Here is a 57,671-nt window from a genome sequence, read left to right as displayed (position 1 = left end):
AAGGCGTTTTACTCCCGATGACTATCGGGGACTACGCCTAGGGGGGCAAGCTCCGATTAGTCTTACTATTGTTTCGACTACTCCCAGTGGGGCCAGTTACTTTTCTTTATTGAATTGATATCTTATTTGATTGGCCTCTTTGGCAGGTCTACCTCGTTCGATTTCGGTTATGATGTCATGGCAAGTTCTGCATACCGAAACCAGAGTGAACAGAGGTTCATTAAATCTGAATCGTGGATCCTTATGATGTACTTGGGTTGCCTTTTCCGTTAGACAGGATTGACAAATGTAGTCGTCCCGTTCAAGTACGATTTTGCATATTTCAAGCCACTTTGGGGATTTAAGGTATTCTTCATAATTAGCCCACCAATTCTCGGATTTTTTCAATCTGGTACGTTCGTAGATTTCGTTGGAGAGAGTCTTTATTTTCCTGCGCTCATCTTTCCCTCTTTTTTCAAGTTCATAGTCAAATAATTCTACGTTTGGGTATTCAGCCTTTTTCAGCTGATTACCTATCTTCTTCCCACAATTTTGGCACTGATTGTAAACCCTATAGTTGCCTTGGTCAGTATAGTATTCTTCCTCTGACTGGTAGCATTTGCGTGGTTCTGGAAATGGGTCATTACAGCAGTCGTCAGAGTTCCAATCTATAGTCTCATTGCCACATTGGTTGCAAGTGTAATGAAAGCAATACTTTTTGTCAGCGTATGTGAGCTTGGAGTTACAGTTTGTACAAATTCGATTTTGATCTGGAAATAGCATTGTTATGAAATGGAGATAGTGGGTTTCAACGGAAAAATATACACAACCATTTGCATATTTTCCTATGTGTTATTTGGGCTAAACTAGGCGAGCGAGAGTTTCATTACCTAATGCGGCTTCTTCTTCCATCCTAAAAAAATCCCCTCCAGATCGCTCCAGAGGGGATGTTGATTTCAAATTTCAAATTTGAGATTTCAAATTCTCTCTTCTATCCAAACTCTCGCATTCACAAACGCCTCCATCCAAGGGGTGAAGTCGTCATTTCTGTCGGTCGGGTAGTGCGGCCAGTTCCAAGGCTTGAGGCTTCGCTCGATGTGCGGCATGATCGCCAGGTGGCGGCCGTTGTCCGAAGCGATACCGGCAGTGGCGAAGTCGGAGCCGTTCGGGTTGCCCGGATAGGCCTCGTAGCTGTAGGTCATCGCGAAGTTGTAGGCGTTCTCACCTTTTGGAAGGTAGAATTTGCCTTCCCCGTGCGCTACCCATACGCCGAGGCGCTGTCCGCTTAGGCTTCCCAGCATCACGGAGTCGTTTTGCGGGATGGTCACATTAACGAAGGTGGACTCAAACTTATGGCTGGCGTTGTGCAGCATCTTTGGCTTCACGTCGTGGTCTGGAGTCACCAGACCGAGTTCGATCATCAGCTGGCAGCCGTTACAAACGCCCAGCGAAAGCGTGTCAGGTCTTGCGTAGAAGTTGTCCAGGGCTTGCTTGGCTTTCGGGTTGTAGAGGAAGGCACCCGCCCAGCCCTTGGCCGAACCCAGCACGTCGGAGTTGGAGAAGCCACCCACGAAGACAATCAGCTGCACATCGCTCAGGTCTTCGCGTCCGGAGATCAGGTCGGTCATGTGTACGTCCTTCACCTCGAAGCCCGCCAGCCAGAGCGAGTAGGCCATTTCCCGGTCGCCGTTCACGCCTTTTTCGCGGATGATGGCAGCCTTGGCTTTGCCCTTGGCCGTGCGGAAGGGATCCAGTCCGGCAGCAGCAAAGCTCCCTTTCCAGCCCTCGGCAAAATCATAGGAGAGCGCCTGGTTTTTATAATTGTCAAAGCGGTCTTTGGCTAGCTTTTCCCCGCTCTGCTTTCTGTCCAGCAGGTAGGAAGATTTGAACCACAGATCACGCAGCGCGGCCACGTCGAGGGTTTCGGCTTCGAGAGCCACTTTTCCATCCAAAGTCACTTCCGCCAGCTCGACAAAGTCGATCTCGGCAGCAGTCAGCATTTCCTCCGCGGAGTGGTCGTCGGCGACCTGGATCAGGATGCCCGGATTCTCTGCGAAAAGGGCCTTGATCACATCGGATTCGGCTAGGCGGGATTCTTTCACCGCAAGACCCACAGCCAGGCTTGGGAAGCACATCTCCAGCAAAGCCGTCAGGATACCGCCGGAAGAGATGTCGTGACCGGCCAGCACGAGGCCTTGCTCGATCAGGCTTTGTACGGCTGTGAAAGCCTTGGCAAAGTATGCCGAGTCAGCGACGGTAGGGGTAGCCTGACCGACCTTGTTCAGGATCTGGTACAGAGACGAACCGGCCAGCTTGGCGCTGTCCTTAGAGAAGTCGATGTAGAGGACTTTGGAGCCGGCTGTTGGCAGGAGCGCCGCCTTCACCGTTTGGGTGATGTCGGAGCACTCGCCTACCGAGGAGATGATCACCGTGCCCGGAGAGTAGACCACCTTGCCGCCCGGATATTTTTGGGTCATGGAGAGGGAGTCTTTTCCGGTCGGGATGTTCACTCCCAGCTCGATGGCAAAGTCGGACACGGCCTGCACGGCACGGTACAGTCGGTCGTTTTCGCCGGCGTTTTTCGCAGGCCACATCCAGTTGGCGGAGAGGGACACGCCCTTCAGCCCGTCTGCGATCGGCGCAAAGATCAGGTTGGTCAGCGCCTCGGCGATGGCCAGTCGGCTGCCGGCCTCTGGATCTGCCAAAGCCGCCACAGGCGCGTGGCCGATGGAGGTGGCGATGCCTTTGTTGCCGGTGAAGTCGAGGGCCATCACAGCGACGTCGTTCAGCGGGAGTTGGATCTCGCCTACGGTTTGCTGGGTAGCCACACGGCCGGTCACGGAGCGGTCGACTTTGTTTGTCAACCAGTCTTTGCATGCTACCGCTTCCAGCTGGAGCACTTCTTCGATGTATTGGGAGAGCTTTCCGGCGCTGTAGTCCGCTTCCGCAAAAGCTGGAGTCAAGCCGCTTTTATCTTCCAAAATCGTCTTTGGAGAGGAGCCAAACATGTAGCTCAGATTCCAGTCCACCGGCTTTTCGCCGTTCTTTTGGTTCTCAAACTTGAAGTGCATGTCGCCGGTGGTCTCGCCCACCACGTAGAATGGCGCGCGCTCCCGCTCGGACAGCTGCTTCAGGGTGTCGATATCCTTTTTGCCCACGACTAGGCCCATACGCTCCTGGGACTCGTTGCCGATGATTTCCTTGGAAGAAAGCGTAGGGTCGCCCACAGGCAGCTGATCGATGTGGATCGTTCCGCCGGTGCTTTCCACCAGTTCGGAAAGACAGTTCAGGTGTCCGCCCGCCCCGTGGTCGTGGATGGAGATGATGGGGTTGTTTTCGCTCTCGGCCATGGCACGGATCACGTTGGACACGCGCTTCTGCATCTCCGGATTGGAGCGCTGGATGGCGTTGAGCTCGATGGCGTTGGAGAGTTCCCCAGTGTTCAGCGAGGAAACGGCCGAGCCGCCCATGCCGATGCGGTAGTTGTCCCCGCCCATGATCACGATCTGATCACCGGCTTTGGGTTCGTCCTTTTTGGTGTATTTGGCGTTGGTGAAGCCGACCCCGCCCGCGAGCATGATCACCTTGTCAAAGCCGTATTGCTTGTCGCCTTCCTCATGCTCAAAGGTCAGGACTGAGCCTGCGATGAGGGGTTGGCCAAATTTATTGCCGAAATCAGAAGCTCCGTTGGAGGCTTTGATCAGGATGTCCATCGGGGTCTGGTAGAGCCAAGGACGCTCGTCCAGGTTTTTCTCCCAGCTTCTGCCCTTTTCGGAGCGGGAGTAGGAAGTCATGTACACCGCCGTACCCGCCAAAGGAATGGAGGCCGTACCGCCAGCCAGACGGTCGCGGATTTCCCCGCCAGCCCCTGTCGCCGCGCCATTGAAAGGCTCGACGGTAGTCGGGGAGTTGTGCGTCTCAGCCTTGAGCGAGATCACGGTATCGATGTCGCGGGTCTCGAAGAAGTCCGCCTGATGCTGGGTCTTCGGCGCAAACTGCTGGACTTTTGGCCCCTGCACGAAGGCGACGTTGTCTTTGTAAGCGGAGGCGATCCGGTTCGGGTGCTTCTTGGAAGTTTCTTTGATGAGTTGGAAGAGCGTCTGCGGCTTTTCCTCCCCGTCGATGATAAAGGTGCCGTTGAAGATCTTGTGGCGGCAGTGCTCGGAGTTGACTTGGGAGAAGCCAAAGACCTCCGAATCGGTCAGGGGACGGCCCAGTTCTTTGGCCACATTTTCCAGGTAATCCACCTCGACCTGGCTCAGCGCAAGTCCCTCGGACTGGTTGTAGGCCGCAATGTCGGTGACCGGCTTGATCGGCTCCGGCTGGAGGTGGATGTCGAAGATATCCTGATCCAGTCCTTCGTACGCATGCTGGAGCATGGGGTCGATCTGGTCTCCTTCGGCCATCGGGAAAAACTCCTCGATGCGCTGGATGCCTGCCAGGCCCATGTTGACGGTGATTTCCACGGCGTTGGTCGACCAGGGCGTGATCATTTCCTTTCGTGGGCCGGAGTAGTTGCCGGAGACTTTGTCACCTGAGATTGCTTTGGCTTCGCCAAAAAGCCAGGTGAGTTTTGCGATGTCTTCGGTGCTGAGCGGGTGGGGAACTTGAACTCCGTAGATGAGTTTCTGAGGGGATTCAAAGAAGAAAATCATGTCCTTGGGCTGGTAAGCCGCAAAGGTAAGGAATTGGGGGGAAGTTCGGAAGTTGGGAGGTCGGGAAGTTGGGGGTAGGAAGTAGGAGGTTGGGAGGTGGGAAGTTGGAGGTTTCGCTTAGGGTGCTTTGGGCTGGGCTTGCTGAATGGATAATTGACCCGGGGCAAAAGAAGGGAACTTACAACGTAGCGCCTGCCGTCCGGTCCTCGTCAGGCAGGGGAGGCCGGGGGGTGAAAGCAAAGCAGGTCTTTTGTAGCGGTCCGAAAATGAACGGTTCTCAAATTTAATTCTGTTTACCCTGGTCAAAATTCATTTTTGTTCGATTATGTACAGGTAATTTTTGTTTTGGGAAAAGATAATTTTTTAATAAACCATGGAAACTTTGAATATGCTGATAGTTTCCATAGTTTTGGCGCCTGGAATTATTATAAAGAGAAATTGGTGACAAGGACGAGGATTCTGGAAATCGCGACGGAGCAGTTTTCCCGATACGGGGTGAGGGCAGTGACCATGGAGGATATTGCCCGGCAGGGAGGGATTTCCAAAAAAACCATCTATCTGGAATTTGCCGACAAAAAGGTCTTGGTAAAGGAGGCATTTGAGGTGCTGCTGGAGGAAGATCGGAAAAAGTTACAGGCGGTGTTGGGCAAAGAGGACGGCGTGATCGAGCATTTGGTGCGCAGCTCCAGGGTAGTGAGGGAGCGGCTTCAGCAGATCAATCCCGTCGTATTCATGGAGGTGCAGCGCTACTTCCCCGAGGCTTGGAGGATGTTTGAGGAGTACAAGGTGCAGGTGATCATGGAGGACTTGGTCAACGTGATCGAAAAAGGAAAGGCACTGGGCTACTTCCGCCCCGAGATCGACTCGCAGATTTTGGCCAAGGTCAGGATCAACCAGATAACCTCGACATTTGATCCAGAGAATATCTCCCGGCAGGACTACAATCCCGCCGAGGAGCAAATGGTCATGCTGGACCATTTTTTACACGGCATTTTCACGGAAAAAGGCAGGGCTGCCTATACCGCACAACAAGCAATTGAAGATTGAAAACCAACCCACTTATGAAAAAGAGCCTTTTTACGGTTTTGTTTTTTTTACTGCTGCTCTCGGCTAGCCAAGCCCAGGAGGTCGCCCAGCTCACGCTGAACGAGTCCATCCTGTATGCGATCGAGAACAACTACGTCACCAAAAACGCCCGGCTGGAAACCCTGATCTCCAAGGCCACGGTGAAGGAGACCACCGCCCTAGGGCTTCCCCAGATCAACGGGTCCTTCAACTTGGACTACAATCCCAAGATCCCGGTGGTGTTCCTGCCCAACGAACCGCCTTTTGGCGATCCCAGCATTCCCAGCGATGTGATCCCGGCCAGGTTTGGCGTGAGCTACTCCTCCGGACTGGGGGTGACGGTATCCCAGATGATCTTTGACGGGTCTTTTTTCATTGGCTTGCGGGCTGCGAAAACCCTGACCCAGCTGACGGACTTTGACCTGGTCAAGGCCGAAAATGACGTGGTGGAAAACGTCAAGAAGGCCTATTTTGGCGTACTGGTAAACCAAGAGCGGATTCGCCTGGCCGAGTCCAACCTGGCCCGGGTGGATTCCCTGCTGAAGGAGACCCGCGCCCTGAACGAGGCCGGATTTGCCGAAAAAATCGACGTGTCCCGCATCCAGGTGCAGCGAAACAACACCTATTCCCAAGTGGAGCGAAGCCGCACCGCCTGGGAGATCAGCAAAGAGCTCCTCAAGATCCAGATGGGGATGCCCCTGGACGTGGACATCCTGATCACCGAGACGCTCCAGGACCTAAATCCCCGGGAGGACCTGATCCAGCTTTTGGCTGCCGAAGGCGAGCATCGCGTGGAGCTGGACCAGCTGAACACCCAAATCGAGCTCCAGCACTACGACCTCAAGTACAACACTTCCCAGTACATGCCGACCATTGATTTCAATGGCAATATGCGCCGAAGCGGGGCTGGAAATGAGCTGAACTCCGTTTTTGACAAGGTCAACTGGTTTGGAAGCTCCCTGGTCGGGGTGACGATGAACATCCCGATCTTCGACGGGCTGAGCAAGAGTGCCCGTATCCAGAAAAACCGCTATACCATCAGCCAACTCGAAAACCAGCGCTTCTATCTGAACGACAGCTTCAAAAACGAGATTTTTTCCGCCAGAGCTTCGCTGAAAAACGACCTCAATATCCTGGACGTGCAGCTGGAAAACCTGGAGCTGGCCCAGGAGGTGTACGACATTGCCAAGATCAAATATCAGGAGGGGGTAGGCTCAAACCTCGAAGTGGTGGATGCCGATGGTGCACTCACCGAGGCGGAGATCAACTACCTGGCCGCGCTCTATGACGGGCTGATTTCAAAAGTAAACCTCGAAAAAGCCCTTGGCTTGCTGAAAGCCGATCTGGAAAACTAAACCAACTATTCTTTCCCATTCAAAAAACACAACCTCAGATATGAAACCTATCCTCAAATTTTTACCCTTCGTGGTCATCGCGGCACTGTCCGTCTCCTGCGCCCAGGAAGAGGGTGTCGATGCCATGAAAACCAAGTTGGCCGACCTGAAAGACCAGGCCAATTCCCTGAATGCTGAGATAAAAACGCTTGAAGCCGAGATTTCCAAGCAGGATCCCGACTTTGCCAAAGCGAACAAGAAATCCATCTTGATCACCACCGCCGCGGCCAGAAAAGGGGAGTTCACCCACTTTGTGGAAGTAACCGGATCGGTGCTGTCCAAGAAAAACGTGAACATCAGCGCCGAGACCGCGGGCAGAATACTGGAAGTGCCCGTGGTGGAGGGCATGCGGGTGTCCAAGGGGCAGGTCCTAGCCCGCATCGATGCGGAGTCCATTGAGCGGAACATCGAGGAAATGCAGAGCCAGCTGGACTTGGCTACCACGATCTACCAAAAGCAGGCTAAGCTTTGGGATCAAAAGATCGGTACCGAAATCCAGTACCTCGAGGCCAAGACTCGCAAGGAAGGCTTGGAAAAAAGCCTTGCCGCGATGAAAACCCAGCTGGACAAGGCCTTGGTGAAGGCGCCATTCAACGGCACTGTCGAAAGCGTCGATGTGAGAATAGGTGAGCTGGTGCAGCCCGGCATGCCGATGTTCCAGTTTGTGGGTGAGAGTGATTTGTTTATCCAGGCGGACGTTTCCGAGAGCTTCGTGGGCGTGCTGAGCAAGGGCGACTCCGTGGAAGTGGAGTTCCCGTCCATCAACAAGTCGATCAAAACCCGCGTGTCGGCCGTCGGCGGCATCATCAATCCCAACAACCGGACTTTCAAAGTGGAGGTATTCCTGCCCAATCTGGTGGAGGTGAAGCCCAATATGATTTCTATCCTGAAGATCAACGACTACCAAAGCAAGGAAAGCGTGATCGTGCCGGCACACCTGATTTTGGCGGACAACAAGGGCGACTACGTCTTTGTCGTGGAAAATGGCACTGCCCAAAAGAAGTACGTGACCAGAGGCTTGACCTTTGAGGACGAGACGGAGATCAAAGAGGGCCTCAACGGTACCGAGACCATCGTCGACAAAGGCTTCCGCGAGGTAGGGGATAATTTTAGTGTAACTGTTTCGCAGCTTTGATCATGGCAGATACTCCTAAATCAACAATAACCAGGGAGTTTGGCATTTCCAGCTTCAGCGTGGACAACTCCACCTCGGTGGTGATCCTCACGCTGATCATCACCGTGCTCGGCCTGAGTGCATACCGCACCATGCCCAAGGAGAGCTTTCCGGAGATCGTCATCCCCACTGTCTATGTAGGCACTCCCTATCCTGGCAACTCGCCCGTGGATATGGAAAACCTCATCACGCGTCCCATAGAAAAGGAGCTGAAATCCATCTCCAATATCAAGGACATCCGCTCCACCTCCGTGCAGGACTTTTCCTCCATCGTGATCGAGTTCACTCCCGGAGTGGAGATCTCCAAGGCCATCCAGGATGTGAAGGATGCCGTGGACAAGTCCAAAAGCGAGCTTCCTACCGATCTGGACCAGGATCCCAACGTGCTGGAGGTAAATACCTCGGACTTTCCGATCATGAACGTGAACATCTCCGGGCCCTACTCCGAGCAAGAGCTGAAGAAGTTTGGGGAATACCTCGAGGATGCCATCGAAAAGCTGCCGGAGATCTCCAATGCGGACTTGGCTGGCACGGTCGAGCGCGAGATCCAGATCAATGCGGACCCCTACAAGATGGAGGCCGTCGGCGTGAGCTTTGGCGATATCTCCGGAGCGATCCAGGCCGAAAACCTGACCATGTCCGGAGGCAGCATCAAGAGCGGGGACTTTGAGCGCACGCTTCGTATCGACGGGGAATTTTCCGAGCCGAATGACCTGCTGGACATCATCGTGAAAACCGACCAGCAGAAGATCGTTTACCTCCGTGACGTAGCCGAGATCAGCGACACCTTCAAGGATAGGACTTCCTATGCCCGCAGCAAAAACCTGCCGGTAGTGACCATCAACGTGACCAAGCGAAGCGGAGAAAACCTGCTCGACGCGGCGGACAAGATCAAGGAGATCATCGAGACTACCCAGGCCAACCGCTTTCCGGAAGACTTGGAGATCACCATCACCAATGACCAAAGCAAGCAAACCCGCACCCAAGTAAGCGATTTGGAAAACTCCATCATCTTCGGGATTATCCTGGTGGTCATGGTATTGATGTTTTTCATGGGCTTCCGCAACGCGCTTTTCGTGGGCTCGGCGATTCCGCTGTCCATGTTCATTTCCTTCTTGATCCTCAATGCGTTTGGGATCACGCTAAACCTGATGGTGCTTTTCTCCCTCATCCTCGCACTGGGGATGCTGGTGGACAACGGGATCGTGGTGGTGGAAAACATCTACCGCCTCATGCAGGAGGGCAAGCCCGCGAGGCAGGCCGCGAAGGAAGGCGTGGGCGAGGTGGCGTGGCCCATCATTACGTCGACCGCCACGACGCTGGCAGCATTCCTTCCGTTGGCGTTTTGGGATGACCTGGTCGGGGAGTTTATGAAATACCTGCCGATCACCCTGATCATTGTGCTTTCCTCCTCCCTGCTGGTTGCGCTGGTGATCAACCCGGTGATGACGTCCATGTTTATGAAGCTAGATGAGGGAGGGAAAAACAAACCCAAGCAGCGATCCATCATCACCGCGGGGATATTCCTGGTACTGGCGACGATCTTTTACCTGATCGGCTGGACATCCATGGGCACCCTCTCTCTGGTGGCGTCCATCCTGACGCTGTTCAATGTATTCTTGCTGAGAAATGCCATCCACTGGTTTCAGGAGGTGTTTTTGGTCAGGCTGGAAAACTGGTACGAGGCTACGCTGAGCTATGCATTGCGTGGGAAGAACCCCTACCTCTTTTTCGGGGGCATGTTTGGGCTGTTGATCTTCTCGCTGGTTTTGCTGGGGATCAGAGCGCCAAAAGTCCTGTTTTTTCCCGACAACCAGCCCCAGCTGATCAATGTGTTCATCGAGTTTCCCATCGGTACCGACATCAATGCCACCAATACCTTTGTGGACAACATGGAGGACGAGATGATGGAGGCTTTGGAGCCCTATGGGGGCATCCTCGAGTCGGTGATCACCCAGGTGGGTGAGGGTACCGGCGATCCTATGGAGGGGCCAAGCCAGCAGGCCACGCCAAACAAGGCGAAGATCACCATTGGCTTTGTGGACTACATCGACCGCCAGGGGATCAATACCAACGGAGCCATGGAGGTGATTCGGGATTTGGTGGTGAAATACCCCGGGGTGCTCATCACCGTGGACAAGCAGCGCAACGGTCCTCCCGTGGGCAAAGCGGTCAATATTGAGTTTGTCGGCGAGGACTATGAGCAGCTGATCGCCTTTGTCAACGAGACCAAGGAATACCTGGAGTCGCACAACATCCCAGGAATGGAAGAGTTGAAAACAGACCTTTCTCTGGGTAGCCCAGAGGTCGTCGTGGACATTGACCGGGAAAAGGCCAGAAGGTTTGGGCTTTCGACCTCCAGCATTGCGACCGAGTTGAGAACCTCCCTCTTCGGCTTGGAAGTGTCCAAGTACAAGGAAGGGGAAGAAGACTATCCCATCCAGCTGAGACTGTCGGAGGACTACCGCTATGACATCAATACCTTGGTCAACAAAAAGATCGGTTTCAGGGACAAGTTTGGGGATAAGCGCGAGGTACCCATCTCCGCCGTCGCCGACATCCGCTATGGCTCGACCTATGGGTCGGTGAAGCGAAAAGACCTCGAAAAGGCCATCACGATGTTTTCCAACGTGCTGGACGGCTACAACCCAACCGAGATCAATACCCAGATCCAAGGCCTGATGGAGGGCTATACCGTGCCGGATGGCATCACCGTGAAGTTTACCGGGGAGCAGGAGGAGCAGGCTAAGTCCATGGCCTTCCTGGTCAATGCGTTGATGATCGCCGTGTCCATGATTTTCCTGATCATCGTTGCCCAATTCAACTCCGTCATCAGTCCGTTCATCATCATGACTTCCGTGCTTTTGAGTACCATCGGCGTGTTTTTGGGCTTGGTGATTTTCAACATGGACTTTGTCGTGATCATGACCGGCATCGGGATCATCTCCCTCGCCGGTGTCGTGGTCAACAACGCCATTGTGCTGATCGACTATACCAACCTGGTCAGAGCCCGCAAGCGCGAGGAGCTGGGCATCCCTGAGGGAGAGTATCTGAACATCGATGATTTGCTGGCCAGCATCGTGGAGGCAGGCAAAACCCGTCTTCGTCCGGTCTTGCTCACGGCCATCACTACGGTATTGGGCTTGATCCCTCTGGCGATAGGCATGAACATCAACTTCGGCACTTTACTGAGCGATTTTGACCCGCAGTTTTACGTGGGTGGAGACAACGCGGCATTCTGGGGGCCTATGGCTTGGACAGTGATATTTGGGCTAACCTTTGCGACGGTCATTACGTTAGTGATCGTACCGGTCATGTATTATTTGACAGATAAGCTTTCAGTAAAGCTTAAGAGAACAAAAGCATGATTGATTTAAGGTTGGTGGTTTTTTTTGACAAAACCCCCGGGACGTTGTTCCGGGGGTTTTTTATTGGTTTAGCCTGAGTTTGACGTGGGCATTTTGTATTTTTGTCCACCCAAAAAACATGCAGAGATGGAGGAATTGAAATGGTTTGTGATGTACACCGCTTCCCGGTCGGAAAAGAAAGTGGCGGACAGATTGAAGGAGAGAGGCCTGGAAGTGTACCTGCCAATCGTGGAGGAGCTGAGGCAGTGGTCGGATCGGAAGAAGAAAGTGCAGCGTCCCCTGTTCAACGGCTACGTTTTTGTCAAAACCCATAGAAACCAGCTCTGGGAGTGCCTTCAGGTCCCAGGGGCGGTGAAGTTTGTCCATTTTTCCGGACAGCATGCGACCGTCCGGGAGGAGGAGATCGAGATCATCGAGCGCATCGTCACCACCGGGGTAGCCGTGGAGACAGACGGTAGTGTGATCGAGCCGGGAGAAAAAGTGAAAGTCATGGGTGGGCCGCTGCAGGACATGACCGGGGAGGTCATCGAGCGGGGCAACAAGGACTACTTCCTGATCCGCATCCCGGGAATCTACCAAAACATGCTCGTCAACATCCCGAGGAAATTTCTCCAAGTACTGGAAAAAGCCCAGTCCAACTAGGCGTCAAATTTTTCGCCCTAATTTTGGGGCTGGAGTCTGAGGTTTTTTCGGTTTATCATCTGCCCCCTGGCTTGCGCGGATTTTTTGGCGATGGATTCCATCGTGTCTTGGATCGCTTCAAAAGACAGGTCTCCGACCATCACGGCCTGGGAGGAAATCGAATCTGAAGCGGGGATGAGCTTGATCTCATAGCCCTCGACCTGCAGTTGGTCCAAAGAGTCCAGGTCAATCTCCCTCACCGAAAAAAGGTACGTTTCGCTCACCGCTACGCCCGAGGGATCGGTCGCGTTGAGGCTGAAAGCTACCAGCATTTTTTCTTCCGGAAAGGGAAAACCCACGCCCAGGGAGTCGGTGGTAAACTCGTCAGGAGTGCCGGCATATTCCGATTCCGCTCTTGGTAGGATCAAGTAGGCGATGAAAACGATCCCGGCCAGGGAAGCGGCATAGGGCAGAAGTCTGATTAGGATGTTGCCCGTTTTACGGGGACTGCTAGCCCAGGCGTCGGGGTCTTTTTTGGAAGGAGTGCCGATAGGCGGGCGATCGCGTGGGTAACTTTTTGTCTTTGTCCCGCCTGCGGTGGGAGCGGGAGCTGGGGCTGCTAAAGTTTCCTTTTTGGGAACTGACCCAGAGGCTAGCCCCTCTGACAGCTCTGGGTGTATGTTGTCGATCTCGGCATCCTGCGACTTGGAGAGTCCCCGCTCGGCGGTCTCAAAGCGAGGCAATGGCAGGGGAGCGACGGTTTCGGTGATGACTTCCCGCTCCAGGACGATGTCCTTTTTGCGTTCCTTTCCCTGGATGATGTGGATGAGAGTGATGCGGAGGATTAGGGTAAAGCTGCCCAAGGCCAAGGGCTTGACGTCGAAAAGCCATTCGGTGAAGTCGTCTCCAAAGATGAACTGTTCCTCGTTGTTTAGCGCCTTGATCTCGAAGTGGTGGCCATCTCTGCCCTCGGTCAGGGCGACTTGCATGACCTCGGCCAGTCGGATGGATTCGATCTGGAGTTCGTCTTTGGGGATGGTGATCCCTTCTCGGAGGTAAATCTCCTCCCAGGCGAGGCGAACCGTACATCGGGTCCATCTGTCCAGCTGCATCATTCCGGGAATGTGGTAGAGGACTTTGCCTTCTTTCCGTGAGGGGCCGTCAGGCGTCGGTGTGGGGGATGCGGAGCCGCGCAGCGCATCCAGCAGTGGCAGGTAGTTTCTTTCCCGCATGGTTTCCAGGGAAAGCGTGTTCATGTTGCCGATTTTCCCCGCCAGGTCGTCGATGGCACCGCGGATATCGGCGTAGAGATCGAGTTCTTCCAGTATTTTTCGGGTGTCGGCCAGACTGTCTATACCCTTGATTTTGGCGTTCAGGGCTCTGATTTCCTGATCCCAATAGCCCACGTAGTCTATGAGCGAAAACGCGTCGTAGATCTTGGCGTCCGGGAGGACAATGGGAAATACCCGGTCGTGGAATTCTCCCCTCTTCGCTACTTCCAAGAGCTCAAACATGCAGTTTTTGGACTTCAGATACTTGTCGCTGATGACCAAGACTACCAGGTGGCCTTGGCCGATTCGCTGCATAAATTCCCTGATCAGGCCTTTAAACTCCAGATGGGTCTTGTCCCGGACTAGGTTGAAGGAGTTGGCGTTGAGGATCTTTTCCAGCTCCTCGGCTACCTTTTCGCTTTCGCCACCCCAGGCGTAGGATATGAAAACTTCTTGCTGAGCCATCTCTTTGAGAGTCTTTCCTATTGAAAATAAGCCTCTTTTGGCAAAAGATCAAAAAAGAAAAGGCAAGCCAACCGGCCTGCCTTCATTTGGAAAGGGATATTGCTCAGTCTTTGTTTTTGGGGACAAAGTACATGCGATACATCAGTTGCGTTTGGAAGAGATGGTCTGCAAAGCGGTTGAACCCTACATTTCCGTCGAGATTGTCTGTAAAAGTCAGCATCATGGTGCCCTCCAGCGCGATGTCGGAGTAGGGGCCCAGTCGGTAGCTCAGCCCTGCCCTCACGGGGACGTATCCTGTTGTGATTTTGTGTTCTGTCGGGATCTCCTCACTCTCAAAGGACTTGGTCTGCTCCGTTCGGGAGTGTAGTATCCCTAGGCCTACGCCACCGTAGAGGTTGAAGAGACTGCGATGCATATGGTTGGAAAAGCCCTTGAGGTAAATTCGCGGGGTCACGTCAAAGTAGTAGAGCGGGCCTTTGGCGGTGAAGGAAGAGTAGTTTTCGTACCACATGTCCCTTACTGCGAAGGAAGGGTTGCCGCCGTTGCTGATGTACTGGTAGCCGAGGGTACTCCGCAGGTCGAGGGAATTGCTGAGCCTCTTGGTCAGGCCTACGGATACGGAAGGTTTGATGGCAAAAGAGAGGGCGCGATACTGTCCGCCATTGTCGAGATAGGCAAAGGACGGGCCGATGCCAATCGCAAGAATGTTGTCTCTGGAGATTCGTTCTTTGTAGAAATTTTGTCCCTGGATCGTTCCTGACGAAAGCAAAAGAAGGAGGAATGCCAGATGTTTGAAGAGGGGCTTCATGTGAAAAGATCCTGATAATTGTCTTTGGGAGCTGCTAAAACGCAACAAATATGCCAAAGAGCTCAGGACGGGGATTGAAGGCCCGTTTCGGCCGCTGGATCAGATGTCCTGGAAAGCCTCTTGGATATCTGACTCGGTGCTTCTTAGCTTGGCTCGGCAGTACTTGACCAGCTCTGCGGCTTCTTTGACCAAGGCCGAAAGTTCATCCACGGACTTGTTTCCCTCCTCGAGTTGGCCGAGGATATTTTCCAGTCTGGCCATGGCTTCGGTATAGCTTTGCTCTTTCATTTTTTGTCGATTTGGATGATGGTGCTTTTGATTCTACTGTCCGGCGTGATGGTCAGCAGTTCGTCTCCGGAGGCCGGTTTGGCGAGATGGACGGGGATTCCGCCCAGTTCGGTGCGGGTATAGCCTCGTCTGAGGATGGATTCGGGATCGAGCTGACGCAGGAGCGCTTCCCGGTTTTCCAGCCTTTCCTGTTGCTTGTGGAGAAATGAAGCCGAGCTGGACTTGATGCCCTTTTCTACACTGGCCAGGTTGAGCGACTGGATCTTCAGCAAGCCTTTGGCAGCCGACTCTATGCGGCTCATGCGGTTTCGTATGGACTCTCCTTCGAGCGAGACCCGGTTGTTGGCCAAAGCTTTTGCCCGAAGGGCAAACTGGTGGATTCTGTTTTCTTCTTCCCTGAGCTGCTGCCGCGTTGACCTGTCCAAGCGCTGCAACACCATGCCCAGATTCTCCTCAAATTCCCTAAAGCCGGACAACAGAAATTCCGCCACCGCGGTAGGCGTCTTTAGCCGGGTATGGGCGACGAGATCCGCGATGGTCTCGTCCCGCTCATGGCCGATGCCTGTGAAAATCGGCACAGGGAAATCCGCAATGGCTGCCGCCAGTCGGTAGTCGTCAAAGCAGTCCAGGTCTAGCTGTGCGCCTCCGCCCCGGATGATCACCACCGCGTCGAGGCGGGAGACTTCCTGTTCGGCTTTGATTTTTTCCAGAGCCGAAAGCAGACTCGCCACAGCCTCGTTGCCCTGCATCAGCGAGGGAAAGAGGCGATGGTCCACCCGGTAGCCATACCGGTTTTGGTCCAGCTGGTTGACAAAGTCCCCATAGCCAGCCGCCGTAGCGCTGGACACGATGGCGATGCGCTGTACGACCGGGGGAAGTTCAAACCGTGCATTGAGTCGGAGCAAGCCCTCCTGGGTGAGGCGGTTGATGGTTTCTTGGCGGATTCTGGCCCTTTCTCCGAGGGAAAAAGAAGGATCTATGTCCTTGACGTTGATACTCAGTCCATAGACTGGATGGTAGTTGACCGCGACTTGGGCCAGGACTTTCATGCCGTTTTTCAGGCTGGTCCCGGTCACGGACTCAAACTTGGCCGCGACGGACCGGTAGGTAAACTGCCAGAGGTTGGAGCGGATCTTTGCCAGGACTTGGTTGCCTTGCTTTTCTACCAGCTCAAAATAGACATGGCCCTGGGGAGCCTGACGGAAGTCCGCCAGCTCGCCCACCACCCAATAGACCGGCTCCAGTTCGTTTTCCAGCGTCAGCCGGATCTGTTCGGTCAGTTGGGAGATGGAGAGAGGGGACATGCGCTTCAGTGCTGCTGGGCGGCTTTGATTTGGTCGCTCAGCTCTTGGCTGGCCTTGAGCATGGGAAGTCTGACTTGGTCGCTTTCCAAGATGCCCTGGTGCATCAGGAGGTTCTTGATGCCGACGGGATTTCCTTCGAGGTACATCAGGCTGTTGAGCCCGAGCAGGGAGTAGCTGGCCTGCAGTGCCTCCTCGTGGCTGCCGTGGGTCAGCTTTTTGAATGTCTCGGGGAGAGCGTTGGCCAGTACGGAGATCACTCCGCTGCCGCCCACGGCCATCAGGGCCTTGGTCATCAGGTCATCTCCGGAGAGCAGGAGGAAGTCTTTTGGCATGGCCGCTGCGATCTGCATGCACTGCTCCAGATTGCCGCTGGCTTCCTTCATCCCGACGATGTTGGGGTGGTGGGAGAGGCGAAGGGTAGTGGCGGCCGTCATGTTGGACATGGTGCGGCCGGGAATGTTGTACAAGACGACGGGTGCCGGGGAGACGTCCGCTATCGCGGCGTAGTGGGCGACGATGCCGTCTTGGCTAGGCTTGTTGTAGTAGGGGCTCACGGATAGGACCGAGGCCACGCCGTAGAAGTCGGTATTTTTGATCTCGTTGATCACGGCATGGGTGTTGTTGCCGCCGATCCCGAGCATGACCGGCACGCGTCCTGCGTTGTATTCCAGGCAGGCTTTCAGCACCTGTTTCTTTTCGGAAGAGTTGAGTGTAGCCGACTCACCGGTAGTACCCAGTACCACCAGATAGTCCACTCCTCCGGAAACTACATGATCGATCAGCCGCTTCAGACTCGCAAAGTCTATCGATTGGTCGTCATGAAAAGGAGTGACCAATGCCACCCCGGTGCCTTTGAATGCGTTCATGGTATTTATTGTGTTTGAGGGTGCAAAGATATAGCCTTCCCCGAGTTTTGGTAGGCCTGCCGGCTTTTTTTGGAGGTTCCCAGGCCCGTGCCCCGAATATTCGCGGGGATAAAAATTTTGGCCCGCGAACGAATTGGAGGGATTGTCGGTTTTTGATCTCTGTAATCCTGCTCTACTGATGACTGACCAACTTCCCTATTCCATCCTCGACCTCGCCCTGATCCGGGAGGGTTCGGATGCCGCTGACGCCTATGCCCGAAGCCTCGACCTCGCTCGCCATGCCGAGGACTGGGGCTACCGCCGGATCTGGCTGGCGGAGCACCACAACATGCCCTTTGTCGGCAGCTCCGCTCCGGCGATCCTCATGGGATACATCGCAGGCGGCACCAAGACCATCAAGGTCGGATCCGGCGGCATCATGATGCCCAACCACAGCGCGCTGATGGTGGCCGAGGAGATCGGGACACTGGAAAGACTCTACCCGGGGAGGATAGACCTTGGGCTCGGACGCGCACCGGGCACGGATCAGCGGACCGCTTCCGCGCTGCGGCGTGGGAGAGTGGAGACGGTCAATGACTTTCCCCAGGATCTGGAGGATCTGCAGCGCTACTTTTCCCTGGACAATTCCCGCTCCCCGGTACGGGCTTTCCCCGCAGAGGGCTTGGACGTGCCGATCTATATTCTCGGCTCCAGCATGAGCAGTGCGATATTGGCGGCGGAGCGGGGACTGCCCTATGTTTTTGCCAGCCATTTTGCCCCGGCTTATTTCATGCAGGCGGTGAAGTACTATCAGGATCACTTTCGTCCGTCGGAGTACTTGAGGGAACCTTTTGCCATGGCTTGTGTCAATGTGATTGCAGCCGATACGGAAGAAGAGGCCCACTTTTTGGCCACGTCTTTTTACCAAATGGCACTGGGGATCATCCGCCAGCGATCCTATCCGCTCCGACCGCCGGTGGAGGACATGTCGGAGATTTGGAACGAGGCCGAGGCGGCAGCGATCCAAAACATGATGGCCGTGACCTTTGTAGGAACCAAGGACACCGTCAGGGAGGGCTTGGCGGACCTGGTGAGGCATACGGGGATCAACGAACTGATGCTTACCTCCAACCTATATGACCACGAGGCTCGGCTGCATTCCTTTGACCTCGCCGCGCAGGCCATCCGCGAGATTAAGCTTTGATCTCCGGTCTGGCTACGCGGGGATTTATTCGTTTATTTGATCACACCTTTATGACATCTCTTTCATGAAACGTTTCGCCTTAGGATTTGTCGCCGCCCTGCTGGTTTTGGGAGCTGTCTGGTTTGTGGTGGACAAAAAAGCAGATAAAGAAGAGATCAAAGCCGACACCGCACTCATCCAGCAGCAGATCTTGAGCGTGGGAAAACTGATCGTGACCGAGGGCTACTATTCCCAGGTTTTTACCTTCAAAAATTCCCAAAGCCTCTTCATGAACCTTTGGACTACTGACAAAAAAGCCCTGGTCGTGGTCAACGCCAAAGCCACCGTGGAGTACGACCTGCGGAAGCTGGAGACGGAAGTGGACGAGGCCAACAAGACGGTCATCCTCAAATCCATCCCCGAACCGGTCGTCAACGTCTATCCCGAGATCGAATACTACGATGTGACCCAGGATTACTTCAACAAGTTTGAGGCGAAGGACTACAACAAGATCAAGAGCTCCGTCACCTCGCGAATCCGCGAAAAGATCGAAGCATCGGGCCTCAAAGACGATGCCCGGGAGCGGCTCATGAGCGAGCTCCTCAATATCTACATCCTGACCAAGTCAATGGGCTGGACCTTGCAGTACAATGAAGTGGTGATCGAGAGTCCCGAGCAGATGCAGGAGCTGAAAAGGTGATCTTGGCAGCTTCAGCCTGGGATTTTTCTCCTGCGGAAAGGCGGTGCGTCCGTTGACCACAGCGCCCAGAGGATCAAAACGGGCTGGAAAAACAGTCGGATCAAGCGCTTTTGGTCCGTGTCGAGCCCAAAGGCATCGATGCTGTTCATATACTGGGAGATGTTGCCGGGAAAGACGAGGACATAAAAGATCGCCAAGGCCAAGCCAACTTTGGCCTTTTTCTTAGTCCAGAAGATCATGGCCAAGCCCAGCGCGATCTCGACGACTCCCGAGGACAGCACGACAAAGTCCATAAATCGTGGGTCACTGGGAAGCCAGCGCGGCACCTGGGCCTGGAATTCCTCCCGCTGGAAGGTCAGGTGGCCGACTCCCGCCACCACCATAAAAGTGCCCAGCGTGATCCGGAGGATGGTTTTCAAAAGTTTCATTCAAAAGTCGGTTTGTCCAATCTAGCAAACCTCGACGATCGGAAAAAGTTTCAGCCTTCGCACTTGGCCTTCAGTGCCTCGTTAATCAGGCGAAAGCCAGCTTCGGTCTTGGCAAGCATCCCGCCAAGCAAGCCGACCAGCAAGCCGGAAAAAAGCTCGCCATGCGTCAAAAGCGTCTGGTTTTCGGCCTTTTTCTCCAAGATGAAAAAGTGCTCCCCGTCAAAGATCCCCGGAAAAAGCAATTGCCCTTTCCATCGGAATTCCTTTCCGGGATCAAACTGGAGCAGCTGGGGACGGAAGGTCATTCCGCTGCCTCCGGGAGGCTGGATTCTCACTTCGAGCGTTTGTCCTACAGACTTGCTTCCGCTGATGAAGGGGATAAAAGGATTCCAGTTTGGGTAGTTTTCGAAGTCGCCCAACACCGTCCAGATTTGGTCGGGTGAGGCTTCGATGAGGATGTTGGTCTCGATTTTTTTCATGAAAAAAGTAGTAGACTTTGCAGGCAAAAGAGCGGTCTTGGCTCGCGATTTTGCCGTAATTTAGACGAAAATCAGGGATTTTCCAGCGGGAATTCCCGTACGAATACAGATGTCGATTTTCACCCTTCTCTTTGCCTCGGCTTTGCTTGCGTTGCTGGCTTGGGCTTTTTTCAAACCCAGAAAAAGCGGCTTGGCTATGCCCGACGCCTTTCCCGAGCAGTGGAGGGGCTTTCTTTCCGAAAAGGTTCGATTTTACCAGGAATTGGAGGAAGAAGAGAAGCGTGATTTCGAAAGGAAAGTCCAGCGGTTTTTGGGACGAATCCGCATCACGGGCATCAAAACGGAGGTGTCCGACGAGGACAGGCTTTTGGTGGCGAGCAGCGCCGTGATCCCGATTTTCCGGTTTCCCGAGTGGGAGTATAAGACGCTCGTAGAGGTCTTGCTGTATCCCGATCTTTTCACCGAGGACTTCGATTTTTCCGCAGGGGAGCGCAACATCGCCGGGATGGCAGGGAGTGGCGGGATGATGAGCAATCTGGTGATTTTCTCCAAGCCAGCGCTGTGGCTGGGCTTCGAAAACCAAAGCGACAAGTACAATGTGGGCATCCACGAATTCATCCATCTTTTTGACAAGCAGGACGGGGATGTGGACGGCGTGCCGGCGATTTACATGAAGCATCAGGCTATCTTGCCCTGGATCAATCTGATCAAGAAGAACACCGAGGAAATGCTGAAGGGCAAGAGCGACATCAATCCCTACGGAGCTACCAACCCGCAGGAGTTTTTGGCTGTGACCGGAGAGTATTTTTTCGAAAGGCCCAGGCTGTTCAAGGAAAAGCATCCGGAACTCTACGCGGCGCTCTCGGAGGCCTTCAATGCGGATCCGGCCGGAGGCCAGTAGGCAGTAGGCGGTAGGCGGTAAGCAGTAAGCAGTTTGGACTGCCCACTGCCTACTGCGCACTGCTTCACTCTTTCCCCGCGATCTTGTTTACCACCAAGGCGATTGCCCCGTCTCCGGTTACATTGCAGGCCGTGCCAAAGCTGTCCATGGCGATGTACAAGGCGATCATCAAGCCAATCATCTCCTCGTCAAAACCCAACATCGCCTGCAAAACGCCGACCGCGGCCATGATAGCCCCTCCGGGTACCCCGGGCGCGGCGACCATCGCAATGCCCAACATGAAGATAAACCCTGCAAACATGGCGAAGTCAAAGACCTGGCCCCCCAGGATCATCAGTGCCATGGCGCAAGCGGTGATTTTCATGATGCTTCCCGCCAGGTGGATCGTGGCGCAGAGTGGGATCACAAAGCCGGCAACTTTCTCCGGAACCCCGTTTTTCTCAGCCTGGGCGAGGGTCACGGGAATGGTGGCAGCCGATGACTGGGTGCCCAAAGCCGTGAGGTAGGCGGGCATCATCGTGGCCAGGAGGCGGATGGGGTTTCTTTTGACAAGCGTCCCGGCAATCAGGTACTGCAGCAGAAGGAGCAGGATATGGAGGGCAAAGATCACCCCGATGATGTTCAGGAAGACGGAAAGAATCTCAAATACCTGCCCACTGTAGGCCATGTTGGCAAAGATGCCAAGGATAAAGAGCGGAAGAAGGGGGACGATGACGTTTTCGATCAACTGCATGATGATGGTCTGGAAATCCTTCACGGCGGATTTCAGGGTGGATTTTTCCTGGAAGGAAAGCCCCAAGCCAATCACGAATGCCAAAACCAAGGCGGACATGACGTCCAGCACCGGGGGGATGGCGATGGAGAAATAGGGTGTCAGCTCGCGGGTGGTTTCCGCCACTTCGCCGGCCGAGTTGACATGGGATTCCAAGAGGCCAGGGAAGATCGCTGAGGCAGAAAAGTAGGTCATAAAGCCGGAAAACAAAGTAGAGCCGTAAGCGATCGCCGCAGTGAGCAGGAGCAATTTGCCCGCCTCTTTCCCCAGGTCGGAGATCGCAGGCATAATCAGGCCCATGATGATGAGCGGAATGGCAAAGCTGAGGAACTGTCCGAAGAAGGCGTTGAAGGTGGCAAAGATCCTGTTGAACCACTCAGGCATGTAAAGCCCGAAGGCGATGCCCAGCAAAATGGCAACGAAGACTTTGAACAAAAGGCTGTTGACTATTTTTTTCATAGATAAAAGGGGGCTGAAATGGCCCTGTGCGGCACTGGCTTGATTTTTTGGATTTGCTAAGATAGAAGGAAAGCCAGCTTTGCTTTAGCCTGGCGGGATTTAATTGAGGAGCGGTAGGGCGGGTGCTTACTCAGCGCTTTCTTCCATAAAGTGCCAGGGCTTCGGAGAGGATGTCGATGAGGGACATCAGAGGCAGGTCGGCGATGGGGTCCACCCGAAAGATCTTCATCCTGCTGCGATCACCCGCTTCCAGGGCGGGGTGGAGCAGCTGCTTGCCCTCGACGAGGAGTAGGTAGGGTTCGGTGGTTTTCTTGTCCGTCCAGAGGTAGCAAACGGCCTTTTTGCGGTAGCAGAAACAAGGCATGCCGTACTTGCGGGTCTCGATGATCTCCGAATCCTGCGCCAGGATCAAGTCCCGCAAGGCAAGCAAACAGCTCTTGTTGGGTTCGGGCTGGGAGAGGTAGAAGGTCTGGAGGTCGGTGGGCATTTGGTGGCAGTTTAAAACATTCCAGAGACGGTGCCTTTTTCGAATTGCTGGTAAGACGATCGTTTATGCCAAGACGTGAGAGCCAATTATGGCAAAGGTCAGCTGTTGAAGCTGACCTTTGCAAACTGGTTGATTTTGCCTCATTTGCTTTGCCAGACCAGCGAACTATTCCTGATTTCCCGACTTGTCTTTCAGCAATTGGGTGATATCTATCGGAGGCAAGAGGTACCCTCCCATCGGGCCTAGGTTGGTGATCTGGTACAGGATGTTTCTCAGGTTGTTGATCATCATATTCAATGTAGAGAATTGGCTCAAGTTGTTTCTCAGGCCTTCCTCTACATTGTCAGGATCTTGTATTTGAAATGTTCCGCCACCTTCGACCATCAGCTTATAGCCGGCCAGCGGCTTTTTCCCAGCTCGATTTACTTCGATTTTGGTAAACAACTGGATTTCTCCATCGACTTCAGTCTTGCCAATGCCGAAGTCAATATCTACTGGATAGGACTGAAAGAGCTCCTTGACATTGATCTCTTCGTTTTTTGGAACGATGAATTCGTAGTGGGATTCCAGTAATTTGAAATCCAGTAATTGTAAGGGGGAAAACTTTGCTTTCATCCTGCCATGGCATATTCATCCTCGCCCGCGGGGCTTACCGCCATCACCAGCTGAGGATTGGTGACTTGATCTTTCAGGTTAAGGTATTCTTGGGTTTTTGACCATCGCTGATGGTATGCCATCAGTTCCTCCTGCACCTTTTCCTGAAAAAGCTTTTCTGTCAATACCTTGAAATCCAAATTCAACTCCAAGGATATCTTCGCCAGAATATTCCAGTTGGGCTTACGGTTTCCACGAAACAGCTGCGTGATAAATGAAGCGGAGGTGCCTATTCTCTCCCCCAATTCTTTTTTGGTCATTCCTGACTCCTCCATCTTCTGATCTACCAAGCCTAGAAACTGCAGGGCCAAGACATCTGCTTTGGAAGCAACCTGCTCCTCGTAGGACATCTCGCTCAGGAGTGCGTCCCACTCGCTTTTAATTGGGTTTGTCATGGTGTTGGGCTTAGGTCGTATTCGTACTTTGATACTCTTCTGATGATGTTTTTTTCCGCTGCGGTGAGCTGCTGGGACTTTTTCTTTTCCAGGAGTTCCACTCCTATGATCACAAAACGCTCCGTATCGCCATCGGTATATTGCTGGCAATAGATCCTGGGGTTCTTTTTCCCCTTAAACAGTTTGATGGCAGTGACCTGCTCACATCCTTTTTCGAAATCTTCCTTGTCATATAGATCTCTCGGAGCCCTGTGGTTCAGGATCAACTCCAAGGCGGTGCGGAACTTCTTCTTATTCGCCGGATCAGACTCCAAAAAGGCCTTTATTTCCCCGGAGTTCTCAGTGTCCAGGTAAAAAGCCTTCTTGCCGTCTTCGGAAATTTTGATCAGTTCCGCTTTTCTTTTCACGTCAAAATTAAGCAATAGGTTAATTATCTCAAACCGTTCCTGGAAATTCCACGCCTTTCCATCCTCCGCTTACGGCACGAGCTTCTCTTCCACCAGCTCTTATGCATCCCACACAGCTACTTGTCCATTCATCAGCATCGGTACGAGCCAGTCCCGGGGGGGGCGAGTTCTTGAGAAAGCCCAAGCGGATCAGATGTAGGATTGCGGGGGTTTTTACTCGGGAGTCTTAGTTGAATGCCATTAATGATTGTGTTGAAAAGCGGACTCGTTTCAATATGTTGAATTTCCCGAATTCCTGCAACGAAAAATTTCTGAAGAGGAAGGATGATTATCACCCAAAAAAGCAATGATACGGATCCTTCATGATTTCCTCCAGTGCCAACTCCAGCCGACCGAAGACGGGCTTGGGCTCGTAGGGATGCCATTTCAAGTTGCCGCGCATCCAGTAGATCTTCCACAGCTCTGTAGCTTTTTCGTATTTGATCTTAGCAAAAGCGTACCTGCCCATCTCTTCGGGTTTGTTCCAGATTGGTCGTATCTCTTCAAGAAAAATGTCTTGATTTTTGATCGTATAGCCCAAGTCTATCTTGTCGCGAAGGGCTGCCTCTGGACGGCGTACTGCCAACCAAATCGTCAAGGTAGACTCAAGTGTCTGTAACTGTTCTTTAGCAAATGCCATGTTTTTTTGGTTTTTGGAGGATAAATTATCTCGACCAGTTTTCTCAAATTTCTTGATTCTAATATCTAGCATCTAGTCTCTCCCATCTACCCAATCATCCCCAAAAACTCCTCCTCCGAGATCAGCGGTACACCAAGCTTGAGGGCTTTTTCCTTTTTGCTGGGGCCCATGTCCTCGCCTTCTATGATGAAGTCGAGGTTTTTGGAGACGGAGGAGAGGTACTGCCCGCCATGCGCCTGGACGAAATCCACGATCTCGTCCCGCTTGAAGTGTTGGAGCTTGCCGGAGGCTAGGATGCGCTTGCCTGCCAGGGCGGTGCCCAGCTGGGCGGATTCTTTTTGCCCGATCTCAAAATTCAGCCCGCTGGCCTGCAATCGCGCGAGATGCTCGTTGTTTTCCGCTTGGGAGAAAAACTCCTGGATACTTTGCACGAGCGTTTCGCCCACGCCATTGATCTCCAGCAGCTGCTCGGAGCTGGCTTCGCGGAGCTTGTCCAGGTTGCCAAAGTGGCGCGCGAGGAGCTGGGCGGTATTTTCTCCGATGTTTCGGATGCCGATGGCGAAGAGTACCTTCTCAAAAGGCTGCGCCTTGGACGCATTGATCCCGGCGATCATATTGGAGATCACGCCTTCCTGGAAGGTGTTGGACTTGAGTTTTTTGATACGCTCGGTGAGTTCCTCGGAAAGGTCGAGATTCAGCTCCAGCAAGATCATGTGGACGGTGCCGTGGGTTTGGCTGGCCTCCAAGATCCGCTCAAATTCGACCCTTCTCCCCAGAAACAGCTCCAGCACCAAGGCCACGGGCACGAAATCCTCCATCTTCGGCAGCTCGGGATGGTCTTTGAGTTGCAGGATCAGCCGCTCCACGTTTCCGGTGTTCACGGGTACTTTCTTTCTCCACACCCGGATTTGCTCTTGCAGTGCCCGGAGCGTCTCCATGATAGGGAGTTCGGCTTTTTCCTCCAGGAAATCCTGGATCTGCTTGGAGGAAATGCCTTCCGTCAAGGCGAAAAGCGCCTTTTGCAGAGAAATGTACAGGATACCGGAGGTCTCTCGCTCGTACTGGTCTTGGCTCATCTCCAGGCCCAGCAGCTCATGCTGTCGGTTTTCCAGCTCATAGATGTCCGCATAGCTTTGGATAAATCCCTGGTCGATCAGTGCGCGGATGCGTTCGGTGCCAAGGGAGTCGATGTCCATGGCACGCTTGCTTACGAAGTGCTCGATGCGCCCCAAAACCTGGGGCGGACAGGTCGCCGCATTGGGGCAGTAGTGCTTGGCCTCGCCTTCCTTACGGATCAGTTCGGTGCCGCATTCGGGGCAGGCGGTGATGTATTGGATGGGAGAGGCGCTGGCTTCCCTTCGGGCAGGATTGACGGCGGTGATCTTTGGGATGATCTCCCCGCCTTTTTCCACAAAGACAAAGTCCCCCTCATGGATGTCCAGTCGCTCAATCTCGTTGGCATTGTGCAGGGAGGCGCGCTTCACGGTCGTGCCTGCGAGGCTGACGGGCGAAAGGTTGGCCACTGGAGTGATCGCACCGGTTCGGCCGACTTGGTAAGTGATGGAGAGGAGTTGGGTTTCGGCGCTTTCGGCTTTGTATTTATAGGCAATCGCCCAGCGCGGAGTCTTGGCGGTAAAGCCGAGTTCCTCCCGCTGCTCGTAGTTGTTGACTTTGAGCACCACGCCATCGGTGTCAAGCGGGAGGGAAAAGCGCCTCTCCCGCCACTCCTCGATGTAAGCCAGGACCTGCTCCAAGTTTCCGGCTTTCAGGTAGGTCGGGGAGACATTGAAGCCCCAGCGTTCGATCAGGCGGATCGCCTCATCGTGCTTGCCCACCCCGATGTTTTCTCCGAGAAGTTGGTAGAAATAGCAGTTTAGGCGACGCTTGGCCACTACGGAGCTGTCCTGCATCTTGAGCGTGCCGGAGGCGGCGTTTCGTGGATTGGCCAGGAGCGCCTCGCCTTTTTCCTGGCGTTCGGCATTGATTTTCAGGAATTCTTTCAAAGGAAGAAAGATCTCCCCCCGGATCTCAAATTTTTCGGGAACGTTCTCGCCAGTGATGCGCAGCGGGATGTTGCGGATGGTGCGTACGTTGGCGGTGACGTCGTCTCCACGCGTCCCGTCGCCCCGGGTGACGGCGCGGCTCAGGTGTCCGTTTTCATACACGAGGCTAATCGCCACCCCGTCAAACTTCATCTCGCAGAAGTATTCGTAATCCCGATGTCCCAGTCCCTTGGCTACCCGCTCGTCAAAGGCCTGTAGTTCCTCCACGGTGTACGTGTTGCCGAGGGAAAGCATGCGGTACTCGTGCTCCACGGTCTGAAACTCTTTGGTGATCGCGCCGCCGACGCGCTGGCTTGGGCTGTCGGGATTGAGCAAGTCGGGAAATTCGGTCTCCAGTCGGATCAATTCCTCCAGCAGCTGGTCAAACTCGTAGTCGGAGATCTCGCTGGTGCTCTCCTGATAGTAAAGGTGGTTGTAGCGGTTGATCTGCTCGGAGAGCTGGGCAATGCGGGCGGAAGCTTCGGCGTGAGTCATCGATTTGGGCGAAAAGTGAAAGGTTAAAATTAAGAGGAATGGGGAATAGGAAGATTTGAAAACTGAAAAATTGTGGAAATGGCCCTGCCACGCGCCGGCGTTAGCCGTTCTGGCTGATTGAAAGGAAGCCAGTTTGGTCTGTGGAGAAACCGCTATTTTGATCCAAGACCACCTTTATTCCATGCCCAAACGTCGCCAATCCGGCCGGAAAAAGTCACTTCGCGTGGGAGGGGACGCGGCAACGTCATAGGGGACGATATCTTGCCGAAATTTGGTATTAATTTCGCTAGCGCTTTTTGTTGTTTTCCCCAAAAACCTATCCCACGTACTCATGGCCATGATTCGTACCTTTCTCCTCAGTCTCTGTCTCCTGGCGACCTGCATCACCTGCCTGCTGGCCCAGACAGAAATAGCCGAACAGATCAAAAACGACCGAGACAACCAGCTCAAGGAGCTCAATGAAAAGCTCAAGTCCAACGAAGAGCTGGTAAACCGCCTGACTGAGAAAATCGCCGCGACCGACAGCAAGACCGCAAACGACAAGGAGAAAATCAACGACCTGGAAAAGCTGCAGCTCGCCCTGGACAATCGCCTCAAGATCATCGAGGAGGCTCCAAAGACCAAAATCAACCTCAATGGCCAGTTGGCTTTCACCGAACTCCTGAGCATACAGCGGGATATCCAGCCTGTGGAGCTGTTTTTGACTTCACAGGCCTTTTTTGATCAGCTGGGAGACGTCAGCAAGATCCAGTCCTACAAGGCCTTCTCCACCTGGAAGACGGAGTTTGACAAGTGGTACAGCAAGGAGGGACAGTCCGATGCCATGATGGGGGTGCTGATGCAGTCGATCAGCTTGATCTCCAATGCTTCCGCTGCCGTGCCGCTCTACGGCACCATGGTCAATACGGCCATCTCCAGCGTGACCAGCCTGGTCAGCACCTTGGGAAAAAAGGAAAAAGAGCTGTACGAAAAGTCTCCGGAGATGCTGCGTGTGCTGACGGTCGCCAGCCAGTTTGAACAGCAGAAGGCCATCATAGACCACGAATGGAAGCTGATCAACAAAGAGCTGGAGCAGCTCCAAAAGGAAAATGCCGCACTGCTGGACGAGCAGATCCAGTATTTTGGGATAGATCGGAGCAGGTACCAAAGGCGCTATCTCAAGGCAACCCTGGACTCTGAGCGCGAAGCTTTCAAAAACGAATGCAGAAAGGCCATCGCCGACAAGATCGCCAAGCTCGACCTCAATCCCGAAACCCGTGGAAGGTGGCTCGGCCAGATCGAGACCTACATGTACAAGGTCCAGTCCCTACGCCTGCGCTTCGGCCAGCTCACCATGAGAATGCAGGGCAATATCGACCAATACGAAAACCTCATCACTGCTTACTCGGACTCCAGCAAGTTTCCGGCGGAATTCACCTCCCGCATCTCCGGCTTGAACTCTCCCCTCAACAACCTGAAGAACAAGTTTTACACCTCCTTCAATCCTGCCAAATACGTGGAGGACTCGGCCGTCATGTACATCGAGCGGCAATAGTCTTTTTTGAAGATTCTTGGAAGACAAAAAAGCGGGTGACTGCACCCGCTTTTTAAAAATCAGGCCATCTCGACCTGGGTATTTTTGGACTGTTTGGATCGCGTTGTTTTTTTCTTGCTGCGCTTGTTCCACCAGATCAGCGTTCCTGTGATCGGAAGCGATGTGGCGATGAGGCAGGCGACAAACCAAAGGAATTTGGTGAACTGGCCAAAGATCTCGCCCGTGTGGAGGGACTTGACCGAGCGGCCGATTTGCTGGCGCACGGGGAGGTCAGAAAAGAGCTTGGCTTCTTTCACCTCGAGGCTTTCGGCGTCCAGGGAGAGCTGGTCAGAGCCAGCTTTGGCGAAAAATCCCGTGCGGGACTTGCTCACCGAGACATCACCTTTGGGCTTGTTGGGCAAAGAGATTCTGAGGTTGCCCTCATAGGAAAGCGAGGCATTGCTGGCAGCTACCACCTCGTCAAAGGAAATGGTTTTTTGTGCGGCTGGAGCGGCCTCTTCAGGCTTTTCGGCTCTAGGTTCTCTTCCTCCTTCAGACCTTCCTCCTTCAGGTCTTCCCCCGCCGTTGCCGGAGGGAGCCTGGTAGGTGTCCCAGGTCTTTTGCCAGCCGGTGCGGTACCACTCGTAGGACCAGAAGGGTCCGGTCACGGCCATCAGAAACAGGATGATCAGAGAGTAAAAAGCCAAGGTGTTGTGCAGGTCGTGGTTGACCCGCTTCCAGTTGGCAGACCATTTGATTTTCAGGCCTTGCTTCCAGTTTTTTACTTTTTGGGGAAACCAGATGAAAATCCCCGTCATCACGCCCAGGAGGAAGAGCAGGGTGGCGACGCCATTGATGAAGCGGCCCAGGTCCCGGTTGCCCATGGACTCGAGCATAGGCTCCTCTATCCTGTCCAGCAGCAGCCAGCGATGGAGGGAAAACATGTAGCCCATAAACTCCTCGGCGGAGCTCTTTTCGCTGTTGTCGCCCAGTATTTCACCGGTGTAGGGATTTACAAAATAGGTAGTAGGGCGCTCTTCTCCGGCTTGTTTCACCTGAAACTGCACGCTTCTGTCTTCTCCCTGATATACGCTGGCGCCGACTACTTCGCCCGAAAGGCTGCTCTCGACCTCGGTACGCAGCTGGTCCAGCGGTTTTTTTGTCCCGGAGACTTCCACGAAATAGCGCTCGGAATCAGACCATTCACGGATCTCAGTGTTGTACACGTAGATGGTGCCGCTGAGACAGACGGCAATTACGATGAGGCCGCAGGTCAGGCCGGCATAGAGGTGAATGTCAACTAAAAACTTCCGGATGGATTTCCACATGGCGCTTATTATTAATTGGAACAAATCTAAAGAAGAGTTTCTATTAATTTAGATTCGATCTAATAAAAAACCTTTTTTGGGTGAAAATCAGTAAATCGCCAGGGCTGCCAAAGGTGCCAGGCGATGATCGACGGGATTTTCTTCACCCGGAAAAGGTCTGGTTTTGCAAGCGAAGGGAAAGCTGGCAGATCACATTCCTTTTGGTATCTTGATTTTCAAAAAACACCCCATGACTAGCTCCCGATTCCTGTTCTTGGCTTTGTTGGCCTTCGTTTTCTTTGCCTGCGGTACACAGAACTCCACACCTGACCCGAGACTGGACCAGCCCGATGAGTTTAAGCGGCTGCTGGACGCACATGGAGATTGGCAAAAGTGGGTCAATGCCCGCTCCCTATCCTATGCCATGGTACACGAAACCAACCTGGCCTGGGAAAACCACTACATCGACCTCGTCTCCCGCAAGGTGCGGATCGATGCAGATACCTGGCAGATTGGCAACGATGGGGAAAAAGTCTGGATCAGCCCCAGACGCGATGCTTTTCAGGGCAACTCAGTCCGGTTTTACCACAACCTGTATTTCTACTTTTTCTCCATTCCCTACATCTTCACCGATCCTGGGGTCACAGTGGAGCGAGCAGAAGACAAGCTCGTCAACGGGCAGTCCTACGAGGCTTTTGCCGTTAAGTTTGGGGAAAACGTAGGGGACAGCCCCCAGGATACCTATTTTATGCTGGTCGATCCCGAGACCGGACGCCTGGCTTGGCTGCTGTACACCGTCACTTTCTTTGACCAGGCCAATACGACGATGAACGCCCTGAAATATGAGGACTATCGTGACGCGGGAGGTTTGGTCTTTCCGAGGATTTTGACAGGCTATCCGTACGAAAACGACTCCACGGGGCGTATCCGCTACCAGGTGAGTTTTTCCGATGTGTTTTTGGTGGACGAGCCTCTGGACGAGAAGCTTTTTGCCATGCCGGAGAAAGAGGCCGTGGTCGCCAATTGATCGGGGTTATCGGCCTTGGTGAAGAAGCCTCATATCCACGTGGGTCTTGAGCGCGGAGCCGGAATCTCCCAAGAAGGTGCCCTGCACCGGCATGGCCCGAGCGGGGTCCGGATGGGAGGCTAGGGGAATGTAGCGATGGTCGGTGAAAAGCCCCAGACTGGGATCCAGTCCCAGCCAGCCTGCTCCGGGGAGAAATACTTCCAGCCAAGCGTGCAGCTCGTGGCCTTCCCGCAGGTCGGGATTAAAGGCATAGCCGCTCACAAAACGCGTCGCAAGTCCCAGTCCGCGCAGCATCTCCATCTGCATGACGGCCAGATCCCGGCAGGATCCTTCCTTTTTCGAAAAAGTGAGCTCGGCCGTCCAGATATTCTGCTCGGGACGGATGATGTGCTTCCATCCCTGGTTGATTTCCTTGGTGATTTTTACCAAAAAATCCACCAGTCCAGCGGATTGGTTTTTGGTTTCCAGAAGAAACTCCTGGAAGATGCCGGGGCCATTTTCGGCGATGAAGGGGATCAGAAATGCAGTCTTGTCCTCGTAGCCAAACTGGAAAGAAGGGTTTTTCCAGCCTTTTTCCTCAAACTCCCGGTCAAGGATAAAGTCAAAGGGGTTGAAGTTTTGCAGCTTGAATATCCATTCCCCGCTGATCTGCAGGGCGGATGTCTGGCCGGTAAACCAGCACTGCTTGTACCAATTGCCCGCCAAGTCCTGTCGGAAACTGTTGCCGTCGGGAGCGGGGCAGACTTCAAACTTCTGAAATTCTATCCGGAAATAGGGTCGGTGCTGGGGGATCAGGTATAGCTTGTGGATGCCAAGGAATACCTCCGAACTATACTCGTACTTCGACTGGTGGCTTACTTGAATCAGCATCTATCCGTCATCACAAGTGAGCGATCCACATTTTCCAAAGACCATGTCCATGACCTCTCAGCGAGGTGCCCTGACTTTTCGTTACAGCCATCCATTTCAAAAATCAAACTTTGCTTCACTATTTTCTCCAATATAGGGTTTTTCGTTGAGGATAGGGGTCGGCGTCGCTTGGGCACACCTTGGCATGCCGTCCGCGTGGCCGGAATGTGCGGCGATTGCCGACTTGGGAGGGCTCAGGATTGTGATTGTGATTGGGACGCCGGCTCGTACGCAAACTCCTCCTTGGCCCTGAAGTAATTAATGTCTATCTGGTCGGAAATATGGTTGATTTTTAGCTGGATTGTGTCCAGATATTCATGAAGCCCGACAGATATTACATCGTCGACCTCAGAGTACTCTAAGCGGGAGCGCATCTCGCCGATGGCTTTTTCCGCGGAATTTTTGAAGCCTTCGGAGGAATTGCCCGAGATGCAGTGCAGGCAGCGCTCGGCTTCCTTGAGGCAGAAGAAGATCGAGCGGGGAAAATATTTGTTGAGCAGCATAAACTCCACCACGCAGGAAGGGTCGATGTTTCCATACAGCCTGCGATAGGTATTGAAGCCGGTCACGGACTTGAGCAAAGCCATCCAGTGCAGAAAATCCAGCGGCGACCCCACCTCATAGGTGGAGGGGAGCAGGATGTGGTATTTCACGTCGAGTATCCTGGAGGTCTTGTCCGCGCGCTCCAGCAGCTGGCCCAGCTGCCGGAAATACCAGCCTTCTGTCCTCGCGACCGTGGAGTCGGCGAGCCCATAGAGCAGCAGGATCTGGTCTTTTACTTTTTCGAAAAAAGCCCTAGGATCTTCCTTTTTCCATACTTTTTTCTCCATGCCTTCCTTCAGCATGTAGTAGAGTTCGTTGACCTTTTCCCAAGTTTCCTTGCTGAGGTTTTCCCGGATGATGCGGGCATTCTCCCTGGCTTTGGTCACCGAGCAGAGCATGGAGTTGGGATTGTCAGGGTCAAAAGTCAGGAAGTACATCACCTGATGACGCTCAAAGCCGACGTTCTTTTTCTGGTACAGTTCCCAGTCCCCGGTCGCTGCGACCAAAGGTGCCCACTGCTCCTTCATGTCCATGGGGAGGTCCTGCATGAGGTTGAAATTGACGTCGATAAACCTGGCGTAGTTTTCGGCTCTCTCGAGATATCTTCCCAGCCAATAGATGTGGCTTGCTACACGGCTCAGCATAATGTTTCAGTTTAGTTGTATAGTACCCAAGTGTCTTTGCTTCCGCCTCCCTGGGAGCTGTTCACCACCAGAGAGCCTTTCTTTAATGCTACGCGGGTCAAGGCGCCGGGGATCACTTCTATTTCCTTGCCATAGAGGATATAGGGGCGCAGGTCCACATGCCGACCGACTATGCCCTCGTCTGTCAGGCAGGGTACGGTGGAGAGGGACAGGGTCGGCTGGGCGATGTAGTTGTCCGGATTGCCTTGGATGAGGCGGCGGAACTTGTCGTGGTCTTCTTTGGTGGCCTTTGGGCCGATCAGCATCCCATAGCCGCCCGCCGCGTTGGTTTCCTTGACGACCAGCTGGTCGATATGGTCAAGCACATACTTTCTGTCGGCTTCCTCCCGGCAGAGGTAGGTGGGGACGTTGTTGAGTATGGGTTCCTCGTTGAGGTAGTATTTGATGATGCGGGGTACGTAGGCATAGACGGCCTTGTCGTCGGCGACACCGGTGCCGGGCGCGTTGGCCAGGGCGACGTTGCCGGCCTTGTACGCTTCGAAAATGCCTGGTACGCCCAGCATGGACTCTGGATTGAAGGTGAGGGGGTCGATGAACGAATCGTCAATCCTACGGTAGATCACGTCGATCTGCTGCAGGCCTTTGGTCGTCTGCATGTAGGCTTTTTTGTTTCTCACGATGAGGTCCACGCCGTTGACCAGCTCTACCCCCATCTGCAGCGCGAGGTAGGAGTGCTCGAAATAGGCCGAATTGTAGATGCCGGGTGTCAATACGCCCACTACCGGCTTGGCTTTGTTGGACAGGTACTGCAGCATCCTGAGCAGCTTGGTAGGATAGTCGGACACGGGCATCACGCCCTCGTCATTGAAGAGCTGCGGGTAGGCCCGCTTGATGATCTCCCGGCTTTCGAGCATGTAGCTGACTCCGGAGGGGCAGCGCAGGTTGTCCTCCAGGATGTAGTATTCCCCGCTTTTGTCCCGCACCAGATCGGTACCGGTGATGTGGCACCAGATTCCCTTGGGTGGGGTGAGCCCGATGCAGGGCTTGAGGTAGTCTTTGGAGCCAAGAATCAGGTCGGAGGGGACGATGCCGTCCTTCAGGATTTTTTGATCGTTGTAGATGTCCTGGAGAAACAGGTTGAGCGCATAGATGCGCTGCTTCAGACCGCTCTCGAGTTTTTTCCACTCGGCATTGGGGATGATCCGCGGGATGATGTCCAAATGGAGTATTTTTTCCAGCCCCTGATTGTCGTGGTAGACATTGAAGGTCATCCCCATCGATTTCTGGGTTTTGTTGGCCGAAAACTGGAGCTGGTTCATCTTTTTGGAGGAGGCTTTGCTCAGGTAGTTGTAAAACTCCCCGTAGTGCTTCCTGACTGCTCCCTCGGCGGTGAACATTTCATCAAAGTGCTCATTGCAGGAATATCCTTCGGTCTTCATAGGTTGGAAATTAAATGCTACAGTAAGATAAAAAAGAAACATCAAAATCAAATATTTTCAAAAAAATCTGATTTTAACTTTCATTTTTTAACCTGAAAAATCAAAATACTGATTTTTTTACAAAAAATCCAGGAAAAATCAACCTATAGTGCAATCAATCACTCGATAGCGAGCGCAGTCCTGACCAAAGATTCTTCCGATCCGGAATTGATCATGATCATGAGCTTGTCGCCGGACCGGAGCTCGGTGGCGCCGTTGGGCGTGATGAACTTGTTGTTGCGGTTCACCAGGACGATGAGGGAGGTTTTGGGGAAGTTCAGCTCCAGGATTTGTTTGCCGTCCACCGCCGACTGGGCGGGGAGCTCGACCTCCACGAGGGCGTTTTTGAAGTCTTCGGAAAGCTCCAGGTCGAGGAGGCTCTTCCGCTTCAGGCCCTCTGGTACGGCCAGATGGAGCCATTTGGCGACCTTGGCAAGGGTGGTAGCCTGTAGCGCGACGGAGGCGATGACGATGAAGAAGACGATGTTGAAGATCAGGTTGCTCTTGTCCACGCCCGCGATCAGGGGAAACGTGGCAAAGACGATCGGCACCGCTCCACGCAGCCCCACCCAGCTGACGAATAGCTTTTCGCGGTTTTTGTACTTGAAAAAAGAGAGGGAGGCCCAAACCCCAAGCGGTCGGGCGATCAGGATCAAAAACATGGCAATGACGAAGCCCAGGCCGATCACCGGCCAAACCTGCGTCGGATAGACCAGCAGTCCCAAGGTCAAGAACATGACGATCTGCATGAGCCAGGCTATCCCGTCAAAGAAACGGATCAGGCTCTTGTGGTGGAGCATCCGGCTTTGGTTCATGGTGATCGCGCTGAGGTACACCGCGAGAAAGCCATTGCCCCCAATCAAATCGGTCAGGGAATAGACCGATACCACCAGCCCGAGCATCAAGACTGGATACAGCCCCTCGTACTCCAGATGGATCTTGTTGATCAGAAAGACAATTCCTTTTCCCAGCAAAAATCCCGCTGCCGCCCCCAAAACCATCTGCTTCAAAAACATCGGTACGAGGTCCACCGGGCTAAAGCCGTCCAAGCTGAGCCAGGAAGTCATTCCTATGGTCAGGAAGAAGGCCATGGGGTCGTTGCTGCCGGACTCAAACTCCAATAGGGGACGGAGATTGCCCTTGAGCCCGATGCTTTTGCTCCGCAAAATCGAAAATACCGCCGCCGCATCCGTGGAAGAGACGATGGCCCCGAGGAGAAGGCCTTCCTTCCAGCCCAGATCCGCCACCCAGCTGGCAAACAAGCCCACCGAAACCGCCGTCAGCAATACGCCCAGTGTAGAGAGCATGAGCCCCGGCTTTAGTACCGGCCTGATGGATTCCCACTTGGTGTCCAAGCCCCCGGAAAACAGGATGTAGGTCAGGGATACGATGCCGAGAAACTGCGTCATTCCGGGATCGTCAAAAGCGATATTGCCTATCCCGTCGGTACCCGCCAGCATGCCGACTCCCAGGAAGAGCAGGAGCACCGGTATCCCCGCCCTGCCGGCAGTCTTGCTGGCTAGGATGCTGAAGATCAAAAGCAGTGAGCCTACTAAAAGGATGTTTTCAATGGTGATTTGCATCAAAAAGGTCGGGTTGGTCGCCGGGGCGAAGAATTCAGACTGCAAGAAGTTAAAAAAATCGGAAAGAATTTGGTTCCGGCGAGGGACTTTGGCGGGAGAAAAAGTGAATCTGGCTCTCCGCAATCATGCCAGTAGTCGAGTTTGCTTGTTCAATCGAGCTTGTCTGCTCAGGCAGTAGGAAAGCCCCCGCCACCCTGGGCAGGCGATGAGCGAAGTGCGGAGTTTTGGCGAAGCTTGCCATTGCACTTTGCATGGCAAAACCACGCAACTACAGGTATGACAGCTGACCTGCTGTGGAGGCGGCCAAACCGAAAATGCCTAAGCTTGATTGCCTTTTCTTGCAAAAAGTGACGGCTCTAGGGACGAGCTGTCAGTCCACCTTTACGTCATAGGTAGGAACCAGCTCCCTATGCCACTCGATCAGCGACTTGTTGACAAAGACAAATTGATAGATCTCATCCTCGTAGGGATAGTTGCGGTAGGAAAGCACCTCGATCTCATCTTCACCTTGCATGCGTTTTTCTGAGATGGTATAGTAGTTTCCCAGTACCTCGATCAGTTGCTGTTTGGACATGCCGAGTTCGAGTTGGCTCATGGATTTGGCGTTCATGCGAGATAGCATTGCGGGAGAACAGGCGGCAAATACCGCAATCAGTAGGAGTGCTGGGAAAAGATGCTTCATGGGGAGTTTTTCTTAGTTCCTACGAACGAAAGGATGCGTGGAGTTGCCAGTTGATGCTGTTTGGGATTGTTTTCGGCTGGAGATCAGTTCTTTTGTTTTTCTCACGGAGCAGTCCATCACTATTTTCTTTCTAAAAAGAAATACCTGCTAGGACTTATAATCCCAGCAGGTATTTTCTTGATACTAATGTCTTGATACTAGCTACTACTATCTTGCTACTTACGATATCGTCGATCCGCTGGCAGTGCCTTCGTGTGGAGTAAGCAGCTTGAGTTTGCCGTCTTTGTCCTCGGCCATCAGGATCATGCCTTCGGAGTCGATGCCCATCATCTTGCGTGGAGCGAGGTTGATCAGCATGGTGACTTGCTTGCCGATGAGAAACTCCGGCTCGAAATGCTCCGCCACGCCGCTGAGCACCGTGCGATGGCCGAGGCCGGTGTCCACTTTGAGCTTGATCAGCTTTTTGGATTTTGGCATTTTCTCGGCTTCGAGGATGGTCACGACCCGCATGTCCAGCTTTGCAAAGTCATCGTAGGTGATCAGCTCCTTCATCGGAGTGACCGGGGCGTTGGCAGCTTCGTTCATTTTTTTGGCGTCCAAAAGTTTCTGTACTTGTTTTTCCACGGTTTCGTCTTCGATTTTTTCGAAGAGCAAGCCCATCTCTCCTAGGGCTCGGTTGGCCTTGATGAGCTCGCCATTGCCTGCTTCGTTCCATTTGCCGGCTTCGATGTCAAAGAGATCGAAGAGCTTCTTGGCGGTATGGGGAAGGAAAGGCTCGGAAACGATGGCCAAGTTGGCGGCGATGTTCAGGGCGATGTTCAGGATGGTCTTGGTGCGGGCCTCGTCGGTTTTGATCTCCTTCCAAGGCTCAGTGTCTGCCAGGTATTTGTTGCCCAATCGGGCCAAATCCATCACCAGACCAAGCGCCTCGCGGAAGCGGTAGCGCTCGATGGAAGCAGCGATTTTATCCGGGAATTCTGCCAAAGCGGCCAGCACTTCCTCATCATAGCCTCTGAGCTCGCCTCTTTCAGGTACGATTCCTTGGAAAAACTTTTGCGTCAGCACCACGGCACGGTTTACAAAGTTGCCATAAATGGCGACGAGCTCGGAGTTGTTTCGGCCTTGGTAGTCCTTCCAGGTGAAGTCGTTGTCTTTGGTCTCCGGCGCATTGGAGGTCAGTACGTAGCGGAGCACGTCCTGCTTGCCTGGAAACTCCTCCAAGTATTCATGCAGCCACACGGCCCAGTTGCGGGAGGTGGAGATCTTGTCGCCTTCCAGATTGAGGAACTCATTGGCGGGGACGTTGTCCGGCAGGACGTAGCCTCCGTGGGTTTTCAGGATCGCCGGGAAGATGATGCAGTGAAAGACGATGTTGTCCTTGCCGATGAAGTGGACCAGCTTGGTGTCTTCGTCCTTCCAGTAGGGCTCCCAGTCTTTGCCTTTCTCGGCGGCCCACTCTTTGGTGGAGGAGATGTAGCCGATGGGCGCGTCAAACCAGACATAAAGCACTTTGCCCTCTGCTCCCTCGACGGGAACGGGGATGCCCCATTCCAGATCGCGGGTCATGGATCGCGCCTGTAGCCCGTCTCCGGCCTCCAGCCAGGAGCGGCACTGGCCCAGCACGTTGTTTTTCCAGTCCTCGGCATGGTCTTCGAGAATCCACTTTTTCAGATAGTCCTGATAGCGGGCCAGGTCAAGGAACCAGTGCTTGGTTTCTTTCAATACAGGCGTGTTGCCGCTGAGCTTGGACTTGGGGTTGATCAGGTCGGTAGGGCTGAGGGAGGTGCCGCATTTTTCGCACTGGTCGCCATAGGCGCCTTCATTGCCACACTTCGGGCAGGTACCCTCGATGTAGCGGTCCGCGAGGAATTGCTTGGCTTCGGCATCGTAGTACTGCTCGGTGACCTGCTCCAGAAATTCGCCCTTTTCGTACAGATCCCTGAAGAAATCCTGCGCGGTCTCGTGGTGGATCTGGGCGGAAGTGCGGGAGTAGTGGTCAAAGCTGATCCCAAAGGCCTCAAAACTTCCCTTCATCATCTCATGGTAGTGGTCCACGACCTGCTGGGGAGTTTTGCCTTCCTTTTGGGCTTTGATGGTGATGGCTACGCCATGCTCGTCCGAGCCGCAGATGTAGGCCACGTCCCGGCCCTGGGAGCGCAGGTAGCGCACGTAGATGTCGGACGGCACGTAGCACCCAGCCAAGTGGCCGATATGCAGCGGGCCGTTGGCGTAGGGGAGGGCCGAGGTGACGGTGTAGCGTTTGGGGGTTTTATGACTCATGGTTTGTGCTTTTATTCAATTTGGTGGGAAAAGCGACTTTAGGTGGTCGTCTTTTGGAAATAGTGGGTTGGATGACCGATGACCGATGACCGAAGCAAGGTCTTCAGCTGGAAATTCGGTCAGGAGGTGTTTTGGTGTTTTTAAGTACGTCTCTGATAAACTCGTTTTTGGAAAGCAGGTAGTTTCCCCGGTCGTTTTTGAATTTGGCGGCGGACTCGATTTTTAGCTTTTCGTAGGCTTTGGCGAGGGTTTCATCGCTTCTGAGCCGATCCCTATAGGCGATTTGGTTCACCATGAAGTTGTCGCCGGGACACATGTGGATGTGGAAGATCTGCTCTTTCACGCCGTCCAGGTTGTAGCCTTTGCCAAAGGACATGTAGGCCTCGATATCGTCCCGCTTTGGCACCAGGAAGTAGGTGAAGCCGATCTCCGCCAGGGCAGCGATCAGCTCCTCGCTGAAGAGATGCTCCGCCGGGATCACGATCAGCAGATCGATGTAGGGCTTGGCTTTGATGCCGGGGATGGAGGTGCTGCCGACGTGCTCGATCCGCTCGGGGGAAAAGGCGGAAATCCTGGAAAGGACCAGCTCTTTTTCCCGCTGGAAGATCTCCTTCCAGGCCGGGTTGTGCTCCTCCAGATGGATCGGGAAGAGGCGATTCCAGTCTTCTTTCTTAAGCTCGTACAGGGGGCTGCCCATCTTTTTCTTTCTTCAAAAACAGAGGCCAAAGATAGGGAAAAGCCCCAAAGGCTGGGCTAGGCGTTTTGAAATTCGTTGCGCGCTTCCTCGGTCAGGATGCCGTTGTAGATGATGCTGATGGCCTGCTCAAAGGCGTCGGAGGGAGGCATCTTGGCTCCTTTTTGTATGGCCTCGGGAAACTGCCCGACAAACTTCGGATCCCAAAGGGACTGGACCGCAGCCGCGTAGAGCATCACGACCAGGCTGACATTGATCCGGGGATTGACGAGGCCCTGCCGGGTGCCCTCCTCGATCAGCTTGGCAAAGCGCAGGTGTGCGGACTCGTTGATGTATTCCCGCAGGTCCTGCCAGACCTCGGGCGCGTGTTCGCGGAGGTCTTCGAAAAGCTCCGGATTGATCGGCGCCAGGTAGGTGGCCACCACACTGAGGAAGGAGCGCAGCTTTAGCGGAAAGGCCAGGTAGCGGTTGTCCACGATGGCCTCGACCTTGGCGGTCATCTTGGTGCGAAGGAGCTCAAAAGCCTCGGCAAGTAGCTCCAGCTTGCCAGGGAAATGCTTGTAGAGCGTCTTTTTGCTCATGCCTATCTCCTGGGCAATGTCGTCCATGGTAGTATGGCGGTAGCCCCGATCCAAAAAAAGTCGGTAGGCTACGTCAAGTATCTTGCCCTCGGGGCTGTTGGTCTTACTCATGGTCGGGGAGGATTGGGGGGCAAAGATAAAGGAGGGGATCGGGTATTGAAAAAATCCGGCGAACCGAAAAGCCTTTTAGTCGATGGGGATTGCAAAAATGGGAGTCCGGGCGCATCGAGGCGAGGCCTGGCGACCCGGCGCTCTTGCGGGATTATCCAAGCTGCCCCGCTTGGGGCGCGCCGGCGGCGTTTAGCCAGATCCCTGATTTTAAGCAAAAAATAAGAATACAATTTTTCAAAGGCGGGGAATAAGCTTTTCTTTTGCTTAGCTATGCGAATTCTGATAGTAGAGGACGAATCGGGGATTTCCAATTTTCTCAGGCAGGGCTTGGAAGAAGAGGCCTTTGCCGTGGATGTCGCCGACAACGGCCGGGAAGGACTGGACCTGGCCCTCTCCGGCAACTATGACCTGCTGCTGCTGGACTGGATGCTGCCCGGCATGAGCGGCATAGAGCTGACCAGGCAGTTTCGCAGGGATTTTCCCCAGACCCCCATCATTTTTCTCACCGCCAAGGACACCCTCGACGAGACGATCTTTGGATTGCAGTCCGGCGCCAATGACTACATCAAAAAGCCCTTTCACTTTGAGGAGCTGCTGATGCGGATCCGGGTGCAGCTGAGGGGAAAAGAAGGGACGGAGGAAAGGCTGAGTCTGGGGCCGATCAGCTTGTTTCCCGAGCGGCACGCCGTCCAAAAAGGGGAGGAAGAGATCCTGCTCACCCAAAAGGAGTTTGCCCTGCTCGAGTACCTCATCCGCAACAAAAACAAGGTCTGTCGCCGTACCCGCATCATCGAGAGCGTGTGGGACATCCACTTCGACTACAATACGGGCGTGATCGATGTCTTTATCAATTCGCTGCGCAAAAAACTCAACCTGCAAAAGGACGAAGATTACATCCAGACGATCCGGGGAGTGGGCTACATGGCTAAGGAATTATGAAATCGAGCATCATGAAACTGAAGAAGAAGGCTGACTGCGAAGTATGCGAGATTCCATGTGGCCATAAAGATCAAATTACGAACACATGAAACTGGCCTACAAGGAGCGGATCGCCTGGAGGCTGACATTGGTCACCTCGCTGATCATTTTGGCGGTGTTTGCAGGGATCTATCTGGTCGTCCAGGTCACCGTGGTCAGCAGCATCGACCGGGAGCTGGGGCTGGAGACGGACAAGCACCGCAGCCAGATCTTTCTCGTCGATGGGGAGATCCGCTTCCTGCACAAGGACGAGTGGCAGGAGATGGAGCACAGCCAGATCCAGCTCAACCCCATTTTCATAGAAATCGTCGATCTGGAGGGGAACTCCATGGACCGCTCGCCCAACCTGCGTGCCAACCACCTCAGTTTTTCCCCCGAAAAGTCCGCCCAAAAAGAGGCCTGGACGCTGAAGATCGGCGCCAGTGAGGTGAGGCAGATGCAGATCCCCCTGGTCAATGCGGGCAAGCACGAGGGATATCTGCTCTTGGCAAAGTCGTTTGAGGATTCCCGCGAGCTGCTGGACAAGCTCCGCAACGTCCTGCTGATCCTCTATCCGGGTATCCTGCTGTCCCTCTTCCTGACCATGCGCTACCTGGCCGGAAAGAGCATCCAGCCCATCCGCCAGATCATCGACAAGACCAACCAAATCAGCCAAAGCAACCTCAACGAGCGTGTGCCCCTCGCCGAGCCCAACGACGAGATCGGCCAGCTCACCCGCTCGATCAACGAGCTGCTGGAGCGGGTCGAAGCCTCGCTGATTCGGGAAAAGCAGTTTACCTCAGACGCTTCCCATGAGCTCAGGACGCCGCTCTCGGTGCTGCGGGGCACGCTGGAAGTCCTCATCCGCAAGCCCAGGACCCAAGAGGAATATGTGGAAAAGATCAAATCCGCCTTTGCGAGCATAGACCGCATGTCGGCGACGATAGACCAGCTTTTGGCGCTGGCCCGGGAGGAAAAAGGCAAGTTTTCCGTCAGGGAGGAGCTTGAGCTGATCACGTTTCTCGAAGAGGTCACTGACCAGAGCGCCAAGGAGCAGGGCCGGGAGGTCCGCTTCCAGTGCGAGGCGAGCACGCCGATTTTTGTGAGGGCCAACGAGCAGTCCCTGCAGATGATCCTGAGCAATCTGATCCAAAACGCGGTGAAGTACTCGCAGCCCGATGCCGAGGTCCTCGTCAAGACCGGGGTCGCCGAGGGTACTCCCTACATCGAAGTGTGCGACGCCGGCTCCGGCATTGCCGCCAGGCACTTGGACAAGATTTTTGATCCCTTCTTCAGGGAAAAGGAAGTCGTGGACCGCGCGGTGCCCGGTACCGGACTGGGCTTGGCCATCGTCAGGAAACTAGCCCAGGAGTCCGGAATCCGGGTTTCCGTCTCTAGCGAACAGGGCAAGGGCAGCACCTTCAGGCTGGAGCTCCCCGATTCTTAAGCGAATCTTAAGAATCGTCTAAGACAGGCCTAAGCTTGGCCAACGAACTTCGTTGGAAAATTTGGCCGGCACATGCTAGATCGCATCATTCAGTGGAGTATAGGGCATAAGCTCATCATTTTCATTTTTATCGCCCTTTGGCTGGGCTTTGGGATTTATTCCCTCTCGCACCTTTCCATAGGCGCGGTGCCCGACGTGACCAACAACCAGGTGCAGGTCATCACCACCTCCCGCAACCTTGCCACGGAAGACGTGGAAAAATACCTGACCTATCCAGTGGAGTTGGAAATGGCCAACCTCCCTGGGGTGAAAGAGATTCGCTCTGTTTCCAAGTTTGGCCTGTCGGTGGTGACCATCGTGTTTGAGGAGGACTTGGGTACCTACCTGCCCCGGCAGCTGATCTCCGAGCGCTTGATCATGGCTCAGGAGCGCATCCCGGCTGGATTCGGGACGCCTTTTATGGGGCCGATCTCCACGGGTCTGGGCGAAATCTACCAATACATCATCGACGTAAAGCCGGGCTACGAAGACCGCTACTCCATCACCGACCTCCGGACGATCCAGGACTGGGTGGTGCGGCGGCAGCTGGCCGGCATCGAGGGGGTCGTGGAGATCAATACTTGGGGCGGCTACCTCAAGGAATATGAAGTGGCCATCAACCCCGAGCGCCTGAAGGCCATGGACATCAACTTGTCCGAGGTGTATGAGGTCTTGGGGAAAAACAACTCCATCGCCGGGGGCAGCTATATCGAAAAGACCAACGAGAGCTTTTTTATCCGTGGCGAGGGACTTGTGGGCAGTCTGGAGGACATCCAAAATATCGTCGTGGAGGTGAGAAATGGCGCTCCGGTGTTCATTCGGGATATTGCCGAGGTGGGCTTTGGCCATGCCAACCGCTTTGGCGCGATCACCGCCAACGGGGAAGGGGAGAAGGTGCTCGGCCAGGTCATGATGCTCAAGGGAGCGGACGGCAAGCGCACCATAGACCGGGTGAAAGAGCGGATCGCGGAGATGGAAAATACCCTGCCCGAGGGCATCGTGATCAACGGATTTCTGGACCGCTCTGACCTGATCGGCAGAACGACCTTTACCATTGCCGAAAACCTCATCCTAGGCTGTCTGATCGTGGTCTTTGTCGTGGTCCTGCTGCTGGGCAATTTCCGCTCGGGCTTGGTCGTGGCCTCGGTCATTCCTTTGAGCTTGCTCTTCGCGCTGTCCTTGATGTACATTTTTGGAGTGGATGCCAATCTGATGAGCCTAGGAGCCATAGACTTCGGGATCATCATAGACGGAGCCGTGATCATCGTGGAGTACATCGCCTTCAGGTTTGCCAAGTCATCCGCGCTGTTTGCCGGACTTTCCAGAGGGGACAAGCAGGCTGAAAAAGACAAAATCGCTCTGGAGGGCGCCACGAAGATGATGCATTCGGCGGTGTTTGGGCAGATCATCATCATCATCGTCTTTATCCCTATCCTCTCGCTTTCCGGGGTGGAGGGGAAAATGTTCCGCCCCATGGCCGAGGTGTTCAGCTTTGCGCTTATCGGCGCCATGATCCTCGGCTTGACCTATGTGCCCGTGGTGTCTTCGCTTTTCCTCAAATCGGAAGCGCCCGGCCCAAAAAACGTCTCCGTCAGGCTGATCAACTTTCTCAACAAGAGCTACGAACCCACCATCAACTGGGCGCTGAGACACACCAAAGCGGTGTTGGCTGGGGCTTTGGTCATCCTCTTGGGTGCGATTTTGCTTTTCTCCACCATGGGCTCCGAGTTTGTGCCTACGCTGGATGAGGGGGACTTTGTGATCCAGCCGGTGCTGAAGACCGGCACCACCCTGACCAACACGGTGGAAACCGTGACCAAGATGGAAGAGATTCTGCTGCGGTTTCCCGAAGTGAAGCAGGTCGTGACCCGCATCGGGGCGGCGGAGATTCCCACGGATCCCATGTCCATGGAGGAGAGCGACGTGATCGTGACGCTGCATCCCCCCTCGGAGTGGACCACGGTGGAGAGCAAGGACGAGCTGGCGGAGAAGTTTAAGCAGGCTCTGGAGGTCATTCCAGGCCTAGACTACGAATTTACCCAACCCATCGAGATGCGCTTCAACGAGCTGATCACCGGCGTGAGGGCAGATTTGGCGATCAAAGTGTTTGGGGAAGACCTGGACGTGCTGCTCAGGACGGCTCAGGAAATCGAAGCAGCGATCCAAGGAGTGGAGGGCGCGGCGGACATCATTCTGGAGAAAGTGGACGGACTGCCCCAGATGAAAATCGAGTACGACCGGGCCAAGATCGCCAAGTACGGGCTAAACGTAGAAGATCTGAACCAGGTCGTGACCATGGGCTTTGCCGGAGTGAGCGCGGGGACGGTCTTTGAGGGGGAAAAGCAGTTTGACCTCGTCGTGCGCTTTGCGGAGCCTTTCCGCAAGGATATCTCCCATCTCGAAAATGCCGCCATCCAGCTTCCCAACGGCGGAAGCATACCCCTACACGAGCTGGCCAAGATCTCCTACACCAAGGGGCCGGCCAAGATCTCCCGGGACGATACCCAGCGCCGCGTGGTGATCGGGGTCAACGTGCGAAATCGGGATCTCCAGTCCGTGGTGGACGATATCCAGGGCATCGTGTCCAAGATCAACATCCCCGAAGGCTATCGGGTGGACTATGGGGGGCAGTTTGAAAACCTCCAGCAGGCCCGGTCCAGATTGCTCATCGCGGTCCCCGTGGCCCTGGTCCTGATCTTTATCCTGCTGTATTTCGCTTTTTCCTCCGCGCGAGATGCCTTCATGATCTACACGGCGATCCCCTTCTCGGCCATAGGCGGCGTACTTCTGCTCTGGCTTCGCGACATGCCCTTCAGCATCTCGGCGGGAGTGGGCTTCATCGCCCTCTTTGGCATAGCCGTGCTCAACGGCATCGTGATGATCGAACACTTCAAATCCATGAAAGACAACTACACTTCCATCCGAGAGCTCGTCGTGGTGGGCGCCAAGGAGCGCCTCCGTCCCGTGTTGCTCACGGCTTCTGCGGCAGCGCTGGGCTTTTTGCCCATGGCGGTCTCCGGATCCGCCGGGGCCGAGGTGCAGCGTCCCTTGGCGACCGTGGTCGTCGGAGGCCTGATTTCGGCCACGCTGCTGACCCTGATCGTGCTGCCGGTATTGTATGTGCTGTTTAACTCGCGGGAAAAGGGCAGCGCCAAGCTTCCCAAGCCCACCAGCCTGCTGGTGCTACTGATGCTGGGGGCGACGGTACCGGCTTTCTCCCAGAGCGAAAGCCAAACGCTGAGCCTGCCCCAAGCCCTGGAGCTGGCCAGAGCCCAAAACCTGGGTATCAAAGCCGCAGAGAAAAGCCTGGAATCTGCGTCTGCCCGGAGCCGCGCGGGCTGGACCATTGACAAGACCGAGCTGTACTACGGAGTGGACAAAAACGACATAGCCGAAAACGGGATCTACAACCGGGTATGGGGCCTGCGCCAGAGCTTTGATTTTCCCTCTCTCTATGCTGCGCAAAAGGACCTGCTCGCCGCTGGAGAGCTGCAGTCCTCCGCCGAATTGCAGCTGGCCGAGCGCAGGCTGGCCAAGGAGGTCAGCCAGACTTTTGTGCGGGCGCTGTACTGGAAAAACCTGGAGGAAAACTACGGGTTTCTGGACAGCCTCTATGGTCAGTTTGCCCGCGCATCGGCTAGGCGACTGGAAACCGGGGAATCCAACCTGCTGGAAAAGCTCACCGCCGACAGCAAGCTGAAGGAAATGGGACTGAAAAAAAACGAGGCAAATCGAAACCACGAGAATGCCAAAAGACAGTTGGCACGCCTGCTAAACCTTGAGGGCGAGTTCGCGCTGAGCAGCGGGGACATCCACCTGGCCGAACCCATGGATCCCGAAAGCCATCCCCGGCTGCTCCGCTACCAGTCTGAGCTCCTGCAGGCCGAGAGCCAGGTCAAGGTGGACCGCAGGACCATGCTTCCGGATGTGAACGTGGACCTCTTTCGCGGTACCAATCCCGGACAGGACGCCAAGGTCTATCCGGGCTTTCAGGCAGGCATAGGCATTCCCCTTTTCTTTGGCTCCCAAAGTGCCAAAGTCAGGGCGGGAAAGCTCCAGGAGGAGCAAATCCGGCTGGAGACAGAGGCCTTTCGCCTGCAGCTGCAGACTGACCTGGTGAGGCTGGAAGCTTCCCTGGCCCAGAGCCGCGAGGTGATGGACTACTACGAATCCGAGGGGGAGGAACTGGCCGCGCTGATGCGGAACCAGGCCAACAGGTCTTTTGCCGAAGGCGACATAGACTTCCTCCAATACGTGCAGCTCATCGAAAACTCCCGCGGCATCACCCTGGCCTACCTCCAGGCCAAGCTCGACTACCAACTCACCCAACTCGAACTCCTTTACCTCTCCAACTGATGAAAAGCTATCAATTCCATATCCTTGCTTCCTGCGCTAGCCTGGCTCTTCTGTCGGGCTGTGGGGAAAACAAAACGGCCCAGCCAGAGGGCATTGAGGTCTCCCAAGCTCCAGCCGGGGCAGGAGGCGTTTTTCTGACCAACGAACAGTTTGATGCCATGGAGATGGCCTGGGGCAATCCCGTGCAGGGGGATTTTTCGCGGGAAATCAGCGTGCAGGGCACCGTGGAGGTGCCTGTGGAGGGAAGGCAGGAGGTTTCCGCCTATTTCGGCGGATACGTCAGTGGGCTCAAGCTCATGGAGGGGCAGTCGGTGAAGAAGGGCGAAGTGATCTTTTACCTGGAAAATCCCGACTTCATCCGCCTGCAACAGGACTACCTGGAGACCCATAGCCAGCTGGCCTACCTCCAGGCGGAGTATGAGCGGCACAAGACACTGTATGGGGAGCAGATCTCTGCGCAGAAAAACTACCTCAAAGCCGAGGCGGACTACCAGGCGGCTTTGGCAAAGAGCCAGAGTCTAAAGAAACAGCTCGGCCTGATCGCTATCGATGCGGAGCGCCTGAGCCCCGCGACGATCCAGTCCAAAGTGCCCGTGTTTTCGCCCATAGCGGGCTTTGTGGAGGAAGTGCATGTCACGCCGGGGGCTTTTCTTCCGGCAGCGGGCAGGGCCGTCTCCCTGCTGAGCAAAGAGCACCTGCACATCGAGTTGGTCTTGTTTGAGAAGGATGCGCCCAAAGTCCATCCAGGCCAAAAGGTGGAGGTCTCCCTGCCGGACAGTCCGGGCGAGAGCATGCTGGCGCAGGTCTATCTGGTTGGCCAGTCCATCAACTCTGAGCGGCAGATCAACGTGCATGCCCATGTCCTCGACGAAAAGGAGGAGCAAAGGCTTATCCCCGGAACCTTTGTACAGGCGCGTGTGCAGCTCGACCCCAAAAACTCCTGGGCCCTGCCCGAAGATGCGCTGGTGGAGGTGGACGGGGCGTATTTCATCCTGGTGCAGCAGGGAAAAACCGCCCAAGGCTACGAACTGGCCAGGGTGAAGGTGCAGCCTGGTGCGATAAGCCAAGGCATGGTCGCCATTGAGCCGGTGCAGGGATTGGACGAGTCTGCGCTGGTCTTGGTCAAGGGAGGGTTTAATTTGCTTTGAGAGAAGTGGTCAGTAGGCAGTAGGCAGTCTGCAGCCGCAGTGGGCAGTAGGCAGTTGCAGTTATCAGGCTCAGTTCGCAGTGGGCAGTCTCAGTTCGCAGTGGCACTTACGAGTTGGGAGTCATAGCTCATACTGCTTCGTGCCTCGCAGTGACGACGCTGGAGTGGTTCCTTGGCAGTCAAAGTTCAGGCTGCTTCGTGCCTTGAAGTGGGTAGTGGGCAGTCGCAGAGATCAGGCTCAGTCGCAGTGGGCGGTCTCAGTTCGCAGTGGCACTTACGAGTTGGGAGTCATAGCTCATACTGCTTCGTGCCTCGCAGTGACGGCGCTGGAGTGGTCCATGGGCAGTCCCAGTTCAGAGTGATTCGTGTCTTGGAGGGGTCAGTCTCATTCCGCAGTGGTCAGTTTGCAGAGGGCAGTCGCAGTGGGCAGTCTCAATTCGCAGTGGCACTTACGAGTTGAGAGTCATAGCTCAGACTGCTTTGTGCCTTGAAGTGGGCAGTGGGCGGTCGCAGTGATCAGTCTCAGTTCGCAGTGGCAGTCGTACTTACGAGTTGGGAGTCATGGCTCAGACTGCTTCGTGCCTCGCAGTGACGGCGTTGTGTCTCGCAGTGACGGGACTGAGAGCAGTCCTTGGTCGGTCACAACTTAGACTGCTTCGTGCCTCGCAGTGACGACGCCGGTTGGTTCCTGGGCAGTCAAAGTTCAGACTGCTTCGTACCTCGCAGTGACGGCGTTGTGCCTCGCAGCGACGGGACTGAGAGCAGTCCGTGATCAGTGTCAGCCATAGCCGCCTATAGATCACCTACACTGCCGACTGCCACCGCCCACTGCAAACTGCTTCTGCCCCCGTGCAAACAGCTTCTGCCTACTGCCACTGCTCACTGCCACTGCCTACTGCAAACTGCTTCTGCCTACTGAAACCTGCTACTGTCCTCCGTCCTTCTTGCCCATGAGCAGAAAGTCGCTGACCACGACCTCGGTGATGTATTTTTTCTCCCCGTTTTTGTCCGCGTAGGAGCGGTTGGTCAGCTTGCCTTCCACGCCTACTTCGGAGCCTTTGTCGGTGTACTTGGACAGGATCTCCGCCTGCTTGCCCCAGATGACGAGGTTGTGCCAGGTGGTTTCGGTGACTTTTTCGCCCTTTTGGTTTTTGTAGGTTTCGTTGGTGGCTAGGCTGACATGGCCTACGACTTTGCCGGATTCGAGGGTTTTGAGATCGACTTTGGCACCCAGGTGGCCGATGAGCTGTACTTTGTTTCTTAGCGTGTTCATGGTGTTGGAAGTTTGAATGTGAAAGATTTCGCCAGAGGCTTGTTGATAGGCCAAAGTTCAGGGCGGGGCGGGGAAGCAGTCGGTAGCTAGTCGCTTGTATTCGACAGTAGTCGATTGTTGTCGGATAATGTGCGGAAAAAGGCAATGAAGGCCGTTTTTTTATTCCAATGTTTTTAGTAGGTTCAGCACGGCAAGGGAGGGATATGAAAAATACACGCAACTAGTTGCGTGTATACGGATGTTGTGCTTCATGCAGAAAAAATCAAAATGAACATTCAAGAAGGATATAAAATTGACGAACCCGACATTTTCATTCCTTGGGACATTGACGAAAAGACTTTGACCGAGAAATTGAATGGACATGACTTTAAGCATGTAACGACAGGTTATTACACTATTCCTTGCAAATCCTTGAATGGACTGAGCTGTATACTCGGATTTCACTTTGAACCCAGACAAAATGGAATTTTAAACGAGTTGGAATTTTTTCGAACAGACTACAGCGACCAAGAAAAATCATTTAACGACTTTCAATCCCACTTCAAAAAGGAATTTGGAAAACCAACTTCAGAATCGGACGGAAACGAAGGATTTAAAAACTATGCTTGGAATTTTGAGTCGGTTCAAATAGTCCATTATGTGTTCGACAGATTTGGACCAGAAGAACACATGAGAATCAAAAAAATAAAAAAGCACGAAAGCACAACAACAGCTATAAGCAAGCGGGCGGATAGTACTAAACGAAACGATAATACTTTAAACAAACTTTGGTCTTGGTTGACAGGAAAGTAGCTTCTAAAGCCCGCCTGCTCATAGCCAAACCGTTACCGGTCATGCTAAAAGAAGACAGTGCAACCATAAAACCACACAATAAATGAATAGACAAGCCAACGCTTCAGCAAAATCAAAAGAGCTGCAACCCATCCTACAAGCCGACACAGATGCAGCACATTTGCTTTTGCCCAACCGCACACCAAACAATACAATGACAGATAAAATTTAGAATTTCATGGCGACTGATATAAACATAAAAAGCTTATTCCCAGCACTAAGAAATACTCAAGTTGCTAGGCCTGCAACAGACATTTTTAATACATCCTTTATTGGAATTGACTTTGGAACGTCAACAACGGTTGTTTCAATTGCAACAATAGACAAAGAGACGAAGGAGATTACCACTAAACCAATTTGGCTAAATCAAAAACTGGATGATGGAGCAATAATGTCATCAGAAAAAATTCCAACAGTAATTGCTTGGCATAACAATCAGCTATTGGTTGGAAAAGGTGCGGCAGACTTAAAATATCAGCTAAAGAAAGGAGTAAATGTTTGGTATTCCTTCAAAATGGAACTCGGAGAAGACCTAGGCTCCAAGTATTACAATAGCGAACTTGATAGAAATAGTAGCTCTCCAATTCTTAACCCAAAAGACGCAGCGAAAGTCTTCTTTCAATATCTCAAAGCACAAATAGACAGATATATCAGGACGAACAATTTGCCGACAAACATGCAGTTTGCGGTAAGTATACCCGCTTCATTTGAAGCAAATCAACGGAAAGAACTGATTTATGCCCTAGAGCAAAACGGAATCTCAATCAACAAACAATCCCTCATTGACGAGCCAAATGCAGCTTTTTTAAGCTATGTTCAAGTTTCATCAAGTGAAAACAATCCATTGACATTACCAGAAGGAGATAATCCCAAAGTTTTAGTATTTGATTTTGGAGCAGGAACTTGTGATGTTTCTATCCTTGAGCTAGGCAAAGACTTAAATGGCATCTATTCAAAAAATCTTTCTATTTCAAAATTTGAAAAACTTGGTGGAGATGACATTGACAGACTCATTGCAATTGATTTTTTGTTTCCACAATTACTTAAAGAAAGCGGAAAAACTCATGAAGATTTTAGAACTCCCGAAAAGAATCGAATAATAACTCAATTGCTCAAACCAGCAGAGCAACTGAAAATAATGATTTGTGAAAACATTTCATTGAAAATGAGTAACCGTATTCTGCCTAGTGAATCTATAAGCAAGGATTACGTTTCGGTTGGCAACAGAGTAGAAATTGATACTAGGAAAGGATTATTAACCCTTTCAGAACCAAAGCTGTCATATGCTGAATTTAACGAAGCTATGAAAGCATTCTTAAAATCGACCTCCTTAGTTCCATACAGAACAAAGAATGTGACAGATGAATTTGCAACAATTTTCAGTCCTATTCAAACAGCATTAAAGAAAGCATCTTTGTCAAAAGACGAAATCGATTATGTTCTTTTCATTGGTGGAAGTTCTAAAAACCCATACGTTCAAGCAGCATTAAAGGAACATTTCAAAGAATCTGAACTTTTGATACCGAGAGATTTACAAACACACGTTTCTACGGGAGCTTCAATACATTCTTTAATCTACAACGGCTTTAATAAAAATATCATACAGCCAATTACAAGTGAACCATTCCTTGTAATCACTAAAGACGAAACTCCAAAAGTAATTCTCAAAGCAGGAACGCATATCCCTTGTGACCTTATTGTTATTGATGACTTAGTCACAAGCCAAGATGGACAACAAGCCATTGAACTTCCAATCTGCCTTGGAAACGTTAATAAGCTACTTTACAACATTAAAATAGTTAGCAGCAGTTCAAGTGGATTCAAGCGAAATACACCTGTAAAGCTTGAATTAGAAATTACAACAGACAAGTTGTTGCTAGCCAGGGCTACTTCAGTTGGGCAATCTGTTATGGTGGAGCCTATAAATCCGTTTGCAAATAAAGAACTGACAACCGAACAAAGAATAGTCCTCAAAGCAGAAAGGCAAGCAAACATTGAAGCTGAGCAAAATGGTGGAAAACCCACAAAAGCCGGACTTGAAGCACTTTACAAAGCATATGAAAAGGTTGGCAATGATTTAAGAGCAGCCGAAACTCTAGAGCTTTTAAATGAAATATACCCTAGCATTCACAACTATAATCAAATAGGAGTTCTTTTTTCTAGTGCAGGTTATGACGAAAAAGCTCTTGAATATTACGAATTAGCGTATCAAAAGGATAAGGATGCTACAACAGCATTCAATTACGCATACAAACTAAAAAGTAAGGATAAAGCGAAATTCAAAGAAATCTTAGAAGAGTCTCTAAGATTAGAACCAGATAAACCTCACAGTCTATATGAACTGGGAAAACTTCTTAAAAGTGAGCAAGACCCAAAAGGAAAAGAGATGATTCAAAAAGCTTTTGAAAACTGGAAAAGAAAATTTGAATCCAACCGTATGAGTGAAAGCGATTACGGTTGGCTTTCCTCTGCCGCAGATGAATTGGGCATGAGAGATTTTGCTCAACAAGTGAGAGATTCGAAACCAAAATTCAACAGGGAAAAATTATATAATTCAGAGAACCTAACAATAACTTCAAGAGAAGAAGGAATTATCAAAAAATAAAATCAGAAAACTATGGCATGGATGATAAGAGAAGACCAACTAGACCCTGACCAAAGGGAATTTATAAATGTTGAGTCTAAAAAGTCGGGCAATATTTGGGTAAAAGGATTTGCAGGTAGTGGCAAATCAGTTCTCCTAATCCATTCCCTAAAGAATGTTTTACAAAAAGAACCAAATGCAAAAATTGCAGTGGTTGTCTATACTCACTCCTTAATTGACATGTTCAAGACGGGGATGAAGGAACTTAACATACCAAGTTCAATTCCAGTGATCACTTACATAGAGTTTTGCGACAAAAACTCACAAAACTTTGATTATATATTTTGTGATGAAGTTCAAGACTTACCAAGTCGTGTTCTATACGCAATGAACAATAGATCAAGAAAAGTTATTGTTGCAGGTGACTCCAATCAATCAATTTACGATACTGACCCAAGATGGAATGAACCAGTAGTTAATCCAAGTCAGGTTGGTGACATTATTAATGCAAGGGCATTTTCGTTGAATATGATACATCGTTTGACGAGAAGTATAATTGCAGCAGTTCAAAAATTACTTCCTTCAATGAACATTTGGGGAGCAAAGCGTGACCTGACTAAACAGGACGTGAATATCCGATTATGCGAAGCATCAAGTGAAACAGAAGAAGTAAAATACATTTACCAAGAAGCACAGAAGGGCGCAAATGTTGGTGATACATCGGTAATTCTACTTCCTACTTTGAACATGATTACAAAGTTCGCAAATCAAGTTCTAAGTGCGAACAACAAACCACAATGGAGTGAAAAGAAGAATAGTTGGAATAAGCCTGATTACGGTGACTTAAATAGACATTTTAGAAATAATGGCATCAAAATTCAATTTATCGGAAGTGGCTATGGTTCATTAAGTGATGCCGAAAGAAATAAGGAAGCAATTCTAATGACTTACCACAGCGCAAAAGGATTAGATTTTGATAATGTATTCCTACCATATCTCAATAACAGTTTTTATTTACATCCGAGTAATGCAAGCACTCTTTTCATGGTAGCTATGACGAGAAGCCGAAAAAATCTTTACCTGACTTATTTTGGTTATACTCATGATTTGGTCGACAAGTTTAAAGGGGAATGCACAGAAATTTCCATTTCAGATATTTTGAATCAGAGAACATCAACACGTTCCAATAACAACTTTGACTTTTAACAATGAAGCATTTCTTATCAATACTCTTAAGGAATCAATTTAATCTGTTCTACAGATTTGGCTATACATATATCCCAAAATGCCAGCTATTAGAATTTGACGGAGTAATTAACGAATCAACAAAGGAAGACTTAATAAGATTGTTTTCCGAAACTACACCATTCGAATGGGAAGAAGAGTATTTGATAGTTCACTTTGACAAGAGTGAAGTATTCGAAGGTCAAGTTATCAATTTCCAAATTCAGGATATTGTAAAAGTTTATCCATTATCTGCACAAGCGAAATCATCAATTGAAACAAAAATTGACCAAAGAATAAGATTAGAAAAGCCAGTTTTTGAAAATATTCTTCCTAATGTTGAGAAGACAATAGAAAAGCATGAACTCGAAAAAGCTATTCAGGCTCTTTGGAATATTTGTGACATTGAAGATGATTTGAATAAATACATCTCAAACATAGGTTTAGACAATATTTTTAACGGACTTGAGAGAAGGAAAATAGGAACCAAGCCACATCAAATAAAGGAAGGTAATTATTGGGAGTACGTTCTTACCTATGACAGATTTGACTACTTTCCTAATTCGATTTTAGGCTACTTCTATGACGCAGGCCAAATATTTGCAAATACAAAAGGTCTCCCCTCTTTTGAAGGAAGTGCATTACATAAGTTCCTGCAAGACATCAATAGCTCAAAGCCAGAAATAAGAATTAAAGAAATTGTCAAGTTGCTTGAGACAGAAGGGCAAGGGAAGAAATACGTTTCACAAACGACTTCAAACGAACAACTACAGTATCTTATTACCCCACTTTATTTGATGTTAAAGGACGAAATCCGAAAAGCTGAAGACATCAAAAGCACAAATCTCTTTAAACACCTTAAAACATTAAAGGAGTTTGGAGCCAGTTTCAATTATGCTATTATCTTATTGGGTGCATTTTTTGGTTTTAAGAAATTCTATGATGCTTACTATGATAATCTTAACCTACGTTTTTATAAATCATACCAACCTGTAAAGGATAAAAAAGAAGAACCAGAAAAAATTGTTTCTAAAAATCAAACTGAATCTAACGAGCCGACTTCATCAAAAGAAGAACCCGTATCTGATGAGAATCAAGGGCTTGAAGATAGACCAAAATCCGAAGAGCATACTATAGCATCAGATCTACAAGAATTGAAAGTGGAACCTGTAATCCAAGATCAACCATTAAATGACCAACAAACATCCGAAGATATAACTGCATCGACAGAACCTATTGTAACTGAAGTTGTGACAAAACCTGAAGAGCAGAAGATTGGAATAAATGACAATAATGATTCTGAATCCAAAGAAAATATCGAATCAAAAAAAGGAGATGAGATTTTGCCGACAGATGATATAAAAAGTGAAGTGTCTGAAAATCCTATTGAACATCTTAAAAAATCAAATTCAGATACTGAAACAGTCATAAGACTAAAAAATATTATCAACGAGTTACTGACAGACAAAACTGAAATGAAACTTACAGATATGGGCAACAAGATAAAAGAAGTTACAGGTCAAAAGATAACCAATACAATTATCAAAAACGTAATCAAATCAATGGACAATGTAGAGATTGTGCCTAAAAAGAAACCAGAAACAGCTAGAAAAATAATAATGCAAGACCTTTTTAATAAGCAGGTTTAACCACTGCATTTGGTGGCACATTTGCAAAACCGCACAAGCCAACGCAGTAGGCGAAGTTTTGCAAAAGAGCCACCAAGCCAACGCACCAAGACAGAACAATATGGACAGACAACAACACGACAGAAAAGAAGCACGAACCGGTAACAAGCGTTTGGCGGCAATGGCGGGTGAAGTGGTTAATTGAACATTCTGCCTCGCATCAACTTTTGTGGTTTATTGACAGTTTTGTGCTCCGAAATCCGCCACTGCGCCAAGCGCAAAAACGTTAACTGCCATTTGAGAAAAAATTATATCTAAAAAATGAGTTTCAGAATAAACAAAGAAAAAAGCATTCTAAAAGAGAGATTAGTATTCAAGGCAAATTGGGAGTTTATTCTTGAGATATTTTTTGAGATTTTTATCTATTTAGGGTCGACAATTATGACAATGGCTATATTGTTGAATCCTAATAATCACATAAATGAAATAGCTCAAACTATAATAATTTTATTAAATATTTTGTTACTGACTTCTTGGTATTTCATTTATAAACTATTAGTAATTGAAATTTCAGACCCTAATAATGACAGAGTTTTATTCGTTAATATCCTAAAAAAAAACTTCCCAGAGTTGAAAATAAATGACACTGGTTTATACATGTTGAGAAGTAAAGGAGATACTAGTTTGTTCAGCTGGGGAAAATCACTGATTGTTATATTTGACGAAAAAAAAATCCTAATAAACCTAACAAATTTGGGACGATACGAGACTAAATCTCCTTTACATTCAATTTCAAATTATTTAAAACTAATGAGAATTAGAAGCGAATTCAAAAAAGAACAAACGGCAGTTAACAACTAGGTTTTCGTTGCGTCCGCAGGACGAACAATGAAACCGATGTTGCACGGAACCGGGGAGGTTCCTATGGGGATTGAGTCGGGATTTTTGGAGCCGTTTGAGTAGGCTGTTCAGGTCAAAAAGTAAATGATGCCTGCCAGAATCCACATAAAGTCAAGATATCGGATCTTTTTCAGCCCTTTCAAGCCTGTTTTGGAAGGGCTTTTTTGTGGTCGGGACATAGCTTCGCCAACCCGATAAAAGTCAGGAATCAGAATGGGGTTGGGACTGGGGCAAAGACTGCCTTTGGCGGGCCGCGTTTGGGCAGGCGCTGGATGCTGACCATGGATTCTTTTTGGCAGCAGGGGCAGTAGCGGGGATTGTGGGCTTCAAGGATTCTGGGCTCCTTTTCCGGGATCGGGATTCCAAGTTCCCGGTGGATCAGCGGAATGGTGATCAGCTTAGCCGAACTGCCCAAGATCCCGAAGTGGCGTATCCGCACCAGTCCCCGGGGCAGGATATGGAGTGAGAATCTCCGGATAAACTCCAGGTTGTCCAGACTCATTTCCAGCTTTTGGGCTCCCTGGCGGTAGTCTTTGTAGCCGAAGGTGATTTGCTTTCGGCCGATGCCGAGGATGCGGTGGTTGGAGATGGCCACTTTGTGGGTATACCTGCCTA

At 52.1% G+C, this 57,671-nt stretch carries 46 protein-coding genes; 20 read left to right on the top strand and 26 right to left on the bottom strand.

Annotated elements, in window-relative coordinates:
- Window positions 1-956: 956 nt before the first annotated feature.
- Window positions 957-4,634 carry a phosphoribosylformylglycinamidine synthase gene (purL, locus tag J0A68_RS08440; protein WP_206577768.1) on the bottom strand — a complete coding sequence of 1,226 codons (3,678 nt, stop codon included), beginning with the start codon at window positions 4,632-4,634 and terminating at the stop codon, window positions 957-959.
- Window positions 4,635-5,075: 441 nt separating this feature from the next.
- Between purL and J0A68_RS08435 the strand changes: the two genes are divergently transcribed.
- The 5 genes from J0A68_RS08435 to J0A68_RS08415 all read left to right on the top strand — a co-directional run bounded on the left by J0A68_RS08435 (window position 5,076) and on the right by J0A68_RS08415 (window position 12,277).
- Window positions 5,076-5,681, top strand: a complete 606-nt coding sequence (locus J0A68_RS08435) for a TetR/AcrR family transcriptional regulator (RefSeq protein ID WP_317195097.1) — start codon at window positions 5,076-5,078, stop codon at window positions 5,679-5,681.
- 14 nt (window positions 5,682-5,695) lie between these two features.
- On the top strand, window positions 5,696-7,054 hold the full coding sequence (locus tag J0A68_RS08430) for a TolC family protein (RefSeq protein WP_206577766.1): 1,359 nt from the start codon (window positions 5,696-5,698) through the stop codon (window positions 7,052-7,054).
- A 40-nt stretch (window positions 7,055-7,094) separates the two neighbouring features.
- On the top strand, window positions 7,095-8,228 hold the full coding sequence (locus J0A68_RS08425; protein WP_206577765.1) for an efflux RND transporter periplasmic adaptor subunit: 1,134 nt from the start codon (window positions 7,095-7,097) through the stop codon (window positions 8,226-8,228).
- A gap of 2 nt (window positions 8,229-8,230) precedes the next feature.
- Window positions 8,231-11,635 (top strand): efflux RND transporter permease subunit, encoded by a 3,405-nt coding sequence (locus J0A68_RS08420; protein ID WP_206577764.1) that lies wholly within the window; start codon window positions 8,231-8,233, stop codon window positions 11,633-11,635.
- Window positions 11,636-11,761: 126 nt separating this feature from the next.
- Window positions 11,762-12,277 carry a UpxY family transcription antiterminator gene (locus tag J0A68_RS08415; protein WP_206577763.1) on the top strand — a complete coding sequence of 172 codons (516 nt, stop codon included), beginning with the start codon at window positions 11,762-11,764 and terminating at the stop codon, window positions 12,275-12,277.
- A gap of 17 nt (window positions 12,278-12,294) precedes the next feature.
- On the opposite strand, the gene J0A68_RS08410 is transcribed toward J0A68_RS08415, so the two are convergent.
- From J0A68_RS08410 to dapA, 5 genes are all read right to left on the bottom strand, one after another.
- On the bottom strand, window positions 12,295-13,992 hold the full coding sequence (locus J0A68_RS08410) for a toll/interleukin-1 receptor domain-containing protein (protein ID WP_206577762.1): 1,698 nt from the start codon (window positions 13,990-13,992) through the stop codon (window positions 12,295-12,297).
- 103 nt (window positions 13,993-14,095) lie between these two features.
- Window positions 14,096-14,800, bottom strand: a complete 705-nt coding sequence (locus J0A68_RS08405; protein WP_206577761.1) for a hypothetical protein — start codon at window positions 14,798-14,800, stop codon at window positions 14,096-14,098.
- 99 nt (window positions 14,801-14,899) lie between these two features.
- Window positions 14,900-15,088 carry an exodeoxyribonuclease VII small subunit gene (xseB, locus tag J0A68_RS08400; RefSeq protein WP_206577760.1) on the bottom strand — a complete coding sequence of 63 codons (189 nt, stop codon included), beginning with the start codon at window positions 15,086-15,088 and terminating at the stop codon, window positions 14,900-14,902.
- The gene (xseA, locus tag J0A68_RS08395) at window positions 15,085-16,392 is read right to left on the bottom strand and encodes an exodeoxyribonuclease VII large subunit (RefSeq protein ID WP_206577759.1); all 1,308 of its coding nucleotides are present in this window, start codon (window positions 16,390-16,392) and stop codon (window positions 15,085-15,087) included. The genes xseB and xseA overlap by 4 nt, the downstream gene beginning before the upstream one ends.
- 5 nt (window positions 16,393-16,397) lie before the next feature.
- Window positions 16,398-17,258, bottom strand: a complete 861-nt coding sequence (gene dapA, locus J0A68_RS08390; protein ID WP_206577758.1) for a 4-hydroxy-tetrahydrodipicolinate synthase — start codon at window positions 17,256-17,258, stop codon at window positions 16,398-16,400.
- Between the two features lie 178 nt (window positions 17,259-17,436).
- On the opposite strand from dapA, the gene J0A68_RS08385 reads away from it, so the two are divergent.
- Together J0A68_RS08385 and J0A68_RS08380 are read left to right on the top strand one after the other, a co-directional pair.
- On the top strand, window positions 17,437-18,441 hold the full coding sequence (locus tag J0A68_RS08385) for an LLM class flavin-dependent oxidoreductase (RefSeq protein ID WP_206577757.1): 1,005 nt from the start codon (window positions 17,437-17,439) through the stop codon (window positions 18,439-18,441).
- A 64-nt stretch (window positions 18,442-18,505) separates the two neighbouring features.
- Complete coding sequence (locus tag J0A68_RS08380) at window positions 18,506-19,120, top strand: DUF4230 domain-containing protein (RefSeq protein ID WP_206577756.1); 615 nt, start codon at window positions 18,506-18,508, stop codon at window positions 19,118-19,120.
- Window positions 19,121-19,131: 11 nt separating this feature from the next.
- Here the strand turns inward: J0A68_RS08380 and J0A68_RS08375 are convergent, their stop codons facing one another.
- Together J0A68_RS08375 and J0A68_RS08370 are read right to left on the bottom strand one after the other, a co-directional pair.
- On the bottom strand, window positions 19,132-19,548 hold the full coding sequence (locus J0A68_RS08375; protein WP_206577755.1) for a DoxX family protein: 417 nt from the start codon (window positions 19,546-19,548) through the stop codon (window positions 19,132-19,134).
- Between the two features lie 50 nt (window positions 19,549-19,598).
- Window positions 19,599-20,027: an SRPBCC domain-containing protein gene (locus tag J0A68_RS08370; protein WP_206577754.1), complete on the bottom strand. Its 429-nt coding sequence runs from the start codon at window positions 20,025-20,027 to the stop codon at window positions 19,599-19,601.
- 109 nt (window positions 20,028-20,136) lie between these two features.
- Between J0A68_RS08370 and J0A68_RS08365 the strand changes: the two genes are divergently transcribed.
- Window positions 20,137-20,928, top strand: coding sequence for a M90 family metallopeptidase (locus J0A68_RS08365; RefSeq protein ID WP_206577753.1), 792 nt, complete (start codon window positions 20,137-20,139; stop codon window positions 20,926-20,928).
- Between the two features lie 64 nt (window positions 20,929-20,992).
- Here J0A68_RS08365 and J0A68_RS08360 read toward each other — a convergent pair whose 3' ends face one another.
- The 7 genes from J0A68_RS08360 to ligA all read right to left on the bottom strand — a co-directional run bounded on the left by J0A68_RS08360 (window position 20,993) and on the right by ligA (window position 27,318).
- A complete protein-coding gene (locus J0A68_RS08360) occupies window positions 20,993-22,159 on the bottom strand; it encodes a dicarboxylate/amino acid:cation symporter (protein ID WP_206577752.1) in 1,167 nt (388 codons plus the stop codon).
- A 130-nt stretch (window positions 22,160-22,289) separates the two neighbouring features.
- Window positions 22,290-22,646, bottom strand: coding sequence for a DUF1801 domain-containing protein (locus J0A68_RS08355; RefSeq protein ID WP_206577751.1), 357 nt, complete (start codon window positions 22,644-22,646; stop codon window positions 22,290-22,292).
- A gap of 165 nt (window positions 22,647-22,811) precedes the next feature.
- The gene (locus J0A68_RS08350) at window positions 22,812-23,261 is read right to left on the bottom strand and encodes a preprotein translocase subunit SecB (RefSeq protein WP_206577750.1); all 450 of its coding nucleotides are present in this window, start codon (window positions 23,259-23,261) and stop codon (window positions 22,812-22,814) included.
- Window positions 23,258-23,695, bottom strand: a complete 438-nt coding sequence (locus J0A68_RS08345; protein WP_206577749.1) for a helix-turn-helix domain-containing protein — start codon at window positions 23,693-23,695, stop codon at window positions 23,258-23,260. The genes J0A68_RS08350 and J0A68_RS08345 overlap by 4 nt, the downstream gene beginning before the upstream one ends.
- The gene (locus J0A68_RS08340) at window positions 23,692-24,102 is read right to left on the bottom strand and encodes a hypothetical protein (protein ID WP_317195096.1); all 411 of its coding nucleotides are present in this window, start codon (window positions 24,100-24,102) and stop codon (window positions 23,692-23,694) included. The genes J0A68_RS08345 and J0A68_RS08340 overlap by 4 nt, the downstream gene beginning before the upstream one ends.
- Window positions 24,103-24,433: 331 nt before the next feature.
- Window positions 24,434-24,781 (bottom strand): DUF3024 domain-containing protein, encoded by a 348-nt coding sequence (locus J0A68_RS08335; protein WP_206577747.1) that lies wholly within the window; start codon window positions 24,779-24,781, stop codon window positions 24,434-24,436.
- An 86-nt stretch (window positions 24,782-24,867) separates the two neighbouring features.
- Complete coding sequence (ligA, locus tag J0A68_RS08330; RefSeq protein ID WP_206577746.1) at window positions 24,868-27,318, bottom strand: NAD-dependent DNA ligase LigA; 2,451 nt, start codon at window positions 27,316-27,318, stop codon at window positions 24,868-24,870.
- 331 nt (window positions 27,319-27,649) lie between these two features.
- Between ligA and J0A68_RS08325 the strand changes: the two genes are divergently transcribed.
- Window positions 27,650-28,852, top strand: coding sequence for a hypothetical protein (locus J0A68_RS08325; protein ID WP_206577745.1), 1,203 nt, complete (start codon window positions 27,650-27,652; stop codon window positions 28,850-28,852).
- 59 nt (window positions 28,853-28,911) lie between these two features.
- Here J0A68_RS08325 and J0A68_RS08320 read toward each other — a convergent pair whose 3' ends face one another.
- Complete coding sequence (locus tag J0A68_RS08320) at window positions 28,912-30,159, bottom strand: PepSY-associated TM helix domain-containing protein (protein ID WP_206577744.1); 1,248 nt, start codon at window positions 30,157-30,159, stop codon at window positions 28,912-28,914.
- 229 nt (window positions 30,160-30,388) lie between these two features.
- On the opposite strand from J0A68_RS08320, the gene J0A68_RS08315 reads away from it, so the two are divergent.
- Window positions 30,389-31,165 (top strand): DUF6503 family protein, encoded by a 777-nt coding sequence (locus tag J0A68_RS08315; RefSeq protein ID WP_206577743.1) that lies wholly within the window; start codon window positions 30,389-30,391, stop codon window positions 31,163-31,165.
- 6 nt (window positions 31,166-31,171) lie between these two features.
- Here J0A68_RS08315 and J0A68_RS08310 read toward each other — a convergent pair whose 3' ends face one another.
- The 8 genes from J0A68_RS08310 to J0A68_RS08275 all read right to left on the bottom strand — a co-directional run bounded on the left by J0A68_RS08310 (window position 31,172) and on the right by J0A68_RS08275 (window position 40,670).
- Window positions 31,172-32,035 (bottom strand): transglutaminase family protein, encoded by an 864-nt coding sequence (locus J0A68_RS08310; protein ID WP_236021422.1) that lies wholly within the window; start codon window positions 32,033-32,035, stop codon window positions 31,172-31,174.
- A gap of 233 nt (window positions 32,036-32,268) precedes the next feature.
- Window positions 32,269-33,261: an alpha-E domain-containing protein gene (locus tag J0A68_RS08305; RefSeq protein ID WP_206577742.1), complete on the bottom strand. Its 993-nt coding sequence runs from the start codon at window positions 33,259-33,261 to the stop codon at window positions 32,269-32,271.
- Window positions 33,262-33,272: 11 nt separating this feature from the next.
- A complete protein-coding gene (locus tag J0A68_RS08300) occupies window positions 33,273-34,700 on the bottom strand; it encodes a circularly permuted type 2 ATP-grasp protein (RefSeq protein WP_206577741.1) in 1,428 nt (475 codons plus the stop codon).
- A gap of 158 nt (window positions 34,701-34,858) precedes the next feature.
- The gene (locus tag J0A68_RS08295) at window positions 34,859-36,322 is read right to left on the bottom strand and encodes a potassium/proton antiporter (protein ID WP_206577740.1); all 1,464 of its coding nucleotides are present in this window, start codon (window positions 36,320-36,322) and stop codon (window positions 34,859-34,861) included.
- 370 nt (window positions 36,323-36,692) lie between these two features.
- A complete protein-coding gene (locus J0A68_RS08290; protein WP_206577739.1) occupies window positions 36,693-37,004 on the bottom strand; it encodes a DUF3192 domain-containing protein in 312 nt (103 codons plus the stop codon).
- Between the two features lie 219 nt (window positions 37,005-37,223).
- Window positions 37,224-39,284 (bottom strand): methionine--tRNA ligase, encoded by a 2,061-nt coding sequence (gene metG, locus J0A68_RS08285; protein ID WP_206577738.1) that lies wholly within the window; start codon window positions 39,282-39,284, stop codon window positions 37,224-37,226.
- A 103-nt stretch (window positions 39,285-39,387) separates the two neighbouring features.
- Window positions 39,388-39,981, bottom strand: coding sequence for a GrpB family protein (locus tag J0A68_RS08280; protein ID WP_206577737.1), 594 nt, complete (start codon window positions 39,979-39,981; stop codon window positions 39,388-39,390).
- Between the two features lie 56 nt (window positions 39,982-40,037).
- On the bottom strand, window positions 40,038-40,670 hold the full coding sequence (locus J0A68_RS08275; RefSeq protein ID WP_206577736.1) for a TetR/AcrR family transcriptional regulator: 633 nt from the start codon (window positions 40,668-40,670) through the stop codon (window positions 40,038-40,040).
- A gap of 270 nt (window positions 40,671-40,940) precedes the next feature.
- Between J0A68_RS08275 and J0A68_RS08270 the strand changes: the two genes are divergently transcribed.
- The 4 genes from J0A68_RS08270 (at window position 40,941) to J0A68_RS08255 (ending at window position 48,617) form a co-directional block, all read left to right on the top strand.
- Complete coding sequence (locus tag J0A68_RS08270; RefSeq protein WP_206577735.1) at window positions 40,941-41,609, top strand: response regulator transcription factor; 669 nt, start codon at window positions 40,941-40,943, stop codon at window positions 41,607-41,609.
- Window positions 41,610-41,694: 85 nt separating this feature from the next.
- Window positions 41,695-43,074 carry a sensor histidine kinase gene (locus tag J0A68_RS08265; protein ID WP_206577734.1) on the top strand — a complete coding sequence of 460 codons (1,380 nt, stop codon included), beginning with the start codon at window positions 41,695-41,697 and terminating at the stop codon, window positions 43,072-43,074.
- Between the two features lie 72 nt (window positions 43,075-43,146).
- Window positions 43,147-47,469 (top strand): CusA/CzcA family heavy metal efflux RND transporter, encoded by a 4,323-nt coding sequence (locus J0A68_RS08260; RefSeq protein WP_206577733.1) that lies wholly within the window; start codon window positions 43,147-43,149, stop codon window positions 47,467-47,469.
- Window positions 47,469-48,617, top strand: a complete 1,149-nt coding sequence (locus J0A68_RS08255) for an efflux RND transporter periplasmic adaptor subunit (RefSeq protein ID WP_206577732.1) — start codon at window positions 47,469-47,471, stop codon at window positions 48,615-48,617. The genes J0A68_RS08260 and J0A68_RS08255 overlap by 1 nt, the downstream gene beginning before the upstream one ends.
- Window positions 48,618-49,541: 924 nt before the next feature.
- Here J0A68_RS08255 and J0A68_RS08250 read toward each other — a convergent pair.
- Window positions 49,542-49,889, bottom strand: a complete 348-nt coding sequence (locus tag J0A68_RS08250; protein ID WP_206577731.1) for a single-stranded DNA-binding protein — start codon at window positions 49,887-49,889, stop codon at window positions 49,542-49,544.
- 267 nt (window positions 49,890-50,156) lie between these two features.
- Here J0A68_RS08250 and J0A68_RS08245 point away from each other — a divergent pair, with 267 nt between their 5' ends.
- The 6 genes from J0A68_RS08245 (at window position 50,157) to J0A68_RS08225 (ending at window position 57,017) form a co-directional block, all read left to right on the top strand.
- On the top strand, window positions 50,157-50,681 hold the full coding sequence (locus J0A68_RS08245; RefSeq protein WP_206577730.1) for a hypothetical protein: 525 nt from the start codon (window positions 50,157-50,159) through the stop codon (window positions 50,679-50,681).
- Window positions 50,682-50,763: 82 nt separating this feature from the next.
- The gene (locus J0A68_RS22930) at window positions 50,764-50,892 is read left to right on the top strand and encodes a hypothetical protein (protein WP_262898003.1); all 129 of its coding nucleotides are present in this window, start codon (window positions 50,764-50,766) and stop codon (window positions 50,890-50,892) included.
- Window positions 50,893-50,898: 6 nt separating this feature from the next.
- The gene (locus tag J0A68_RS08240; RefSeq protein WP_206577729.1) at window positions 50,899-53,325 is read left to right on the top strand and encodes an Hsp70 family protein; all 2,427 of its coding nucleotides are present in this window, start codon (window positions 50,899-50,901) and stop codon (window positions 53,323-53,325) included.
- 12 nt (window positions 53,326-53,337) lie between these two features.
- Window positions 53,338-54,510 (top strand): 3'-5' exonuclease, encoded by a 1,173-nt coding sequence (locus tag J0A68_RS08235; RefSeq protein WP_206577728.1) that lies wholly within the window; start codon window positions 53,338-53,340, stop codon window positions 54,508-54,510.
- Window positions 54,511-54,512: 2 nt separating this feature from the next.
- Window positions 54,513-56,177 (top strand): hypothetical protein, encoded by a 1,665-nt coding sequence (locus tag J0A68_RS08230; RefSeq protein ID WP_206577727.1) that lies wholly within the window; start codon window positions 54,513-54,515, stop codon window positions 56,175-56,177.
- Window positions 56,178-56,477: 300 nt separating this feature from the next.
- Window positions 56,478-57,017, top strand: a complete 540-nt coding sequence (locus J0A68_RS08225; RefSeq protein ID WP_206577726.1) for a hypothetical protein — start codon at window positions 56,478-56,480, stop codon at window positions 57,015-57,017.
- A gap of 247 nt (window positions 57,018-57,264) precedes the next feature.
- Here the strand turns inward: J0A68_RS08225 and J0A68_RS08220 are convergent.
- The coding region (locus J0A68_RS08220) for a transposase (RefSeq protein WP_206577725.1) at window positions 57,265-57,671 on the bottom strand (407 nt) is incomplete at its 5' end.

This window comes from Algoriphagus oliviformis, assembly GCF_017254915.1.
Lineage (GTDB): Bacteria > Bacteroidota > Bacteroidia > Cytophagales > Cyclobacteriaceae > Algoriphagus > Algoriphagus oliviformis.
Note: the sequence above shows the minus strand (reverse complement) of the source record. Positions and strands in the feature narration are given on the sequence as shown.

What these genes read in the sequence shown, in the direction of transcription:
- purL (WP_206577768.1), bottom strand. Translation starts at nt 4,634, where the DNA reads ATGATTTTCTTCTTTGAATCCCCTCAGAAACTCATCTACGGAGTTCAA.
- J0A68_RS08430 (WP_206577766.1), top strand. Translation starts at nt 5,696, where the DNA reads ATGAAAAAGAGCCTTTTTACGGTTTTGTTTTTTTTACTGCTGCTCTCG.
- J0A68_RS08425 (WP_206577765.1), top strand. Translation starts at nt 7,095, where the DNA reads ATGAAACCTATCCTCAAATTTTTACCCTTCGTGGTCATCGCGGCACTG.
- J0A68_RS08420 (WP_206577764.1), top strand. Translation starts at nt 8,231, where the DNA reads ATGGCAGATACTCCTAAATCAACAATAACCAGGGAGTTTGGCATTTCC.
- J0A68_RS08415 (WP_206577763.1), top strand. Translation starts at nt 11,762, where the DNA reads ATGGAGGAATTGAAATGGTTTGTGATGTACACCGCTTCCCGGTCGGAA.
- J0A68_RS08410 (WP_206577762.1), bottom strand. Translation starts at nt 13,992, where the DNA reads ATGGCTCAGCAAGAAGTTTTCATATCCTACGCCTGGGGTGGCGAAAGC.
- J0A68_RS08405 (WP_206577761.1), bottom strand. Translation starts at nt 14,800, where the DNA reads ATGAAGCCCCTCTTCAAACATCTGGCATTCCTCCTTCTTTTGCTTTCG.
- xseB (WP_206577760.1), bottom strand. Translation starts at nt 15,088, where the DNA reads ATGAAAGAGCAAAGCTATACCGAAGCCATGGCCAGACTGGAAAATATC.
- xseA (WP_206577759.1), bottom strand. Translation starts at nt 16,392, where the DNA reads ATGTCCCCTCTCTCCATCTCCCAACTGACCGAACAGATCCGGCTGACG.
- dapA (WP_206577758.1), bottom strand. Translation starts at nt 17,258, where the DNA reads ATGAACGCATTCAAAGGCACCGGGGTGGCATTGGTCACTCCTTTTCAT.
- J0A68_RS08385 (WP_206577757.1), top strand. Translation starts at nt 17,437, where the DNA reads ATGACTGACCAACTTCCCTATTCCATCCTCGACCTCGCCCTGATCCGG.
- J0A68_RS08380 (WP_206577756.1), top strand. Translation starts at nt 18,506, where the DNA reads ATGAAACGTTTCGCCTTAGGATTTGTCGCCGCCCTGCTGGTTTTGGGA.
- J0A68_RS08375 (WP_206577755.1), bottom strand. Translation starts at nt 19,548, where the DNA reads ATGAAACTTTTGAAAACCATCCTCCGGATCACGCTGGGCACTTTTATG.
- J0A68_RS08370 (WP_206577754.1), bottom strand. Translation starts at nt 20,027, where the DNA reads ATGAAAAAAATCGAGACCAACATCCTCATCGAAGCCTCACCCGACCAA.
- J0A68_RS08365 (WP_206577753.1), top strand. Translation starts at nt 20,137, where the DNA reads ATGTCGATTTTCACCCTTCTCTTTGCCTCGGCTTTGCTTGCGTTGCTG.
- J0A68_RS08360 (WP_206577752.1), bottom strand. Translation starts at nt 22,159, where the DNA reads ATGAAAAAAATAGTCAACAGCCTTTTGTTCAAAGTCTTCGTTGCCATT.
- J0A68_RS08355 (WP_206577751.1), bottom strand. Translation starts at nt 22,646, where the DNA reads ATGCCCACCGACCTCCAGACCTTCTACCTCTCCCAGCCCGAACCCAAC.
- J0A68_RS08350 (WP_206577750.1), bottom strand. Translation starts at nt 23,261, where the DNA reads ATGAAAGCAAAGTTTTCCCCCTTACAATTACTGGATTTCAAATTACTG.
- J0A68_RS08345 (WP_206577749.1), bottom strand. Translation starts at nt 23,695, where the DNA reads ATGACAAACCCAATTAAAAGCGAGTGGGACGCACTCCTGAGCGAGATG.
- J0A68_RS08335 (WP_206577747.1), bottom strand. Translation starts at nt 24,781, where the DNA reads ATGGCATTTGCTAAAGAACAGTTACAGACACTTGAGTCTACCTTGACG.
- ligA (WP_206577746.1), bottom strand. Translation starts at nt 27,318, where the DNA reads ATGACTCACGCCGAAGCTTCCGCCCGCATTGCCCAGCTCTCCGAGCAG.
- J0A68_RS08325 (WP_206577745.1), top strand. Translation starts at nt 27,650, where the DNA reads ATGGCCATGATTCGTACCTTTCTCCTCAGTCTCTGTCTCCTGGCGACC.
- J0A68_RS08320 (WP_206577744.1), bottom strand. Translation starts at nt 30,159, where the DNA reads ATGTGGAAATCCATCCGGAAGTTTTTAGTTGACATTCACCTCTATGCC.
- J0A68_RS08315 (WP_206577743.1), top strand. Translation starts at nt 30,389, where the DNA reads ATGACTAGCTCCCGATTCCTGTTCTTGGCTTTGTTGGCCTTCGTTTTC.
- J0A68_RS08310 (WP_236021422.1), bottom strand. Translation starts at nt 32,035, where the DNA reads ATGCTGATTCAAGTAAGCCACCAGTCGAAGTACGAGTATAGTTCGGAG.
- J0A68_RS08305 (WP_206577742.1), bottom strand. Translation starts at nt 33,261, where the DNA reads ATGCTGAGCCGTGTAGCAAGCCACATCTATTGGCTGGGAAGATATCTC.
- J0A68_RS08300 (WP_206577741.1), bottom strand. Translation starts at nt 34,700, where the DNA reads ATGAAGACCGAAGGATATTCCTGCAATGAGCACTTTGATGAAATGTTC.
- J0A68_RS08295 (WP_206577740.1), bottom strand. Translation starts at nt 36,322, where the DNA reads ATGCAAATCACCATTGAAAACATCCTTTTAGTAGGCTCACTGCTTTTG.
- J0A68_RS08290 (WP_206577739.1), bottom strand. Translation starts at nt 37,004, where the DNA reads ATGAAGCATCTTTTCCCAGCACTCCTACTGATTGCGGTATTTGCCGCC.
- metG (WP_206577738.1), bottom strand. Translation starts at nt 39,284, where the DNA reads ATGAGTCATAAAACCCCCAAACGCTACACCGTCACCTCGGCCCTCCCC.
- J0A68_RS08280 (WP_206577737.1), bottom strand. Translation starts at nt 39,981, where the DNA reads ATGGGCAGCCCCCTGTACGAGCTTAAGAAAGAAGACTGGAATCGCCTC.
- J0A68_RS08275 (WP_206577736.1), bottom strand. Translation starts at nt 40,670, where the DNA reads ATGAGTAAGACCAACAGCCCCGAGGGCAAGATACTTGACGTAGCCTAC.
- J0A68_RS08270 (WP_206577735.1), top strand. Translation starts at nt 40,941, where the DNA reads ATGCGAATTCTGATAGTAGAGGACGAATCGGGGATTTCCAATTTTCTC.
- J0A68_RS08265 (WP_206577734.1), top strand. Translation starts at nt 41,695, where the DNA reads ATGAAACTGGCCTACAAGGAGCGGATCGCCTGGAGGCTGACATTGGTC.
- J0A68_RS08260 (WP_206577733.1), top strand. Translation starts at nt 43,147, where the DNA reads ATGCTAGATCGCATCATTCAGTGGAGTATAGGGCATAAGCTCATCATT.
- J0A68_RS08255 (WP_206577732.1), top strand. Translation starts at nt 47,469, where the DNA reads ATGAAAAGCTATCAATTCCATATCCTTGCTTCCTGCGCTAGCCTGGCT.
- J0A68_RS08250 (WP_206577731.1), bottom strand. Translation starts at nt 49,889, where the DNA reads ATGAACACGCTAAGAAACAAAGTACAGCTCATCGGCCACCTGGGTGCC.
- J0A68_RS08245 (WP_206577730.1), top strand. Translation starts at nt 50,157, where the DNA reads ATGAACATTCAAGAAGGATATAAAATTGACGAACCCGACATTTTCATT.
- J0A68_RS22930 (WP_262898003.1), top strand. Translation starts at nt 50,764, where the DNA reads ATGAATAGACAAGCCAACGCTTCAGCAAAATCAAAAGAGCTGCAACCC.
- J0A68_RS08240 (WP_206577729.1), top strand. Translation starts at nt 50,899, where the DNA reads ATGGCGACTGATATAAACATAAAAAGCTTATTCCCAGCACTAAGAAAT.
- J0A68_RS08235 (WP_206577728.1), top strand. Translation starts at nt 53,338, where the DNA reads ATGGCATGGATGATAAGAGAAGACCAACTAGACCCTGACCAAAGGGAA.
- J0A68_RS08230 (WP_206577727.1), top strand. Translation starts at nt 54,513, where the DNA reads ATGAAGCATTTCTTATCAATACTCTTAAGGAATCAATTTAATCTGTTC.
- J0A68_RS08225 (WP_206577726.1), top strand. Translation starts at nt 56,478, where the DNA reads ATGAGTTTCAGAATAAACAAAGAAAAAAGCATTCTAAAAGAGAGATTA.